The sequence below is a fragment of the Dactylosporangium sp. NPDC049742 genome (assembly GCF_040674675.1).
GTDB lineage: Bacteria > Actinomycetota > Actinomycetes > Mycobacteriales > Micromonosporaceae > Dactylosporangium > Dactylosporangium maewongense.
This window is the reverse complement of sequence record NZ_JBFANF010000027.1, coordinates 113454-156319: the sequence shown is the minus strand read 5'-3', so window position 1 is coordinate 156319 and position 42866 is coordinate 113454. Positions and strand designations below refer to the sequence as shown.

Below are 42866 nucleotides of genomic sequence, written 5' to 3'. Positions count from 1 at the left end.
GGCGCGGCGACGGCCGGTGCGGGGTTGGGCGGTGCGGGGTTGGGCGGCGCGGGGTTGGGCGGCGCGGGGTTGGGCGGCGCGGGGTTGGGCGGCGCGGGGTTGGGCGGCGCGGGGTTGGGCGGCGCGGGGTTGGGCGGTGCGGGCCGCATCGAGAAGCCGCAGTTGGCGCACCGGATCGCGGTGGCGTCGTTGCCCGGAAAGGCGCAGATCGGGCACGTCATGCCACCGAGCGTATTGACGGGCACACGGCCGGCGACACCTCCGACGGGGCCGAGTCGGCTGCCGACGGTCGGGCGCGGGTGGCCGTCAGGACGCACCCGATCGTGTCACGACTGCCCCTCCGCGCGGCGCGCGGCGGCCTCCTTCTGCCGGGCGCGAAGCTGCTTGTACTGCTCACGAGCCTCGGGGTGCCAGCCCTGGATGGCGCCCTCCACGGTCGCCGGGCCGAAGATCTTGAAGAAGAACTCGCCGAACCGATCTTTCGACGTGCGCTGCGACCGCTTGAACATGCCCGAGACCCAATCGCTTGGCGTGCAAATAGTTGGTGTACCAATCGTCAGTGTACACTCGATCTCGTGACCGACAACCTCGAGGATCCCCTCGCCCTGGAGCGCCAGGTGTGCTTCGCCCTGGCGGTGGCCTCGCGCAACGTCATCGCGCTCTACCGGCCGCTGCTGGAGCCGATGGGCCTGACCCACCCGCAGTATCTGGTGATGCTGGCGCTGTGGCAGCGGGCGCCGCTGTCGGTCAAGGAGCTCAGCGGCCTGCTCCAGCTCGACCCGGGCACGCTGTCGCCGCTGCTGAAGCGGCTCGAGTCGGCCGGGCTGATCAGCCGGCAGCGGGCGCGCGACGACGAGCGGCTCCTCGCGGTCACGCTGACCGCCGAGGGGCAGGAGCTGCGGCGGCAGGCGGAGCTGATCCCGCCGGCCGTGTTCGCCCGGCTCGGCATGCCCCTCGACGAGCTGCTCCAGCTGCACGCCGCGCTCACCAGGGTCATCGAGGTCACCCAGAAGGAAGGGCCGGACGCCTCCTGAGCGGAGCACGCCCGGCCCTCCGCCCGCCTAGCGGCCGCCCATACCCCCGCCGGCCGGGGCCTGACCGGCGGTGACCGTCACGGCCAGGGTGGCCGAGCCGAGCGTGCCGCCCTGGGCGAGGCCGCCGGTGGAGGTGCCGGTCGAGGTCCCGCCGGTGTAGATCTTGTACTGGCTACCGCTGGTGATCCCGGGTGCCGAGTAGACGAGGTTCTGGGTCGCCTTCGACGTGACGAACGTGGCGACCACCTTCCCCGAGCCGTCGACGACCTGGACGGCGGTGCCGGCGGCGACGGTGCCCGTGAAGGTCGCCGACAGCCAGCCCTGCGCGGAGTCGGTGCCGGGCGCGACCACCATGCCGGAGCTGCCGGCCGCGGCGAGGACGCCGCCGCTGATCGTGAAGCTGCCGTTGACGTCGAGGGCGCCGTTGCCGCGCTGGGTGGGGCCGTTGACGACGAGCGTGCCGCCGGTCATGGTCGCGGTGCCGTTGGAGTCGAACCCGTCGCCGCCGGCGTCGATGACCAGGGTGCCGCCGGTGATCGTGGCCGTGAAGTCGCCGACCTCCTCCCCACCGCCGCCGAACCCGCCACCGCTCTGCCGCCCGCCGGGCCCGCCCTGCGCACCCGCGCCACCACCCGTGTCGCTGCCCGCGCCGCCGCCGGACGAGCCGCCGGACGAGCCGCTGGAGGAGCCGGAGGCGTTGAGGCCGTCGTCGCTGGAGGTGACCGTCACGTCGCCGCCGTTGACGGTGATGTGCGCCGACTCGAGGCCCTCGTAGGACTTCGCGACCTTCACCGTGCCCTTGTCGATGACGAGGGCGGTCTCGCCGTGCACGCCGTCGTCGCCCGCGGACAGGGTGAGCGTGGCGCCGTTGAGGTGCACGGCGCCGTCGCTGTGCACCGCGTCGTCGGCGGCGTCGACGGTCGCGGTGCCGCCCTCCAGCACGCTGATCACGCCCGACTTCAGGCCCTTGACGGACGTGTCGCCGGCCTTCGCGGCGCTGCCGCCGCCCGCGGTGACCGTGATCGTGCCGCCGGTCTGGACCAGGTCGGTGGTGGCGTCGACGCCGTCGCCGCCGGCCGTGACCCGCAGCGTGCCGCCGCGCACGGCGACGTAGCCGGCGTCGGCCTTCTCGGCGTTGTCGGCCTTGAGCCCGTCCCCGCCGGCCCGCACGGTGATCGTGCCGCCGGTGACGACGAGGTAGTCCTTGCCGCGGATGCCGTCGTCCACGGCGTCGACGGTGACGGTGCCGCCGGCGACGACCAGCCCGTCCTTGCCGGTGATCGCGTCGTTGCCCTTGCCGTGCACGGTCAGCGCGCCGGACCCGGCGATCGTCAGGTCCGCGGCGCTGTACAGGGCGGCGTTGACGTCGGCGTCGTCCGCGTACGTGGTGGCGTCCGACAGCGTGTTGGTGCTGCCGTCGGCGAGGATGACGACGACCTGCCCGGCCGCCGTCGCCGCGATCGCCGCGCCGCCGGAGTTGCTGATCGTAGCGCCGTCGAGGACGAGCTTGACCGTGGCGTCGCCCGCGTCGACGACGACCTGCCCGTCGGTGAGGGTGCCGGTGATCCGGTACGTGCCGCCCGCGGTGATCGTCACCTTCCCGCCGTCGACGGTGACGCCCTTGTTCGCGGCCACGGTGGCCGAGGAGCCCGACAGCGTGACCGTGACCGCGTCGGACGCGCTCCAGGTCGTATCGGATTGATGGACGGCGGTGTTCGCGGCGAGGACCGCGGCCGCGCTCTGGGTGGCGTCGACGGTCGCGGCCGCGGCGGCCGTCGACTGGGTGGTGCCACCCGACCCGGCCGACGGGCCGGAGGAGCCGCAGCCGGCCAGTGCGGCGGTGGCGAGGACGGCGGACGTGACGGCGGCCAGGACACGGGAACGGATGCGCATCTTCAGAACTCCCAGGCGGAAGAGGCGGAAGGGAAGTGCCGGCGCAGCGTCTGCGTCCAGCGGTTCGCGGGCAGGTCCGGCCGCAGCGCGGCGAGGCCGGTGGCGTACTTGGACATCGGGCAGGGCCGGTGGCCGAGGGACCACAGCAGGCGGTCGGCCTCGCACGCGCCGCCGGCGGCCTTGGTCTCGACGACCACCCGGTCCGGCAGCCGGAGCGCGGCACCGTCGAGGAGCTCCCACGTCAGCGCGGCGTCGATGGTGACCCGGCCGTCCGAGGCGGGCAGGTAGAGCGTCGTGCGCTCGTACCGGGTGACCAGCACCGGCCGGAGCGACGCAGGATCGCACGGGATGTGGGCACCCTTCAGGACCCCGCCGGTGTACGGCGCCCGCTCCTTCACCGTGGTGCCGCGCGGCCCGCGGGTCTTCACCTCTACGAACCGCCCGCCGGTGTCCACGTAGGTGCGGACCCGCACCTTGAAGCGGCGGCGCCGGCGGTGCGCGGCGGCGAGGTAGCTGTCCAGGCCGGGCGTGTCGAAGTAGTCGGAGCGGTAGCCGAACCGGCGCCGGCCGTCGATGTCGAGGACCCTGGCGGTCCCGGCGAGGCGGCGCAGCACTCCGGGGAGCCGGTCGGCGGGCAGCAGGTACTTGCGGTCGACCCGGGTCTGCAGCGACGCCTGCCGCACGAGCTCGTCCAGGCCGATCGGGTCGAGGTGGTCGAGGTCGTCGGTGCCGAGCATCGTGGTCACACCGTCACCCGCTCGGCGGTCCGGACGGGTGACGTCGCGCCGACGACGTACCGGACCTCGACGAGCGTCGTGTCGTTGACCAGGTCGACGTGCCGGACGGTCAGGTTGACCACCCGGCCGCCGAGCCGGCCCTCCAGGTGCGCCCGCAGCGCGGTCTCGTCGGTGTGGGCGCGGTCCAGCTGCATGGTCTGCTGGCGGTACCGGCCGAACAGCCGCGGATGGTCGGCGACGAACAGCCCGCCGATGACGAGCGCCATCAGCCCGGCGGTGAGCCAGCCGACCGCGGGGCTGAGCCCGGCGAGCAGGCCGAGCGCGAGGGCGGCGAAGTAGTAGGCGATCTCGTGCTGGGCGATCTCGTTGGAGCGCAGCCGGATGATCGACAGGACCCCGAACAGGCCGAGGCGAGCCGCCACCTGAAGCGAGGACCGCCCGCCGCCGAAGACGAGGCGCCGGTTGACCGCGAAGTTGGTGGTGGAGCTGACCGCCCGGGCGGCGAGCACCGACGGCAGCAGCGCGCCGGTCGCCGCGTGCAGCGCGAACAGCACCGCCGCGTCCACCACCCCGGCCAGCATCGACGACGCGGCGAACCTGAGCAGCGGCGCGTACACGCGGGCCGAGTCGACGAGCGGGCGGAAGTGCGACGACGCGTTGCGCTCCAGGTAGACGGTCGCGATCGGCACCTGGTCGACCGGGTGGCCGCCGCGTCCGCCGTACGTGCGCCGCGACCCGCAGGACGTCCTCGACCCGATGCTGCCCGTCGGCGTCCGCGCAGACCACGTCGTCCCCGACGTGCGCGAACGCCGTCTTCAGCGCCGCCCCCTTGCCCCGGTTGACGGCGTGGGTGAGGACCATCGTCGACGAGCCGCCGCCGTCCAGGTTGTACGCGGTGTCCCGGAAGCCGTAGTAGTCGCCGTTGACCGCGGACACCGCGTCGTTGTCGGCCGCGATCCGCGACGTGTTCTCCACGATGTTCGTCCCGAACTGGTTCTGCGCGAACGCCGACCGCAGCCGCGTCGCGTCGGTCAGCACCACGTCGGCGACGTAGTACGTGACGGTCGCGCTGCCGCTGTGACCCCGCTGTGTCTGCCGTCTGCCCGCCGGAAACGCCCGCACCATCACGGAGCGGGGCGTGGAGAGCGCTCCCTCAAACCCACGGCGAGGGACGGTCGCGGCGCGTGGGCGGTCACACACGCGCACGGGCTGCGGGAAAGCGGATTCTTGGAGAGCGCTCTCCCATTTGCCGGAATCCATTGACACCGATCACATACGAGGTTCACTGTGAATCCACAGAGAGCGCTCTCTTGCAAGATCATTCGCTGGGTCCGCTGCCACGGACCCGGTGCCGGCCGGGCCCCGCCCCCGGCCGTTCCCGCAGAACCGGAGGACCCGTCATGTCCCGTAGTGCCCTCGCGGGCAGAACGCGGCTGCGCACCTTGGTGCTCGGTGCCGCGCTCACCGCGCTGGTCGGCACGTTCCTCACCGCCCAGGCCCTGCAGTCCGCCGACGCCGCCGAGACCCCGCTGTCGCAGGGCCGGCCGGCCACGGCGTCCTCGACCGAGAACGGGGGCACCCCCGCCTCCAACGCGGTCGACGGCAACACCGGCACCCGGTGGTCGAGCGCGTTCAGCGACCCGCAGTGGCTGCAGGTCGACCTGGGCGCGACCGCCACGATCACCAAGGTCGTGCTCAACTGGGAGGCCGCCTACGCGCGCGGCTTCACCATCCAGACGTCCGCGAACGGCACCTCGTGGACGACGATCAACACCACCACCAACGGCACGGGCGGCGTGCAGACGCTCGACGTGAGCGGATCCGGCCGGTACGTCCGGCTGAACACCACGGTCCGCGCCACGCAGTACGGGGTGTCGCTGTTCGAGTTCCAGGTGTTCGGCACCGGCGGCGTCCAACCCACGCCGACGGGCAGCGCGTCGTCCGGCGCCGGCTGGATCAAGATGGACCAGGCGAAGTGGGCCGCGCAGCTCGCGCAGTTCAACGCGCTGCCCATGCACCCGGCGCCGGCCAACGCCGTGCGGGTCTCGGAGTTCAACGCGGCGTGCACCTACAGCCACTCGTTCAAGGACGACCCGATCGTCTTCCCCGGCCTGCCGGGCGCGTCGCACATGCACAGCTTCCTGGGCAACCGCGGTACCAACGCCAACACCACCACCGAGTCGCTGCTGGCGAACACGTCGTCGAGCTGCGGCCCGGCGCTGGACCACTCCGCGTACTGGATCCCGACGCTCTACCAGAACGGCGTGGCGATCGAGCCCCGCGGCGTGACCGTGTACTACGGCTCGCGCCTGCAGGACCCGACCGCGACGGTGCCGTTCCCGCAGGGCTTCCGGATGATCGCCGGTGACGCCAAGCGGCAGGTGGCGACCCCGTCCGGCGCACCCGGCCAGTTCTGGTGCGCGGGCCCCGGCGGCGAGATCGGCCGCAGCTCCGACGGCAACTGGCCGGTCTGCGCACAGACCGCCAACCTGACGTACCAGCTCGTCTTCCAGGACTGCTGGGACGGGATCAACCTGGACAGCCCCGACCACAAGTCGCACGTGTCGACCAACCTGGTCAACGGCAAGTGCGGCGGGGCGTTCCCGGTCGCGATCCCGAACGTCTCGTTCGTCATCGACTACAACACGCACGGCAGCGCGGCGGGCTACACCCTCGCGTCGGGCATGGCGTCCTCGATGCACGGCGACAACTTCTTCGCCTGGGACAACGTGGCCCTCGGCCAGCGGGTGAAGGACTGCATCGTCCAGAAGGCCAAGTGCAACACCGCCGGCACGTTCTGACGACCGTCCGGCGACACTGACGTTCCACGGGTGAGAAACGTGGTCTCGGCTGGCGGGCCGGGACCACGTTCCCCCTGTCAGGTGCGCGCGGCTACGCGGAGGACCTAGCCCCGGCGCCACTTCTGGTTGGAGCTGCCGGTGCAGGTCCACTGGATGAGCTTCGCGCCGTCGGCGCTGTTGAAGGACTGGATGTCCAGGCACTTGCCGGACTGCAGGTTCACGATGTCGCCCGCGGCGTTGAGCGTGAAGCGCTGCGCGCCGGTGCCGTTGCAGGTCCAGATCTGGATCTTCGCGTCGTTGGCGAGGGAGCCGGCCGCGACGTCCATGCACTTGCCGCCGGCCTGGATGGTGTCGCCGACGAACGTCCAGTTCTGCGCGCCGGTGCCGTTGCAGTTCCACATCTGCAGCTGGTTGCCGTCGGTGAAGTTCGACGACGGCACGTCGACGCACTTGTTGTTCATGTTGCTGATGATGCGGTTGCCGGTCGGCTGCGGGTTGCCGCCACCGGTGAACGAGGTGAGCACGATGCCGGCCGCCCGCGGGTCGCCGTCGTGCACGAGGGACTCGAAGGCGCCCACGTCGTCGAAGGGGAAGGCGTACGCCTTGCCGTCGACCATGTTCGCGTGAATGATCTTGGCGTACTGGTTGGTCGGGTTGTTCTTGTAGAAGTCCGCCGCGTTGGTGCTGGGCTGGGTGTCGATGGTGCCGAGCGTGCCGCGGTTGAGCGCGGCGCACAGCGTGCGGGAGATCGGCCCGACGACGAGGTCGTTGGGCGCGGCGAGGCGGCCGGCGCAGCCCCACACGTCGGCACTGGCCGGCCGCTGGAACGACGCGACCTGCTGGCCGGCGGAGTTGGTGAAGTTCATCGTCGTGCCGGAGACCCGCCCGAAGTACTTCGTGTTCGGCTGGTCGCCGAAGGGCACGACGGTGAGGGTCTTCGACGCGTAGGCGCCCCACGCCGAGTTGATGTAGGAGTCGAGGTACGTGGAGCTGAGCCCGCCCGCCTCGGCCGCCTTGCCCGGGGCGAGGACGCGCAGCACGGTGCCGTCGCCGCGGGTGTAGATCGAGCCGCCCCAGCCGGCCTGGTTCCGGATGCCGTTGATGACGGCGTCGCGTCCGCCGGCGACGAGGTCACCGGTCCGCTTCGTCGCGCCCGTGGCGCCGGTGACGGTCACGGCGTGCGGCACCGCGAACATGTCGACCTGCGAGCTGTTGAGCCACAGGCCGGAGTCGTTGTAGGTGAACTCGCTCCAGTCGAAGAGGATGTCGCGGTTGGAGTCCCCGCCCGCCCACGGCGCGGGCTGCACGAGCCCGTCCGGGGTGAGGTAGAAGTTGATCCGCTGGCCGAGGGAGAAGTACACCCGGCCGGACAGCCCGCGCGGGATCTGGATGACCTTCGAGCCGCCGTTGCCGGGGCCCGCGATCGACACGTCGGGCGCCGGGGTCGGCGGGAGGCCGCCCGCCGGCCAGTTGTTGAACGTGCCGGCCGAGTTGACGTAGCCGAGCCGCCCGGTGCTCAGGTTGACGCCGAGCACGTAGAGGTAGACGGCGTCGCCGCGGCCGGTCGAGTTGGTGACGGTCATGGGCAGCAGGTTGGGCCCGATCGCCTGCGCGGCGGTGCCGGCCGTCAATACGGCCGGTGCCGCCAGCAGGAGGGTTGCGGCTGCGCGCAGCAGCCTTCTCATGGTGCGCAAGGTGGCTCCTCGGTTCCGCTGGACAGCCCCGGTCGCGCCCGGTGGCGGCCGGGCAGGGCCGTCGCGACGTTGGGTTCGCCATGCGCCCAGTACCGAATCTGTGAAGATTCTTAACTGAGAGCGCTCTCACAGCATCGGGTCGAGATCGGAACATGTCAATAGTCGCGGGACTGGCCGGGTGGCTACCTGTTCGGGACGTGCGACCGCCGGCGCGGGGTGGCCTCCACGGTCGAGACCCGGTCCCGGCCGCGGACCTTCGCGTCGTACAGTGCCCGGTCGGCGGCGGCGAGCAGCGCCTCCGCCTCCGTGGCGCCGGACCGGGTGGACGCGAGGCCGATGCTCAGCGTCGGCAGCCCGTCGGGCAGGTCGCCGATCCCGGCGACCGCGGCCCGCACCACCGCCGCGATGCGCCGCGCCACCGGCACGCCACCCTCGACGATCACGGCGAACTCGTCGCCGCCGAGCCGGGCCGCGACGGCACCGCCCGCGGCCGCGTCCCGCAGCGCCGCGGCGACCTGGACCAGGACGGCGTCGCCGGTCGCGTGCCCCCACGTGTCGTTGATGGTCTTGAAGTGGTCGACGTCGACGATGAGCAGGCAGTGCTCGGCGGCGGTCGTCCGGGCCGCGTCCAGCGCGGTGGCGAGGTCACGGTCGAACGCCCGCCGGTTGGGCAGGCCGGTCAGCGGGTCGGTGGTCGCCTGCCGCTCCAGCATCGTGACGAGCGCGTCCTCGCGGCTGCGCAGCTTCGTCACCACGACCGTCAGCACGCAGTACGCGGTGACGAGGGCGGCGACGTCGGTGAGCCCGACCCCCACCGGCTGCAACGTGAACGTCACCGCCGCGTCGGTCACGCTCGCCGCGGCGAGCAGCAGGTAGGCCACGTCCTTGCGCAGGAACGTCGCGGCGTAGATGAGCGGCCACAGATAGTACAGGTGTGCGCTGACGCTCACGTCCTCGGTGGCGAGATTCAGCCCACCGATGATCGCTACGCCGAGTATCGGCACAGCGACCCAGAACGGCTCCGGAACCCGCTGCGGAACCAGCCGGCAGCACGCCCCGGCGAAGATCATCGCGCCCGCTGTGACCACCGTCGCAACGACGCCCGCGGCGCTGCCGGCGAAGCCGGGGACCAGCAATGCGCAGGTCCCGACCACCGCGCCGCCGAGCATGAGGAAGTACGCGACGGCGCGCGTCGCGGCCGTCCTGTCCCGGGCGAGGATCATCGACCGGCGCGGTTCCCCCACCCCGGCAGATTCGGCATCCGGGCCCCGCATCTGAGCACAACGTGACGATCAGGGGGTGTGCCTACCCCCTGCGTCGGCTGCGGACCACCTACAATTCCCCAGCGGTTCGCTGATCGTTGGGTTGCGGACCGCAAGGGGCGATCGACGATCGGGGGCGCATTGCCTGCTCGGAGAAACGGGTCATCTGCTGTCCCGCAGACCGGCGAACACGTCGTCGATCAGGGGACGGCCGGGTGCCCGGCCGTGCTGGACGAACCACTCGCGCCCCATCAGCAACCGGAACAACGGCCGCGGCAGCTTCTGCAGGATCTCCAGCGTGCGCCGGCCGGTGTCGGCGCCGGCCTGACTGGCGTGCGCGGCCATCGCCGCGCGCTTGGCCGGGGCGTAGCGGCGCACGTCGACACGGTGCGTGATGCGCTCCGGGTCGGCGAAGGTGCCGGCGAAGCGCGCCGGGTGGAAGTCGGCCGGCACGCCCGGCAGCCAGTACACCGCGCGCAGCACCCGCTGGAGCAGCCGCCGGTCGACCGTCGCCTCCAGCACCACCGGCGTCCCGGCCAGCTGTGCCGCGAGGGTCCCGACCCGGTGCACCTGCACGTGGTCGGGGTGGCCGTAGCCACCGGCCGGGTCGTAGACGGTCAGCACGTCCGCGCGCTCCTCCGCCAGCAGCGCGGCCAGCCGCCCGGCGGCCTCCCTCGGGTCGGCGTCGGCGAACGCGCCGGCCGCCCCGGACGGCGCGTCGGCCATCCCGGAGTCCTCGTAGTCGAGGCACTCGACCCGGGCGCAGCCGAGCGCCTCCGCCGACGCGTGCAGCTCGGCCAGGCGGCGCCGCGCGAGGGGCCCCTCCGCGAGCACCGCCGAGGACGCCAGCCCGGCCCCTCCGGCGGTGGCGACGACGAGGACCACGCGGTGCCCCTCCGCGGCGGCCCGGGCCAGGGTCCCGGCGGTCAGCAGCGCCTCGTCGTCGGGATGCGCATGAAACGACACCATCGTGTACGGCACCGGCCAATGCTCCCATCTCTCCCGGGACGTCGGCCGTCACCACCTCGGAGCCGCAGTTCATGAGAATCGCGCACGTCACCGACTTCTACCTTCCCCGTCTCGGCGGCATCGAGATGCACGTGCACGACCTGGCCCTCCGTCAGCAGGCGGCCGGCCACGACGTCGAGATCATCACCACCACGCCCGGCACCAAGGCCGACGACGGTGAGTTACGCGTGCACCGGCTGTCGGAGCGGCTCTTCGTGCTGCCCGCCGAGGTGCGCCCCGGCGTGCTGCGGGCGGGCCGTTCGCTGCTGCTGTCCGGCCGGTACGACGTGCTGCACGTGCACGCCGGGCCGGCCTCGCCGCTCGCCTTCGCCACCGCCGCGCTCGCCGACCAGGTCCCGACGGTCGTGACGATCCACTCGCTGCTGTCCCACCTGGAGTACGCGTTCCGGGCCCTCGACGGCGCCGCCGGCTGGTCGCGCTGGCCGGCCGTGTGGACGGCGGTCAGCGACGTCGCCGCGGAGCCCCTGCGGCGCCTGGTGTGGCCCGCGCAGGTGCACGTGCTGCCCAACGGCATCGACGCCGACCGGTGGCGGATCCAGCCGCACCCCACCGACCCGCGGGGCGTGCTGGTCGTCGCCGTGATGCGGCTGGCCGCCCGCAAGCGCCCGCTGCAGCTGCTGCGGATGCTGCGCCGGGCCCGGCTGGCGCTGCCCGAGACGACCGGCCTGCGGGCGGTGATCGCCGGCGACGGCCCGCGCCGCCCGGCGATGGAGCGCTACCTGCGCCGCCACGGAATGGCCGGATGGGTGAGCCTGCCCGGTAGGCTGTCCCGGTCGCAGATCAGGTCGCTGTTCGCGCAGGCCGACCTGTTCGTCGCGCCGGCGATCCTGGAGTCCTTCGGGATCGCGGCGCTGGAGGCCCGGTGCGCCGGGCTTCCCGTGGTCGCGCGGGCCGAGGGCGGAATCGGCCATTTCATCACCGATGGCAGGGAGGGTGTCTTGGTCGACAGCGACGCCGCGATGGCCGACGCGATCGCCGCGCTCGCCACCGATCCGGAGCGGCGCGGCCGTATCGCCGCGCACAACCTGGCGACGTCGCCACCGGTCGCGTGGCCGGACGTCCTCGCCCGGACCACCAGCATGTACGACCTGGCCGCCGCGGCGCACCACGCTCCGATCGGCGCCCGCGCGTGACGCTGAATCCCGTCACTGAGCGCCCTGTCACCGCTCCGGCCACCCGGCGCCGCCGCCCCAACATCCTGGGCGAGCTGCTGATCGTGGTGCTGCTGGTCAAGGTGTACGACCTGATCCGCTCCCTGGCCGCGGTCCGGGAGGCACCCGCCCACCGGCACGGCGCCGAGGTGCTCTCGATCGAGCGGCTCCTGCACCTGGACTGGGAGCTGGCCGCCAACCGGTGGCTGACCGACCACCCGCCGCTCGCCCTGGCCGCGGTGTACTGGTACCAGTTCGCCCACATCGGCGTGGCGCTCGCGGCGCTCATCTGGTGCTACATCGCCGGGCCGGAGCTCTACCGGCCGATGCGCAACGCCCTGGTCATCACCAACGTGACCGGGATGACCGTCTTCTACCTGCTGCCGGTCATGCCGCCGCGGCTGATGCCCGGCGGCGGCTACGTCGACACGATCCGCGAGGCCGGCTTCAGCCTCGACCACGGCGGCCAGGTGCCCGCCGACCAGTACGCGGCGATGCCGTCGCTGCACCTGGCGTGGGCGGTCTGGACCGCGAGCGTCGCGGCGGCGCTGCTGGCGGCCCGCGGGCTGCACCGGTGGCGGGCGCTGTGCTTCCTGTACCCCACGACCACCGGCGTCGTCGTGGTCGTCACCGCCAACCACTGGGTCCTCGACGTCGTCGCCGGGGTCGCCGTCGGGCTGGCCGCGGTGGCACTCGCCCCGGCGCTGCCGCCGTTGCCGGCCCGGTTCACCACCTGGCCGTCGCGCGTCTGGCGGTCGTGGCGCGGCGGCTCGCCGTCCGGCACCCCGGACCCCACACCGTCCTTGCGCGGCGGGTCGCCGTCCGGCACGCCGGAACCCACGCCGTCCTTGCGCGGCGGGTCGCCGTCCGGCACGCCGGAACCCACGCCGTCCCTGCGCGGCGGGTCGCCGTCCGGCACGCCGATACCTGTGTCGTTGCGCGGCGGGTCGCCGTCCGGTGCGCCGGACCGGGCGCCGTCGTGGCGTGGGGCGTCGCCGGACTCCGCGGCGCCGGATCGGGCACCGTGGCGGCACGAGCCCTCGGACGCGGCGCATGACCGGACGACGCGGCACGCGGCGCCGGCCCGGACGCCGTCGTGGCGGGACGAGCCGTCGGACGCCGCGGCGCACAACCGGGCAGGAGCGCGGTCGGGCCAGGTGTCAGATGATGCGGCGGCGCAGCAGGACCGCCAGGACGAAGGCGCTGGGCAGCAGCGGCACCCACACCGTGATCAGGCGATACCCCACCACCGCACCGAGCGCGACCGCGGAGGAGACGCCGATCGCGGTCAGGCCGGCCAGCATGGCGACGTCGAGCGCGCCGATGCCGCCGGGTGACGGCACGAACGCCGACAGCGTCGACACCACCAGGTAGAGCACGACGGCCGTGCCGATCGTCACCGCCACTCCCAGGCTGCGCAGCACCGCGTACAGGATGATCGCGTGCAGCAGGGGCGTGGAGAACGAACCGAGCCAGAGGGCGGCGGCCCGGTAGGGGTCGCGCAGCACGCCCCAGAGGCGGCGCAGTTCCTCGCCGACCCTGCGCCCCGCCGCGACCGTCCGCTCCGCCATCCGGCGGCGCCACGCCGGGCGCACGGCGGCCGCGAGGCCCGCCGCGAGCGCCAGGCCGCAGATGGCGAGCAGGGTCCAACCGGCCGGCCCGGCGGCCCGTGCCACGGAGTCGCGCCACGACCCGGGCACGTGGATGCCGCGGGCGAGCGACGGGCTGATCGCGACGGCCACCACGAGCAGCAGCGTGTGCGTGACCGCGCCGACGAGCGTGTTGAGCCCGACGGATCCGACCGCGGCGCCCGGGCCGAGACCGTGCTTGCGCAGGAACCGGATGTTGATGCCCATCCCGCCCGAACCGGCCGGCAGCACGTGATTGGCGAACGATGCCGCCACCTGTACCGCCAGCAGCCGGCCGACCGGCGGCCGCAGCGACATGGAGCCGATCTGCGTCACCGTGCCGGCCACCCAGATCGACGCGGTGCCGAGGGCGGCGACGACCAGCCAGGCGCTGTTGGCCCGGGCGAGCCCGGCGACGCCCGCGCTGACGGTCGACCAGTGCGTGATGCCGAGCACCACCACGGTGACCGCGACGGCGATCGCGAGCAGCATCCGGGGCAGCGAGGAGCCCAGCACAGCGCTCTTGCCGGTCTCCTCGATCGCGTCGGCCGCCACGGCCGCCACGGTGTCCGGGGCGACGTCCTCGCAGGCTGCCTGGTTCACGCTCATTCCGCTCCTACCGCTCGTGCGACCGACGGAACATACCTGACGGGCCCCTGGGCGTGAATCGGCCCAATTCCTGCATTGCGCCTGATCCGGGCGCCAATTCTACAGATGGCCCGTTGCTTCCCACGGTCGCGAACCAACCCGCACCGGCCTGGTGAACGCATGGCAACTCCCCTGCTACCGGCCGAAGACGGCCGCGAAGGCCGCGCGGACCGGGGAGCCGCTGACCCGGTCGTACACGGCGAAGACCACCTCGTCGAACAGGTCGACCTCACCGAGCGCGGCGGCGAACGCCCCGGCCACGTCGGCCGGCTCGTTGCGGAACACCCCGCAGCCCCAGCCGCCGAGGATCAGCCTGCGGTGACCGTGCGCGGCGGCGACCGCGAGGACGCGGCGGGCCCGGCGGTGCAGGATCGTCGGGACGTCGCCGGCGTCGCCCGGCTGGTTGCGCAGGATCGCGCCCAGGTTCGGCGCCGCGGCGGTCAGGAACGCGGCGCGGTGCGGCACGTCGAGCAGCCGGCCCTTGTCGTCGCGGAACACCGGCACACCCGGCGAGTGGATGACCCGGTCGCTGTAGCGCAGGTCCCGCTGCTCGCGGTGGAACGCGTAGAACTCGGGCGCCGCCCGCAGGCACGGGTACAGCGCCGAGGCGCGGGCCAGGCTCTCCTCCTGCGCGACGGCACCGCCGAGGAACCCGCCGCCCGGGTTCTTCGCCGAGGCGAACACCAGGCACGCCACGTCGTCGCCCAGCCTTCTGGCCGCGGCCAGCGTCGACTCGCCGGTGACCGAGACGCTCGCCTTGGCGGGCCCGCCCTGCGGCGGCGGCAGGGTCTCGTCGGGCTGGTACAGCCTCGTCCCGGCGACGGCCGCCCGCACCGCCGGGCCGATGTCCACGACGCCGCCGGCCTCGGTGCGGTACTCCCCCGCCTCGGCGATCGCGACGGTCTGCCGGGCGATCTCCCGCAGCCGCCCGCTCATGCCGCGGGCCTCTGACCATGTGTTGGCACCTGGTCACGGTACCGGCCGGCTTCAACCGGTTGGGCCGCTCCGGGGACGGGTACGTGACCTGTATGCCTCTCGACGCGCAACCGCCGCGGCGCAGGGGGACCGTCGGGCACCCCTACAGCCCGCTGAACCTGCGCCTGGTGCTGGCCACCTTCGGCCTCGTCACCTCGATCGCCTTCGCGGTGCTGCTCTTCCGCGCCCACCTGCCGCTGCCCGCGTGGGCGTTCGTGGTCCTCGCCGCCGTCGCCGCCGTCGACCTCGTCGTCGTGCAGCGCCGCCGCCGGGCCCGCGGCGGCCACCACTCGCTCTTCGAATAGCCCCGGTTGACCCATCGACGCCGTGGGCATAGGTGAGCCATGCCATGGATCGTGTGGGTGCTGGTGGGTGCCGTGTCGCTGCGCGCCGGGATCGGGCTCCTGGTGCTGTGGGACCGCCGCGCCGCGGCCGCGCGCCGCTCCCCCACCGCCACCGGCTGACCTCGGGCGCGCCTCGCCCACCTTCGGGCGACAGGTGCTATCGACCGGCGGTTATGCCAGGCTGACGGTTGGGTACCACCCACCACACGCCCGGCGACGCCGCACGGAGGGATGGCTCGATGTCCACACCCGTGAGGCGAGCACACGCCCGGCGCCCCCTCGCCGAGCGCCGCATGGTGGCCGCGGTCCTCGCGGTCGCGCTGCTGGTCCTGTTGGTGCTGCTGCTGTCGTACTGCGTGGCGACCCGCACCAACCGCAACGGCGCCGCCCCGGGCACCACCCCGATCGCGTCCCGCACCGCCTCCCCGCCCGCCCCCACCCGAACCGGATCCCCGACAGGCACAAGCGGCGCAGCCAGCACCTCCACGACTGCGGGCGGCAGCTCCAAGTCCCCCGGCGGCGCAACCGGCAACGCAACGGGCGGCGCAACGGGCGGCGCAACGGGCGGCGCGACGGGCGGCGCGACCGGCAACGCAACGGGCGGCGCGACAGGCAGCTCGGCGGGCGGCGCGACAGGCAGCGCGACAGGCGGCGCAACGGGTGGCGCGACGGGCAGCTCGGCGGGTGGCGCGACAGGCGGCGCGGCCGGCAGCTCGGCGGGTGCGGCGAGCGGCAGTTCGGCGGGCGTGACAGGCAACTCGACGGCCACCCCCACCGGCGCCGGCTCGACAGGCGCCCCCGCAACCCCCAGCGGCGCCCCCGGCACGGGCGGCGGCGGAGGCCTCGGCATGCGCAACCCTCTTCTCGCCGGCACAGGCATAGCCCTGCTCCTCATCGCCGCGGCCCTGACCGTCTTCCGCCTCCGCCCGGCTACCGGCTGGCGCTGATGCACCCCGAACCACCCACCACCCCGACGGATACCACTGCCCCACCCCGGATAAGTCCGGACGCAAGCGCCGGACTTATCCGACATTTCGGATTTGTCCGGAGGAGGAAGGCGGAGAAGGATCCCGCCGCGCAGAACGGGAAGACGGAGAAGGAACCCGCAGCGCAGGTCGGGGAGACGGAGCAGGAGTCCGCCGCGCAGGACGAGAAGACGGAGCAGGAGTCCGCAGCGCAGGACGAGAAGACGGAGAAGGACCCCGCAGCGCCGAGCGGTAAGACGGAGCGGGGGGCCGCCGCGCAGAACGGGAAGGCGGAGAGCCCCGCCACGCAGGACGGTGTGGAGGACGGCATCGCCGCGGAGGACGGGGTGGCAGGGCGGGGCGGTAGTCGAGTTGGTCCGCAGGTGGAGTTGGGGGGCGGGCCTGGCTCGGGCGGCGAAGTGGGGCGGGTTTTCAGGCGGGGGCGGGAGCGGTGGGCGGCGATGGAGGACCGGCGGCGGAGGCGGGTTCTCGACGTCGTGACCGCTGTCTGTGCCGTGGCCGGGCTCGCGCTCGTGATCGTCGGGGCGGCGCCGGCGGAGGAGCCGCCGCGGCGCACCGAGCAGGCCGCCGCGGCAGCCGATCAGGCAGTGCTCGGGCCGCCCGGGCCCCGCGTGTCCGTCCGAGCGACGGCCGCAGCCTCCGACACCACGACCGGACCCACCACCGGCGCCGCGTCTGGCTCCTCGTCAGACCCCGGAACAGGGGCCGGCGAGGGCGGAGCGGCGGTGGGGATGGGGTTCTCGGTGCCCGTACAGCTCGAGATCCCGGCGATCGGGGTCAGTACGGCGCTCATGGGGCTCGGGCTCAACCCTGACGGGACGATCGAGGTGCCGCCGTTGCGGGCCAAGGCGCCGGCGGGGTGGTACCGGCAGCTCGCCGCGCCCGGGGAGGTCGGGCCGGCGGTGGTCCTCGGGCACGTCGACACGAGGAGCGACGGGCCGGCGGTGTTCTACCGGCTGCGGGACCTGCGGCCGGGCGACGAGGTCAGCGTGCGCAGGGCCGACGGGCGGACGGCGGTGTTCGGGGTGGACCGGGTCGAGGAGTACGCGAAGGCGCAGTTCCCGTCCGACGAGGTCTACGGCGCGGTCGACCGGCCGGTGCTGCGGCTGATCACGTGCGGTGGGACGTTCGATCGGCTGCGGCGGTCGTACCGCGGCAACGTCGTCGTCTTTGCGACGCTGCGCCGGGCGGGGTGAGGGCGTGACCGTAGGGTCTGCAGGATGTTCGCGACGATGTTCGTGGCCGCGCTCGTCGCGGTGGTCTACTGCGTCCTGATCGCCCGGCACCTGATGGTGGCCAGGGCGGAGCGCGGTGGGGAACAGCACGACGTGGAGGCCGCGGCGGCGCGGGGGCTGCTGGACGGCACGATGACCAGGGCCGCGTACCGCGCGACGATGGAGTCCGTCGCGCGGCAGGCGGGGCACCTGATCCGGGTGCCGGAGTGAGTCAGATCCGCTTCGGGGCGGGCGGCAGCTGCATCGGCGGGCGTTGCATCGGCAGCGCCGGCCGGCCGTAGAGCTCGATCGCCTTCTTCGCGAGGGCCTTCGTCGCGCCCGCGTTGGCGAAGCTGCCGAGGATGATGGCGGCGCCGGGGACGATCTTCGCGAAGATGCGCTTCGCGGCCTTGACGCCGGCCATCTGGGCGAGCTTGAGGCCGAGGGTCAGCAGCATCTGGTTGATCGGCCGGCGCTTGTCCGGCAGCAGCGCCCCGACGCCCTCCCGGCCGCGTGCGACCTGCAGCGCGGTGCGGGCCGTCTGCGTGTACTTGTGGACGCCCTGCAGGACGAGCAGCTCGGTGGCCCGCTCGGGGTCGGCCGGGTCGTGCCCGTACGCGACGGCGATGAGCAGCACCATCTTCGCCTGCGTCCAGGCGAGCACGCCGACGTCGAGCACCGCCCCGGCCAGCCCCACGGCGCCGGAGACCGCCCCGGAGAGCCGGGCGTGGTTGGTGTACCGGTATGCCACCATGCTCGCGATGGCCTCCGGCGGGGCGCCCGGGTTCTGGGCGCGCAGCTTCTGCAGTTCGAGGACCATCTTCGGCCCGATCCTGGTGACCGCCTCGAGCGCGAGGTGCTCCGGCGCGTACTCGGGGTCGGCCCGCATCTTCTGCCACAGCCCCGGCGGCGGCCCGTCGTCGACACCGTCGGGCGACGGCTGCGAGGGCTGCGGCCCGGGGCCCTCGTCGCCCGGCACCCCCGGCGGACCCGGGTCGACCATCGGCGCCCGCGGCGGCCCGCCGTCGTCATCGACCCCCGCGGCACCACCAGCGGAAGCCGGAGCACCGGCAGAAGCCGCGAAAGGCACAGAAGCCGCGGAAGCCGCGGAAGCCGCGGAAGGCGCGGCGGTGGACGCCCAGAGCGGGGCAGGGGGAACGGCTTGCGAGGCGCCGTCGGCGTGGTCGGGGATCTGCGGCGGCACGTCGGTCACACGAAGACTGTAGGAGATCCACGCAACCAGCGCGCGGACCGATATCCGACCGCACCCGCGCCGCTACCAGCGGCCACGCCCGCGCGGCTACCAGCGGCCGCGCCCGCGGGTCAGTCCGCGAGCCGGGCCGCGTGCCGGTGCTGCTGTTCGGTGGCGAACGACACGAACTCGACCATGTGCCGCAGCGTCGCGTCGTCGTACCGGGCGAGGTGCGCCTGCCCCTCGGCCACGATCGGGCCGTAGATCTCCGCGACGACCCGGTGCGCGTGCGGCGTCGGGTGGACCGTGACCCGGCGGCGGTCGGCGGAGTCGCGCTCGCGGGTCACGTACCCGGCGCGCTCGAGCCGGTCGATCGCCGTCGTCACGCCGCCCGTGGTGAGCCCGGCGGCGGCCGCGAGCTCCCCCGGGCTGAGCGGCGCCGGCGCGAACAGCAGCTCCAGGCAGCGCATGTCGGTCCGGTTCAGCCCGAGCCGGTCCGCGACGCGCTGGTCGAGCACGTCGATGGCGCGCTGGTACGCCTGCATGACCTCGCCCAGCTCGGCGAGCAGTTCAGCGCGTGCGGTCGTTCCCACTTGCCGATCGTACGGGACCCCTCGTACGCTAAGACACTAGATAATCTAGCTACTCGACAATCAAGGAGTATCGGGTGCGCGTGATCGTGATCGGTGGCGGTACCGGCGGCATGTGCCTCGCGCACGGCCTCCGGCGGGCAGGGGTGGACGTGCGCGTCTTCGAGCGCCACCGGACGCGGACCGACGGGCTGCACGGCTACCGGGTCGGCATCGACCCCGACGGCAGCCGGGCGCTGAAGGCGTGCCTGCCCCCCGACGTGTACGACCTGTTCGTCCGCACCTGCGCGCGACCGCCGGAGACGTTCGCCTTCCTGGACGAGCGGCTGCGCCGCACGCTCACCGTGCCGCTGCGGACACCCACCGACGACGTCAACGACGAGAAGTCCGTCAGCCGGATGACGCTGCGGCAGGTCCTGTACACGGGCATGACCGACGTCGTCCGCTTCGGCAGCGACTTCACCCACTACGAACAGACCGAAACCGGAATAACGGCATACTTCGCCGACGGCAGCGCGGTCACCGGCGACCTGCTCGTCGGCGCCGACGGGACCAACTCCCGGGTGCGCGCCCAGAAGCTGCCGCACGCCCGCGTCGAGGACTCCGGCATCGTGGCGATCGGCGGGAAGGTGCCGCTCACCGACGAGACCCGGGCGCTGCTGCCCGAGGGCGTGTTCCCCGGCATCGGCCTGGTCCTCGCCCCGCGGGGGATGGCCTGCATCCTGCACGTCATGGAGTTCCCGTGGGGTCCCGAGGGCGGCTCGCCCCTGCCCGGCGACCCGACGGCCGACCACGTCAACTGGGGCGTCTCCGCGCACCGCGACCGCTTCCCCGCGGACGTCACCGGCTTCGACGGCCCGCGGCTGGTCGCGCAGACCCTCGCCATGACCCCGCGGTGGAGCCCGGCGCTGCGGCGGCTCTTCACGCTCACCGACCCCGCCACCTGCTTCCCGATCACCGTCCGCACGTCGGTGCCGGTGCCGGCGTGGCCGACCGACCGCGTCACGCTGCTCGGCGACGCCATCCACACCATGACCCCCGGCCAGGGCGTCGGCGCCAACACCGCGCTGCGCGACGCCCACAACCTCGTGCGGGCACTGACCTCCGGGAGTCGTTCGCCGCTGGTGTACGAGCGGCAGATGCTCGACTACGGCTTCGCCGCCGTGGCCGCCTCGAAGGCCCGCACCGGCGGCGACCAGCTGGTCCACCGGCCGGTGCTCGGGCGGCTGGCCCTGGCCGGCCAGCGGGCGTTCCTGCGGACCACCGACCGGGTCCCGGCGCTGAAGCGGAGGTTCGAGGCTTCGCTGTACACCACCCGCGGCGGCGACAGGGAGTAATTCCCGGCGCGTGCCGTCGGGGCGCCGGTAGGGTGCGGCGCGTGACAGACATCGTGCGGGGCACCGTCGCCCCCGGGTTCGAGCCGGTCCGGTCGGCGTTCGAAGACCTGTTCAGCTCGGGCGCGGAGACCGGCGCGTCGGTCGCGGCCCACGTGGACGGTGCCCTCGTCGTCGACCTGTGGGGCGGCTGGGCCGACGCGGCGAGGACCCGCCCGTGGGAGCCCGGCACGCTGTCGACGGTGTTCTCCGCCGGCAAGCCGGTCGCCGCGATGGCCGTGCTGCGCAGGGTCGCCGACGGCCGGATCGACCTGGACGCGCCGGTCGCGACGTACTGGAAGGCGTTCCCCCACCCGTCCGCCACCGTCCGCCACGCCCTGTCCCACCAGGCGGGTCTGCCCGCGGCGGTCGTCGCCGGCACCGCCGAGATCCTGGACAGCGCCCGGTTCGCGGCGGCGATCGCGGCCACGCCGCTGGAGTGGGAGCCGGGGACGGCGTTCGGGGAGCACGCCCTCACCTACGGCACCATCCTCGGCGAGATCCTCCTCGGCGCCACCGGCGAGACGGTCGGCGAGGTCGTGCGCACGTTCGGCCTCGACGTCCACTTCGGACTGTCGGCCGCGGACGCCGCCCGCTGCGCCGAGGTCGAGCACGCCACCCCCGACTGGCCCGAGCGCCAGCTGTCCGGCCACGGCGAGCTCTGGTCCCGCGCGCTCGGCCCGGTCGAGCTGCTCGCCACCGGCGTCGTCAACGGCGAGCGCTGGCGCACCGGCGAGCTGCCCGCCGTCAACTGCCACGCGACCGCCCGCGGCCTCGCCGCCTTCTACGAGGCCCTGCCCCGCCTGCTGCCCGCCCCGCTGCTCGCCGAGGCGCTCGGCCCCCAGGCGGTCGGCGTCGACCGGCTCCTGGAGGAGGACGCGACCTGGACCCTCGGCTGGCGCCGCGACGGCTCATGGTTCGGCATGGGCGGCATCGGCGGTTCGTCCGCCGGTCACGACGAGTCGCTGGGCTACAGCCTCGCGTACGTCACCCGCCGCCTCGGCGACCACGGCCGCGGCGACACCATGTACGACACCCTCGAGGCCATCCTCCGCGGTTAGGCTCCCGCGCCGGGGCTCAGCGGCCGCCGGCGACGCGGATCGTGGTGCCGGTGGCGTACGACGCGGCGTCGCTGAGCAGCCAGGCGATCGCCTCGGCGATCTCGGCGGGCTCGCCGGGGCGGCCGAGCGGGAGGTTCGGGCCGGCCTTCTCGGCGCGGTCCGGGTCGCCCGCGACGGCGTGCATCTCGGTGCGGATGATGCCGGGGGCGACGCCGTTGACGCGGATGCCGGCGGGGGCGAGCTCCTTCGACAGGCCGACGGTCAGCGTGTCGAGGGCGGCCTTGGTGGCGGCGTAGTGGATGTACTCGCCGGGGCTGCCCAGCGTGGCGGCACCCGAGGAGACGTTGACGATCGCGCCGCCGCGGGGCAGGACGCGGGCGGCCTCGCGGGCGCACAGGAAGGCGCCGACGAAGTTGACGTCGACGACGCGGCGCAGGTCGGCGGTGCGCAGGTCGGCGAACGGGCCGACCGGGGACGTGACGCCGGCGTTGTTCACCAGGCCGGTGACCGGGCCGAGCTCGGCGGCGGCGGTCGCGAAGAGCCGGGCCACGTCCTCCTCCACCGACGTGTCGACCTGCACGGCGACCGCGTGGCCGCCGGCGGCCGCCACGGCGGAGACGACCTCGTCGGCCGAGGAGGCGGACCGCTGGTACCCGACGGCGACCCGGTGCCCGTCGGCGGCGAGCCGGACGGCGGTGGCGGCGCCGATGCCCCGGCTGCCGCCCGTGATGATGGTGATCTTCTCCATGAGCGGAGCCTAGGCGAGCGAGGCCCGGGTGTGGGGCAGCCGCCAGCCGGACAGGTCGGGGCCGAGGGGCACGACGCCCGACGGGTTGATGTCGCGGTGGACCTCGTAGTAGTGGCGCTTGATGTGCTCGAAGTCCACCGTGTCGCCGAAGCCCGGGGTCTGGAACAGGTCGCGCGCGTAGTCCCACAGCACCGGCAGCTCGGTGAGCTTCTGCCGGTTGCACTTGAAGTGGCCGTGGTAGACCGCGTCGAACCTCACCAGCGTGGTGAACAGGCGGATGTCGGCCTCGGTGATCTGGCCGCCGACGAGGTACCGCCGGGTCGACAGCCGCTCCGACAGCCAGTCCAGCCGGGCGAACAGCCGCTCGTAGGCGGCCTCGTACGCCTCCTGCGTGCCGGCGAACCCGGCCCGGTACACGCCGTTGTTGACGTCCTTGAAGACCAGCGCGTTGACCTCGTCGATCTCGTCGCGCAGGGCCGGCGGGTACAGCTGCGGCGAACCGGGCCGGTGGAACTCCGCCCACTCCGTGGAGAGGTCCAGGGTGATCTGCGCGTAGTCGTTGGTGACGACCTGGCCGGTGGTGACGTCGACGACGCACGGCACGGTGATGCCGCGCTCGTAGCCGGGGAAGCGGGCGAAGTACGCGTCCTGGATGCGCTCGATGCCGAGCACCGGGTCGCGCCCGCCCGGGTCGAGGTCGAAGGTCCAGCTGCGCGGATCGTGCGTCGGGCCGCAGACGCCCATCGAGAGGACGTCCTGCAGCCCGAGCAGCTCCCGCACGATGATCGCCCGGCTCGCCCACGGGCAGGCCCGGCTCACCACCAGCCGGTAGCGGCCGGGCTCGACCGGGTAGCCGTCCCGTCCGTCGGCGGTGATGCGGGTGGTGATGTAGTTCTGGTCCCGCTTGAACTCGCCCGTCGACCGGTATGCACCCATGCGTCCTATGCTGCCACCCGCGCGTACCGCTCGCCCGGCTCCGCGGTCAGCGACCGCTTCGCGCCGCGGGACGTGTCGTCGGCGAGGACCTCGTCGCGGTCCTGCTCGATCGCGTCGAAGACCTGGACGGCCACCGCGTCCGGGCTGATCTTCGGCGCGTCGACCGAGGCTGCCATGTCGGTGTCGACGTAGCCGACGTGCAGGCCCGTGACGCCGATGCCCTGCGGCGCGAGCTCCAGGCGCAGCGCGTCGCTGGCGGACCACAGGGCGGCCTTGGTCGCGCTGTACGACCCGCCGAGCGCCACCCACGACAGCGCCGAGTGCACGTTGACGATCCGGCCGCCGCCGTTGGCGAGCAGCTGCGGCACGAACGCGCGGGTGACGTTGAGCGGGCCGTAGAAGTTCGTCTCGAACTCGCGCCGGATGTCCGCCAGGTCGCCGGTGACGTAGCTGGCCCCGACGTAGATGCCGGCGTTGTTGACCAGGACGGTGACGTCGCCGGTGCGCTCGGCCGCCCGCCGCACCGACTCGGGGTCGGTCACGTCGAGCGCCACCGCCTCGACCCCCGGCGCGGTCACCGTGCGCGGGTCGCGGGCCGCGGCGTACACCTTCCGGACGCCCCGCGCCTGCGCCTGCGCCACGAGGGCCTTGCCGATGCCCCGGTTACCGCCCGTCACCAGCACCACTGCCTGCTTGAGATCCATGTCCGCGCTCCCTCCGACCGGGCGGAAACCGATCGGTTTCCGCTCTCGGTGGCAACCATAAACCGATCGGTTTACGATTGGGGTGTGACCTCTCCGACACGGGACCGCCTCTTGCGTGCCGCCGCCGACCTGTTCTACGCGGAGGGTGTCGGCGCGGTCGGCGTCGAGCGCCTGTGCCAGACCGCGGGCGTGTCGAAGCGGTCGATGTACCAGCTGTTCGCCACCAAGGACGACCTGGTCGCCGAGGCCCTGCGGGTGCACGGCCCGGCCACCGTCGCGCGCTACTTCACCCCCGAGGACGCGGCCCGGTCGCCGCGCGAACGGATCCTGCACGTGTTCACGACGCTGGAGGAGCAGGCGGGCTCCCCCGGCTTCCACGGGTGCCCGTTCGCCAACACGACGATCGAGCTGCACGACGCGTCGCACCAGGCCAGCCGCGTCGCGCTGGAGTTCAAGGAGCAGCTGGAGGGGTACTTCCGGCGCCAGGCCACCCGGCTCGGCGCCGCCGACCCGGAGCAGCTCGGCACGCAGCTGCTGATGCTCTTCGACGGCGCCTCCGTCCGCGCCGTCATGCGCGGCGCGGCGATCGGTGACGTCGCCAGCCGCACCGCGGCGATGCTGCTGGACATGACCTCCGGGGTAATCGACCCGGCTACCTCCGGCGGGCGAGGATCGGGGGCATGACGGCATACGCGCTCGCCCACCTGCACACCCCGACGATCAACGAGGACGTCCTGGTCTACCTGGAGCGCATCCAGGCGACCCTGGACCCGTTCGGCGGCACGTTCATCGCCCACGGCCCCGACGTGGAGGTCCGCGAGGGCGACTGGCCCGGCACGGTCGTGGTCATCGCCTTCCCAACGCTTTCCGCCGCCCGCTCCTGGTACGACTCCCCCGCCTACCAGGAGATCCTGCCGCTGCGCACGGACCACATCGCCGGCTCCGCGATCCTGTTCGACGGGGTCCGCCCGGGTCACGACCCAGCGAAGATGGCCGCCGCGATCCGGGCCTCCTGACAAAGGGCGTATACAGTTTGGCGCGTGTCCATGGACCGGATCGACACCAGCGTCGCCCACCCCGCGCGGCGGTACAACTACTGGCTCGGCGGCAAGGACAACTTCGCCGCCGACCGGGCCTCCGCCGACGCGATCGCCGCGGCCTGGCCGAGCGCGCCGATCGCGGCCCGGGAGAACCGGCACTTCCTCGGCCGCGCGGTGCGGTTCCTGGCCGGCGAGGCGGGCATCCGGCAGTTCCTGGACATCGGCACCGGCCTGCCGACCGCCGGCAACACGCACGAGGTCGCCCAGGCGATCGACCCGTCGGCCCGGGTCGTCTACGTCGACAACGACCCGATGGTCATGGTCCACGCCAGGGCGCTGCTGACCAGCGCCCCCGAGGGCAGGACCGCCTACCTGGAGGCGGACCTGCGCGACCCGGGCCGCATCCTCGCCCACCCCGACCTGCGGGCGACGCTGGACTTCACGCAGCCGATCGGCCTGATGCTCGTCGCGGTCCTGCACTTCATCCACGGCGAGGGCGCCGGCGCGCCGATCGTGCGGGAGCTGCTCGCCGCCCTGCCCGAGGGCAGCTACCTCGTCGCCAGCAACGCGACGAAGGACTTCCTCCCGCCGCAGATCGCGCAGGTGTACGACCGGATGCTCGCCGCCGGGCAGACCGACATCTGGCCCCGGACCGAGGCCGAGTTCGGCGCGCTGTTCGACGGGCTGACGCTGGTCGACCCGGGCGTCGTCGCGGTGCACGAGTGGCGCCCCGACACCGCGCCGGACCCGGCGCTGACGCCCGCGGACGTGTCCGTCTACGGGGCCGTCGGCAGGCTGTAGCCCTTCTTCTTCAGACCGTCGAGGAGGCGGTCGAGCCCCCAGACGAACTGGCCGGTGGTGATGTACTCCGACATCGTCCCGGCCGCGGCGGCGGTCCTGGGGTACGCGCCGGCGGGCACCCGGTCGAACGCGGCCCTGCGGGCCTCGACCCGGTCCCGCTCCGGTGGGGCGGGGCGCGTCGGGTCCAGCTCGGCGGCCTCCAGGGCGACGGAGCCCAGCAGGTACACGATGATCAGGTAGCACGCGCGGGCGGCGTCGTCGGGCTCCATGCCCGCCTCGGCGAGGACCTCGAGGATCCGCTCGCCGAACAGCAGGGCCTGCGGGCCGTCCATCGGCGCCCCGAGGATCAGCCCCGCGGCGCCCGGGTGGCGCAGGAGCCCTTCCCTGAGCCGTAGCGCGACCGTCTGGAACCTGACGCGCCACGGCACCGCGGTGTCGAACCCGTCCCCCGGCGTGCTCGCCGATCAGCCGGTCGACGACCGCCCGTAGCAGCGCCGCGGTGTTCGGCTACCCGGACGTCCTGCAGGACCCGCCGGCGGAGGTCCTCGCCCGCTTCCACGCGGACGCGGTGGTCATCGGGTCGCTGTTCCTGCTGCTCGCGGCGGGCGCCGGCCTGCTCGCCCCGGTCGCGCTGGGTCTGCGCCACCTGCCGGTCCCGGGGCGTTTGCCAGGTGCGGGGCGTTTGCCAGGTGCGGGGCGTTTGCCGGGTGCGGGGCGTTTGCCGGGTGCGGCGGCCGCGGTCGGGGTGGCGGCGGCGGTGGTGCAGGTGGTGGGGCTGCTGCGGTGGCCGCTGGTGGTGCCGTTCGTGACGGACGCCGCGACGTTCCGCACGCTGAACGTCGTCCTCGGCCAGGCCGTCGGCGAGACCGCCGGCTACGCGCTCACCGCCACCTGGACCGTCCTCGCCGTCACCGCGCTGCGCCGGGCAGGTGTGATCGCCCGCGCGTTCGCCGCACTGGGCACCGTGTCCGCCGCGATGATCCTGGCCGGGGTGCTCGTGCCGCTGGACGTGCCCGGCGCCGACCTGACCAACTTCCTGGGCTACGTGCTGTGGAGCCTCTGGCTGGTCGCCCTGGGCGTCCACCTCGTCCGCCGCCGCCGTGAGGCACCGGCCCTCGCCACGGCGTGAGCACGCTCAGCGCTGGTTCTGGAGGGCGCCGCACTCAGCGCTCGCTCGCGGAGGGCGCCGCGCTCAGCGCTCGCTCGTGGAGGCGCCGCACTCAGCGTTCGCTCGCGGAGGGCGCCCACGCCGGCACCGGGCTCAGCGTTCGTGCAGGGTGTCCACGTCGGCGCCGTGGTCGAGCAGGAACCGCACGGCCCGGTCGAGGTCGGCCTGCCGGAGCACCAGCGCCCCGACCCGTGTCTTGCGGGCCGACTGCGCCCCGCGGTCGTACACGTCGACGCCGCGCGCCCGCACCTCCAGCCGCCACCGCCCGTCGTCGGTGACCAGCACCCGCATCCCCCGCACCGCATGATTCTGGTGCCGCAGTGCCCAGACTTACCGCCTAAATCGCAAAAATCGGATTTGTCCGGGGAGGGGCGGACGAGGTAGGTGGAGGTGGCTCAGACGAGCCGCATTTGGCGGAAGTAGCTCAGTCGAGCCGCATTGGGTGGAAGTGGCTCAGACGAGCGGACGAGATGGGTGGAGGCAACTCAGACGAGCCGCCGGGATGCGTGGAAGTGGCTCAAGACGAGCCGCCGGGCCGGCGGAGGCGGGGCCCCAGTGAGGGTGGCCAGGCGGGATCGGGTGAGGCAGGTGAGGGCGCCCCGCAGAGACAACGCCGTGATCCGGAAGAGGCAGGTGAGGGCATCCCGCGGAGACAACGCCGTGATCCGGAAGAGGCAGGTGAGGGCACCCCGCGGAGACAACGTCCGTGATCCGGAAGAGCAGGTGAGGGCACCCCGTGCAGACAACGTCCGTGATCCGGAAGAGTTTGTGCACCTCGGCGGGCGCGAGGTGCACAGGGTCAGGGCGTCGGGGCGGGGCGGGTCACCACTGGGCGTAGGGGACGTTCCAGTCGCCGAGGCCGTCGGTGAGCTGCAGGTTCTTGGGGGTGTTGCGGACCTCGACGACGTCGCCGACGTCGAAGGTGTCGTAGAACCACTTGGCGTGGTCGGGGGCCACGTTGATGCAGCCGTGGGAGGTGTTCTCCTTGCCGTGCTTGGGGATGTTCCAGTCGGCGAGGTGGACGTACTCCCCGGAGAGCGAGATGCGGCACGCCAGCCGGATCTTCTCCTCGTAGTAGTTCGGGTCGCTCTTGTTGGTGACGCCGTAGCTGGCGGAGCTCATGGTGACCAGGGGTTCCTTGGTCATGAGGACGTGGACGCCGCTGGCGGTCAGGTAGTCGATCTTCTCGCCCTTGGAGCCGATGGTGCCCTTGCCGCCCTTGCCCATGCTGCAGGGGATCCGGCGGACCATCTGGCCGTCGATGTAGCACTCCATCTGCTTGGTGTTGGAGTCGGCGATGGCGATGCGCGACTTGCCGATGGAGAAGTTGGCGGAGGCGTTGGTGCCGCCGTAGACGCCGTTGCCGATGTCGACGCCGAGGAGGTTGGCGTTGACCTTCACGGTGGTGCCGGGGGTCCAGTACTTCTCGGGGCGCCAGTGGGCGCTCTGCGCGCTCACCCAGTGCCACTTGCCCTCGACCTCGGGCGAGGTGGTCACCTTCATGGCCTGCTCGACGGCGTCCTTGTTGGTGACGGCCTTGTTGAAGAAGACGATGACGGGCTGGCCGACGCCGTACGTGTTGCCGTTCTTCAGCGCGAGCATCGGGTTGGCCTGGAACGTGATGGACACCGTGCTCGCGGGCTTCAGCGTGGTGAAGGTCGCGGTCTGGTTGACGGCGGCGCCGGCAGCGTCGACACCGGTGACCGTGACGGTGTAGGTCTGCCCGTACGCGAGGGCGCCCGTCGACTGCCAGCCGTGCTTGTCCTCGGCGAGCGTGCCGGCCAGGTTCTTACCACCCGCGGCGACCGTGACGGTGTCGAGCGTGCCGTTCTCGATCGCGACGGTGACCGGGCTCGACGGCGCGACGTCCTTGCTGTCGGCGGCGGGCGTGATGGTGACCTTGGCCGGCTGGGCGCCGCCTCCGCCCCCGCCACCCGCGCCGCCGGTCGAGCCGGCGCCCGCGCCGGTCTTCTTCGGCGTGTCGGAGCACCCCGCCAGCACCGCGGCGGTCGCAACTCCCGCACCCGTGACCAGCACCTTGCGACGACTCAGCATGTCTCGTCCCTCCCCGCCCGCGAACGCTACCCACACGAAGACGTCCCGCAAAACCCTTCGCGTTGCACCCGGCAGTGAAGAAGAGAACTACTCCACGGTCAGTTCGACCTGATTCGTGTAGAAAGCGACCCGCTTCGCGATCGGCTCGACGGCCGGATAGGGCGTCTCGTAGGTCCAGATGACGTTGGTCAGCTCACGGTCGGGGGTGACGACGCTGTAGTACGACGCGTCGCCCTTGAACGGGCAGTGGGTCTGATGCTCGGTGCGCCGCAGCAGCGACTGGTCCACGTCGCCCAGCGGCAGGTAGTACACCGGCGGATAGGTCGACTCCTGCAGGGTGAGCGCGTCGGTGGTGTCGGCGACGGTGACGCCGTCGACGCGGACCGTCACGCGACGGCCGGTCGGCGTGACGGTGATCGGGTGGCTCGCATCGGGGATCTTCATGGTCCCGACCCTAGCTCGCGGTCAGGCGGCGCGGCCCGTCGCGAGCAGCCGGTCGACGCACCGCTCGGCGAGGCCCGGGTCGGCGAGCGTCCAGGGCAGGAAGATCACGCGGTAGATGATCGGGGCGACGACCAGGTCGACGATGTCGTCGGCGGCGAACGGCGCGCCGGACCGCGAGGCGAGGACGACGGCCTCGGCCCGGCGGTTGCGCAGGCAGTCGGACTCCGTCTCGCCGGCGGACGCGGCCCCGCCGCGCAGCAGGGCTGCGTTGACGGGCTTGGCGTAGTGCTCGACGATCTCGCCGGCCCAGGCGACGAGGTCGGCCCGCAGCTCGCCGGTGTCGGGCAGCGGGCGGGTGGGGTCGAGCCGGTAGGTGGCGATGTCGTTGAGCATCGTCGGCAGGTCGCCCCACCGCCGGTAGATCGAGGTCGGGTTGACGCCGGCCCGCTCGGCGACCATCGGGATGGTGACCCGCTCGGCGCCGCGCTCCCGGACGAGGTCCTCGACCGCGGTCCTGATCTGTGCGAGCACCGCGGCGCTGCGGCCGCCGGTGCGCTTCTCGGGCATGTGACGCTCCTAACGCAACGATAATTGCTTTAAGCGGCGCCGGTGCGCGTAGCTTCAGCCTAACGCAGAGATTTTGCTTTAGGGGGTACGCCATGACCACCACCGCTCTGGCCAGACCGTTCACGCTGCCCGCCGGGGTCGCGTTCGCCGGCACGGGTCTCGCGTTCGCGTCGCTCTACCTGGCGGCCGGCGCGCCGACGCCGCTGCTCGTGCTGTTCGAGCGGGAGTGGGGCTTCGCGCCGTGGGTGCTCACCGTCGCGTTCGCCGCCTACGCGCTGGGGCTGCTCGCGGCGCTGCTCGTCGCCGGCTCGCTGTCCGACCACGTCGGCCGCCGCCCAGTGCTGGTCGGCGCGCTCAGCGTCGAGGTCGTCGCGATGCTCATGTTCGTGTTCGCGCCGGGCATCGGCTGGGTGATCGCCGCCCGCGTCGTGCAGGGCGTCGCGACCGGCGCGGCCAGCAGCGCGTTCACCGCCGCGCTCGTCGAGCTGGCGCCGCCGCACCGCAAGCGCCTCGGCACGGTCGTCGCCGGCGCGGCACCCGCCGGCGGGCTCGGCCTCGGGGCGCTGCTGACCGGCACCGCCGTGCAGTTCACCGGCTCGGCGAACCTCATCGTCTTCGGCACGCTCGCCGTCATCATGGTGCTCGGCACGCTCACCGCCGCGCTGTCCGGCGAGACCGTGACCCGCCGCGCCGGCGCGCTCGGCTCGCTCAGGCCGCGGGTGACGGTGCCCCGGGCCGCCCGCCGCGAGTTCGCCGCCGCGATCCCTGTGCACCTGGCCAGCTGGATGTTCGCCGGGCTGTTCATGGGCCTCGCCCCGACGATCGTCCGCGACATCTTCCACCTCGACAGCGGCCTGCTCAACGGCGCGACCGCGTTCCTGCCGCCCGCGGCCGCCGCCGTCGCCGGCTACGCCCTCGGCCGGCAGCACCCGCGCCGCACGATCCTGTTCGGCGGCACCGCCGTCCTGCTCGGCGCCGCGGTCGTGCTCACCGGCATCGTCGCCGTCGTGCTGCCGCTCGTCTGGATCGGCGGGATCGTCGGGGGTGCGGGGTTCGGCGCCACGTTCTCCGGGGCGCTGCGGGCCGTCGGACCGCTCGCCGAGACGCACCAGCGGGCCGGCCTGTTCGCGGCCGTGTTCATCGTCGCCTACCTGTCCTTCGGCGTGCCGGCGATCGTCGCCGGGCAGCTCGTCGCCCCGCTCGGACTGCTCACCACGGTCCTGCTGTACGGCGCCGCGATCCTCGCCGCCGCGGCGGCCGGCCTGTTCGCCCAGTGGCGGCTCACCCGCTCCGCATGACCCTGCGGGTGGCCGGTCCCGCCGAGGGCCGGCGCGGAACGTCTTCAGTGCGGGGCGGCGGTGCCGATGTGGACACGACCAGCTCGGCGAGCAGAGGAGACACGGCATGGACGTCGGTTCGATCGCATCGTCCATCACCTGGAGCGTCCCGGCCGCAGGGCGCGGGGTCGACCCCGCCACCGCCCAGGCACAGGTCAACGCGCAGGCCGACACGCTCAGCGCGCTCATGGGCACCAAGCACAACACCGCGGTCGCGGCCGGCCTCTCCGACGGCAAGGGCGTCGACATCTACCTGTAGCGACTAGATTCGGTCGGATGAACCGGCAGGAGATCAGTGACGCCGTCGTCGACGTCGGATGGCGGTACGTCCTCGGCACGATCATGACCATGGTGCCCGTCGGATCGGTCGGGCAGGCCGCCGAGGTCGCGGCCAGGTGCACCGCCGCGGCCGGCGACGACGCCGACCGGCACCTGTGGCTCGACCTGCGGGCCGACCACGTCCTGCTCACCCTCCAGAGCCTCGGCGAGGCCGCCGTGACGCCCCGTGACGTCGAGCTGGCGCGGGCGCTCACCGGGTCGCTGCGGGAGATCGGCCTGGGCACCGTGCCCGCGACCGGCCGGGCCGCGCAGCTGATCGAGGTCGCCGTCGACGCGATGGACATCCCGGCGGTCCGCCCGTTCTGGAAGGCCGTGCTCGGCTACGAGGACGAGGAAGGCGGCGAGGGCGACACCGGCGCGCCCGTCGTCGACCCGCACCGCCTCGGGCCCGCCGTCTGGTTCCAGCAGATGGACAAGCCGCGCGTCGAGCGCAACCGGATCCACCTCGACATCAGCGTCCCGCACGACGCGGCGGCGGACCGCATCGCCGCCGCCCTCGCCGCCGGCGGCGTCCTCGTGTCCGAGGCGGCGGCCCCCGCGTACTGGATCCTCGCCGACGTCGAGGGCAACGAGGTCTGCATCACCACCTGGCAGGGCCGCGACTGATGCGCGAGGACCGCGAGGACGCCATCGCCGAGCTGCGCCGGGGCGGCCGCGAACGGGCCGCCCTGCGCCCGCCCGGGCCGCCGATGCCCGTGGCGGACGGCACCGTCGACGGGGTCGGGATCCGCCGGTACGAGCAGCGCGGCCCCGACACGGTCGTCTTCGCCCACGGCGGTGGCTTCGTCCTCGGCGACCTCGAGACCCACGACGCCTTCGCGCGGCGGATCGCCGCGTCCACCGGACGGACGGTCGTCGCCGTGGACTACCGGCGGGCGCCGGAGCACCCGTTCCCGGCCGCCTTCGACGACGTGCTCACGGTCCTGGACGCCGTGCTCAAGACCCGGCCGGACGGCAGGGTGGCGCTCGCCGGGGACTCCGCCGGCGGGTTCCTCGCGATCCTGGCGGCCCTGGCCAGGCGGGGGCGGGTCGACGGGCAGCTGCTCGTGAGTCCCGTCGCGGAGGTCGCGCTCCCCGCCACCAGCCGCAGCGTGGCCGAGAAGGGCGCCGGCTTCGGGCTCGACGTCGCGCAGCTGCGGGAGTGGATCGGCTGGTGGGCGCCCGGGGCGGCGCCGGACCCCCTCTCCGAGGACCTCACCGGCATGCCCCCGGCGCTCGTCGTCACCTGCGAGCACGACCCGCTCCGCGACGGCGGCGACCAGTACGCGCAGCGCCTCCGGCAGGCCGGGGTGCCGGTCGTACACCGGACGGAGCCCGGACTCGAGCACAACTTCGCCCAGTCGGTGCACCAGTCCCCCGCCTGCGCCGAGGCCGACGCCCGCTGGCTGCGCGACGCGGCCGGGATCCTGCGATGAGCCGGGCCGAGCGGCACGAGCGGGTGTCCTCGCGGCTGGCGCTGCTCAGCGACGCCGCGGTCGCGGCGATGCTGGACGACGCGCGGCCGGACGCGGTCGGCATCGGCGGGCGGACGGCGACGCTCGACGTCGGCGGGGTGCCGGTGTTCGTCAAGCAGGTGCCGGTCACCGAGCTGGACCTGGCGCACCCGCACTCCACCGCGAACCTGTTCGGGCTGCCGATGTACTGCCAGTACGGGGTCGGCTCGACCGGCTTCGGCGTGTGGCGGGAGCTCGCCGCGCACCGCGTCACGACCGGGTGGGTGCTCGCCGGGCGGCACCCGGCGTTCCCGCTGCTGCACCACTGGCGGGTCCTGCCGGCGGGCTTCGCGTGGGAGCGCGTCGACATCGAGGAGCGGGTCGCCTACTGGGGTGACGCGCCGTCCGTACGACTCCGGCTGACGCAGCTCCAGGACGCCCCGGCGCGGCTGGTGCTCTTCCTCGAGCGCCTCCCCCGGACCGTGCACGAGCACCTCAAGGAGCGGCCGGAGACGGCGCCCGACGTCGACGCCCAGCTGCGGGACGCGATCGCGTTCATGAACGGCGCCGGGCTGTGGCACTTCGACGGGCACTTCGACAACATCCTGACCGACGGCCGGCAGGTGTACCTCGCGGACTACGGCCTGGCCCTGCACGAGGGCTTCGACCTGACCGGCCCGGAGCGCGCCTGGCTGCGCGAGCACGCCGACTACGACCTGCGGTACACCACCGGGCACCTGGCCACCTGGCTGGCGGAGGAGTTCCGCGGCGACGCGGACCGCGCCGCCGTGCTCCGCGGCGAGGCACCGTTCCTGGGCCCGCCCGCCGCCGCCGCGGTGATGCGCCGGTACGCGGACCGGGCCCTCGTCACGACCGCATTCTTCCAGGAACTGGTCACCGGGGCGAAGACGACGCCGTACCCCGTGATGGCGTGAACCCGAGCAGCCGCGACGCGGCGCCGGTGTCGATCGGGACCCGCCGGCCCGGGATCGGCGACCGGACCGGCACGCCCGGGTGGTAGGTGGCGATCAGCTCCTCGGTCGGCGTGTCGCAGAACGTCTCCGGCGCGGCGACGAAGCACCGGTGGAACCCGGTCAGCGGCACGGTCGCGGCCAGCCACGCGGCCTCGGCGGCGTCGTCGACGTGCAGGTACGCCCACGAGTTCCGGGCGCCCTTCGCCGGGTCGGCGCGCAGGTCGGCGGCCGCCTTCGCGAGCCGGTCCGTGTCGCCGGTGAACGGGAACCGCAGCGCGACGACGTCCATGCCGTCACGGCGGTGGAACATCTCGCCGGTCAGCTCGTCGACGAGCTTCGACAGCGCGTACGGGTCCTCGATCTGCGGCGGGGCGGCCTCGTCGAGCGGGTAGTACGGCGGGTGCAGGTCGTGCGGCGAGAACGGCATCCCGAGCAGCGCGTAGCTGCTGGCCAGGACGGCCCGGCGGACCCCGCGGCGGGCGGCCTCGTCGAGCACCACGAACGTGGCCCGGGTGTTGCCGCCGAACACCTCCAGGCCGGTGCCGAGGGTCGGCGCGGGGATCGCGGCCAGGTGGATGACGGCGTCGACCGGCGCGTCGAAGGCCGCCGCGACGACGTCCGGGTCCCCGGCCGATCCGATGACCACGTCGACGCGGCCACCGGCCCCGTCGCGCGCCTCTGGGTCGCCGGCCGTCCCGGCGGCCTTCGACGGGCCGCCGCCGTCGACCCCGGTACGTGCGTCCGGGGCATTGGCGGTACCGACGCCGGAAACGACATCAGGGAAGGTGACGGGCTCCAGGGACAGGGCGACGACGTCGGCACCGGCGGCGCGCAGGCGGGCGACCGTGGCCCGGCCGATGTTGCCCCCGGCGCCCGTGACGACGATCCTCACGGCGCCTCCAGCGAGCCGTCCGGGCGGCGGACGACGGCGGCCCACCGGTCGAAGAGGAACTTCGTCGGCGGGTACTTCGCCGCCTCGGCCTCGTCGACGTCCACGCCCCAGCCGGGCCGGTCCGACGGGTACATGTAGCCCTTGGTCACGTCGGGGCAGCCGGGGAACACGTCGTGGGTGGCCTCGTTGTACTCGTGCGACTCCTGGAACCCGAACGCGTGGCTGGAGATGTCGACCGCGAGGTTCGCCGCGACGCCGACCGGCGACACGTCCGCCGGGGAGTGGAACGCGGTCCGCACCCCGCACAGCTCGGCGAGCGCCGCCAGCTTCCGCGTCGGGGTGAGCCCGCCGACCGCGGACGTGTGCAGGCGGATGAGGTCGACGCCGCCGTCGCGGATCAGCCGGGCCGCGTCGGCGACCGAGCTCACCTGCTCCCCGACGGCCAGCGGCACCGGCGACGCGGCGCGGATCTCCGGCAGCCGGTCGTAGAGCTCCGACGGGATCGGGTCCTCCAGGAACGACAGCCCGTACGGCTCCAGGGCCCGCGCTAGGACGACCGCCTGCTTCGGGGAGAGGCGGCTGTGGACGTCGTGCATGAGGTTGACGCCCGTGCCGAGCCGCTCGCGGGCCGCCTCGAACAGCGACGGGGTGCCCCGCAGGTAGCGCTCCGGGTCCCAGCCGTCCGGGTTCGGCGAGTCCGGGTAGTGCCCGCCCGTCCCCGCGTGGCCGTAGCTGCCGAGGCCGGGCTCCGCCCGCTGGATGCGGATGCAGCGGTACCCGAGGGCGATGAGCCGCTCCGCCTCGTCGAGCACCTCGCCGGTGTCGGCGCCGGACGCGTGCGTGTAGACCTCGACGCCGCCGCGGACCCGCCCGCCGAGCAGCTCGTGCACCGGCAGCCCGGCCCGCTTCCCGGCGATGTCCCACAGCGCCTGGTCCAGGCCCGACAGGGCGTTGTTGAGGACCGGCCCGTTGCGCCAGTACGACGAGAAGTGCACCGTGCGGGTGATGTCCTCGATGTCGGCCGGGTGCCGCCCCACGGCGAGGGGGCCGACGTGCTCGCTGACCGCCGCCGCCACCGCCGCGTACCGCTGGGTGAACGTCGCGCAGCCCAGCCCGTACAGCCCCGGCTCCGTCGTCTCGACCTTGACGACGACCAGCGGCAGGCCCTCCGGCGCCGTGACGATCGGCCGGACCCTGGTGATCCGCAGGGCGTCGCGGGCCGGCCACGGCGGCACGGACTCGGGCAGGCCACCGTCCGGACCGAGCAACCGGTTCGGGTCGTGTTCCACGGCTTCCCCCTTCGGCGGTGGTAGCTCATGATCCGTCGATCATGGGTGCGCTAACGTTACGCCGTGCACTTGCCCTCTTCCGACGCCGACACCCGGCCGATCTGGGTCCTCGAGGTCGGGGGCAGCCACGTCACCGCCGCCGGCGTGCTGCTGGACGACCGGCAGGTGATCCAGCGGCAGCGCCACCCGCTCGACCCGGCCCTGTCCGCCGACGGCATCGTCGACGCCCTCGCCGGCGCCGCGAAGCTCCTCGACCCGCAGGCCGGCGACCGCTGGGCGATCGCGATGCCGGGCCCGTTCGACTACCGCACCGGCGTGTCCCTGCACGAGGGCGTCGGCAAGTTCGACAGCCTGCACGGCCTGGACCTGCGCGCCGCGCTCGCGCACGCCATCCCGGCCACACCCGGCGCCTTCACGTTCGTCAACGACGCCGACGCCTTCCTGCTCGGCGAGTGGGTCGACGGCGCCGCCAAGGGCGCGTCCCGCTGCGTCGCCATCACCCTCGGCACCGGGATCGGCTCCGCATGGCTCGCCGACGGCAGCGTCGTCACCACCGGCCCGACCGTCCCGCCCGACGGCGAGGTGCACTTCTGCACCATCGACGGGGTCGAGCTGGAGGACGTCGTCTCCGACCGTGCGCTCATCCGCGCGTACCGCGAAGCCACCGGCGTGGACGTGGACGGCATGCGGGGCCTGGCCGTCCGCGCCCGCGAGCTGGACGCCGCCGCCCAGACCGTGATCGACACCGCGTTCGGCGCCCTCGGCCTGCTGCTGACGGAGTGGCTCACCCGCTTCGACGCCGAGGTGGTCGTCTTCGGCGGCTCGATGACCGGCGCCTGGGACCTGATCGAGCCGGCGCTCGCCCTCAGCCTCCCGGCCCGCCCGGTCTCGGACACGGAGCACGCCGCCCTGATCGGTGCCGCCTGGGCCGCCGCCCACCCGGACGCCGCCGCCTACTGATAGGGCCGCTCGGGCGGCAGCAGGGCCGCGGCCTCCTCCAGCGCGCGGTCCTTGACCAGGGCGTGGATCTCGTGCGCCAGCGGCGTGACGTCGCGGATCTCGACGGTCCACTCGTCCACGTACCGGTGGACGGCGGGCCCGCTCAGGCCGAGCTGCAGCGAACGGTGCTCCAGGGGACGCAGGTGCAGGTCGCGCTCCGGGTCCCACTGGACCCGGACGGGGCTCGTGCGCAGGGCCCGCGACCAGGCCTGGCGGCTCTCGTGGAGGTCCGGCACGTAGTGGCTCAAGCAGGCCTCCGCCACGGCCGCGTCGAACCCTGTGCGGCGCAGCCGGACCGCCAGCACGCGCTCCTGGCCTTCCTTGGTGGCCCAGCCGCTGCGGTACATCATCCACAGGAACGACGGCTTGACCCAGGTCATCCTGTCACGCTTGAACGGCGGCACGAACCGCTGCGCGTCCACGGCAGGCAGCGCGATGGCCGGGCTGTAGGCCTGGTAGACGGTGATCGTGTCGGCATCGAAGAGGGCGCGGACGGCATGACGGTCGGGCACCTGGAGACCGTAGAAGGTTAGGGTGCGGTGTGTCATTCGCATTGAACGACCTGCCCTCGACCGCCGCCGACGTCGCCGCCCACCTGGACGCGGCCGGCTTCACGGAGTCGCCGCAGCTGCGGCAGACCCTGGCCCTCGCCGAGGAGGTCGGCGAGTTCGTCGGCGCGGTCCGCCGGCACGCGGGAATGGCCCGCCGCTCAGGCCCTTTCAGCGACGTCGAGGAGGAGCTCGCCGACGTCGTGCTGACCGCCTTCGTCACCGCCCACACCATGGGCATCGACCTCCGCCAGGCCCTCGAGAAGAAGCTCGCCGTCATCTACTCCCGAGGCTGGAAAGACCCCACCCTCGCCTAGCCCCGCCCGCGACAGACACGCGCCGATCCGGGATCACGGAAAGCCCCTACGCCAGCCCACACGGCGGGCACCCTGACCTCTTTCCATGATCCGGAAGAGTTGTTGTTGCCCTGGCGACAATTTCTCTTCCGGATCACGAGAAACAGGCCACCGCGGAACGATCCCGAACGGCTTCAGCGGCCCTGACAACCAGAACGATTCAGGATCACGGACAGGCCCGAAGCCAGCCCACACGGCGGACCACCCCCGACCTCCGTTTTCCGTGATCCGGAAGACTTTGTGCTGTTATAGCGACACAAACTCTTCCGGATCATGAGAACCAGGCCCGCAACATGATCCCGAACGGTTTCAGCGGCCCTGGCAACCAGAACGATTCGGGATCACCCGAAGGGCCGAAGCCAGCCCACACGGCGGGCCACCCCGACCTCCGTTTCCGTGATCCGGAAGAGTTGTGGTTGCCCTGGCGACAATTTCCCTTCCGGATCACGAGAAACAGGCCACCGCGGAATGATCCCGAACGGTTTCAGTGGCCCTGGCAACCAGAACGATTCGAGATCACCCGAAGGCCCGACGCCAGCCCGCACGGCGGGCCACCCCCGACCTCTTTCCGTGATCCGGAAGACTTTGTGCTGTTATAGCGACACAAAGTCTTCCGGATCATGAGAAGCCACCGCCCGGCCGCCGCGGAGGGTGGGCACGGGATGGGCGCGGATGCGCGATCCGGCCGCGCGGAGCGCTGGCTGTGCGAGCGCAGCGAGCATTGGGGGTCCGGGGTGAGAATCCCCCGGCGGGCCCCGCCGCGGCAGCGGTGGGGAGGCGAGCTATAGCCGAAGGCTACTGGCGGGAATCAGCGGGAGACAGCTCCGGTCGAGCCGCGGACGGTGAGGTGGACGGGGAGCATCACCGACTGGCGCATTGCTGGGGCGGACGGGTCGAGGCGGGACAGCAGCATCGACACCGCGACCCGGCCCGCCTGCTCGATCGGTGCGGTGAGGGTGGTCAGCGGCGGGTGGCAGAAGTCGGCGCCGAAGATGTCGTCGCAGCCGACCACGCTCAGGTCCTCCGGCACCCTGACCTCCCGCTCCCGCAGCCGTTGCAGGATGCCGATGGCGAGCAGGTCGTTGAAGACGATGCAGGCGGTCGCGCCGGTGTTGAGGACCGCGTCGGCGGCGGCGGAGCCGGAGCGGCGGCCGGAGGGGAAGGGGCCGACGCGGGTGAAGGTCAGCCGGTGCCGGGCCGCGACCGCCCGGACGGCGTGCCAGCGGGCCTCGTTGGGCCAGGAGCGTTCGGGGCCCGAGACGTAGGCGATGTCGCGGTGGCCGAGGGAGATGAGGTGCTCGGCCGCCTGGCCCATCCCGGCGGGGGTGTCGATGATCGCGCTCGGCACGCCGCGGACGTTGCGGTTGATGGTGACCAGGGGGATGTCCTGGGCGAGCGCCGCCAGCGCCCGGTCCGGCAGCCGGGACGCGGCCAGGATCGCCCCGTCCAGGGAGCGGCGCATCTTGTGCAGCAGCTCCACCTCCAGGTCGCCGGAGTCCTCGGTGTCGATCAGCAGCTGCGCGTAGCCGGCGGCCTTGAGCTGCATCTGGGTGCCGCGCAGCACGCCGAAGTAGAACGGGTTCGTCACGTCGGAGACGAGGACGGCGATCGCTCCGGTACGGCCCGAGCTCAGCGCCCGCGCCTGCGAGTTCGGCACGTAGCGCAGCTCGCGGGCCGCGGCCTCGATCCGCTCCCGGGTCGCCGGGTTGACCCGGCCGGGGTTGTTCAGGGCGCGCGACACCGTCGACGCGGCGACCCCCGTGGCCGCGGCGATGTCGTTGATGGTGACGGGCCGGTCACCGGATCCGAACTGATGCGCACGGGGCATGGGGATGAGAAAAGCAGATGATGGCAAACGATGGCAAGCGGTTGCCACCACAAAGACGGCGCTGATAGCGTCCGGCCCCAAGCAGCACTGAAAGATGCCCGCCAGCAGCAACGATGCGCTCCGTCACACCCCCAGTGAACGAGGAGTGGACACCCCCATGAAACGCGTTTCCATCATCGCCGCGAGCCTTCTGTTCTTAGCCGCCTGCGGCGGCGGCAGCGACGACAAACCGGGCGAGACGGGCCTCAACGGCGCCGGCAAGACGCTCAACGTGCTCGTCCAGGCCAACACGATCTACCCCGACCAGCAGCGCGCCTGGTTCACGGAGATCAACGACAAGTTCAAGGCGCAGACCGGCGCCGAGGTGAAGTTCGAGACGTTCGCCTCGCCCAACGACGAGCTGACGAAGATCCAGACGTCGGTGCTGTCCGGTCAGGGCCCCGACATCTACTCCCTCGGCACCACGTTCACCCCGACGGCCTTCGCGACCGGGGCGTTCCTGGAGCTCAAGGACGACGACTGGAAGAAGCTCGGCGGCAAGGAAGCGTTCCTGCCCTCGACCCTCGGCATCTCCGGGCCCGACGCCGAGCACCAGGTCGGCATCCCGTTCACCAGCCGGCCGTTCGTCATGGCCTACAACACGGAGCTGCTCAAGGCCGCCGGCCTCGACAAGCCGGCGACGAGCTGGGACGAGCTGCTCGTACAGGCGAAACAGCTGACCAAGGGCGACACCTACGGGCTCGCGGTCGCCTACGCCGACGGCTTCGACCCGTGGAAGTTCATCTGGGCGATGAGCGTCCAGGCGGGCAACCCCCTCGTCAAGGACAAGAAGGCGTCGCTGAACGACCCGGTGACCCTGAAGGCCTACCAGACCTACCTCGGCTGGCTCGCCACCGACAAGGTCGTCAACCCGGCCGCCGTCGGGTGGAAGAACGCCCAGGCGATCGCCGACTTCGGCGCCGGCAAGGCCGCGTTCCTGCCGATGGTGTCCGCCACGTCGAAGGTCACGCTCGACAAGTCGTCGGTCGCCGGCAAGTACGCCTACGCGATCATGCCGACCGTCCCGCCGGGGCAGACCAGTACACCAGGCGTCGGCGCGACCAGCATCCTGTCGGGTGACAACCTCGTCGTGGCGAAGTACACGAAGAACAAGGACCTCGCCCTCGCGCTGGTGAAGCTGCTGACCAGCCCGGAGCAGCAGGAGTCGTACTACAAGACGTTCGGCGAGCTGCCCACGAACGCGACCGCGGCGAAGAAGCTGCAGGCCGACCCGGCCCTCGCGCCGATCATCGACTCGGCGTCGAAGGCCAGCGGCACCCCGTTCAACGGCGCGTGGAGCCAGGTGCAGCTGGCCCTCGTCAACGTCGTCGTGCAGTCGATCCCGGCGCTGAAGGACGGCAAGCTGGACGAGGCGAAGCTCAAGCAACTGATCGCCGACGGCCAGAAGGCCGCGCAGGACGCGCTGGACAAGAGTAAATAGATTCATGGCGATCGAAACTGCCGCACCGCCGGCGGCCCGGGGCACCACGCCCGGGCCGCCGGCCCGCCGCCGCCCCCGGCACCGTCCACTGTGGATGCTGACCCCGGGCGGGGTCCTGCTCGTCCTGGTGATCCTGGTGCCGCTCGGCGTCGCCCTGACCGTGTCCCTGCTCGACCTCGACCAGTACACGCTGCGCGAGTGGACCGGCGCGCCGTTCATCGCCCTCGACAACTACGTCGAGGCGGTCACCGACACGCCCCTGCCGCACGCCATCTGGGTCTCCGTCGGCTACTCGGCGCTGGTGACCGTCGCGACCCTGCCGATCGGGCTCGCCGCGGCCCTCGCCACCCAGCAGCGGTTCAAGGGCCGCGCCCTCGTCCGGTCGGCGTTCCTCATCCCGTACGTGCTGCCCGCGTTCGTCGTCGGCACGGTGTGGCGCACGATCCTCATGCCGTCCGGCCCGGCGAACTCGCTGCTCGGCGACGAGCGCCTGTGGCTCAACGGCCCCGACAGCTACTGGACGCTCGTCGTCGTGCAGCTCTGGACGTCGTGGCCGCTGCTGTACCTCCTCGCGGCGTCGGGCCTGCAGAGCATCGCCGAGGAGGTGCACGAGGCGGCCGCGCTGGACGGCGCCGGCTGGTGGGCGAAGCTGCGCCACGTGGTCTTCCCGCACCTGCGCGGCGTCCTCGCCCTGGCGCTCATCATCGCGTTCCTGCACAACCTCAACAGCTTCACGCTGCCGTACGTGCTGTTCGGGGTGCCCGCCCCGCACGACGTCGAGGTGCTGCCCGTGCTGACCTACGTCGAGAGCTTCCAGAACTTCCGGTTCGGGCTCAGCGCCGCCATGGCCGTGCTGTCGCTGGTCCTGGTGGCGATCCCTCTGTCGGTGTACCTGCGCGCGGTGAGGCTGAACCAGCATGAGGACTGACGTACAGCGGCTCCTGCCGAGAAGCGTGCAGGCGGTGGTCATCGCGGTCCTGCTGGTGTTCGTGCTGACGCCGGTGCTGTACATGCTGTTCGCGTCCGTCAACGACGATCTCGCCGTCGCCCGCGGCGCGTTCTGGCCGAAGAGCCTGCACCTGGACAACTACAGCAAGATCTGGTCGACCGTCGACCTCGGCGCCGGCCTCGGCAACAGCGTGATCGTCGCCGGCAGCGTCGCCGTGGTGTCCGCTCTCGTCGCCGTCGCCACCGCGTACGTCCTCGTGCGGTTCCAGTTCCTCGGCCGCGGCCTGATCCTGCGCGGGCTCCTGGCACTGCAGTCGATCCCCGGCACGCTGATGCTGCTGCCGGTGTTCGTGCTGTTCGCGAACCTG

The 42866-nt window shown here is 72.9% G+C and carries 48 protein-coding genes and 1 pseudogene (1 of these 49 only partly in view); 25 read left to right on the top strand and 24 right to left on the bottom strand.

Going from position 1 to position 42866, the window contains the following annotated elements; all coding sequences use genetic code 11:
• Both AB0J72_RS30100 and AB0J72_RS30095 read right to left on the bottom strand, forming a co-directional pair.
• A partial coding sequence (locus tag AB0J72_RS30100) for a hypothetical protein (RefSeq protein ID WP_363404370.1) occupies positions 1 to 221 on the bottom strand: 221 nt, incomplete at its 3' end.
• Between the two features lie 105 nt (positions 222 to 326).
• Positions 327 to 509 carry a hypothetical protein gene (locus AB0J72_RS30095; RefSeq protein ID WP_363404368.1) on the bottom strand — a complete coding sequence of 61 codons (183 nt, stop codon included), beginning with the start codon at positions 507 to 509 and terminating at the stop codon, positions 327 to 329.
• A gap of 66 nt (positions 510 to 575) precedes the next feature.
• Between AB0J72_RS30095 and AB0J72_RS30090 the strand changes: the two genes are divergently transcribed.
• Positions 576 to 1034: a MarR family transcriptional regulator gene (locus AB0J72_RS30090; protein WP_363404366.1), complete on the top strand. Its 459-nt coding sequence runs from the start codon at positions 576 to 578 to the stop codon at positions 1032 to 1034.
• 27 nt (positions 1035 to 1061) lie between these two features.
• Here AB0J72_RS30090 and AB0J72_RS30085 read toward each other — a convergent pair whose 3' ends face one another.
• From AB0J72_RS30085 to AB0J72_RS30075, 3 genes are read right to left on the bottom strand one after another with little or no spacing between them, the layout of a single operon-like run.
• A complete protein-coding gene (locus AB0J72_RS30085; protein ID WP_363404364.1) occupies positions 1062 to 2927 on the bottom strand; it encodes a carbohydrate-binding domain-containing protein in 1866 nt (621 codons plus the stop codon).
• Between the two features lie 2 nt (positions 2928 to 2929).
• Entirely contained in the window at positions 2930 to 3664 is a 735-nt protein-coding gene (locus AB0J72_RS30080; protein ID WP_363404378.1) for a polyphosphate polymerase domain-containing protein, read from the bottom strand.
• A gap of 5 nt (positions 3665 to 3669) precedes the next feature.
• Positions 3670 to 4353: a DUF4956 domain-containing protein gene (locus tag AB0J72_RS30075; protein ID WP_363404362.1), complete on the bottom strand. Its 684-nt coding sequence runs from the start codon at positions 4351 to 4353 to the stop codon at positions 3670 to 3672.
• Positions 4354 to 4586: 233 nt separating this feature from the next.
• On the opposite strand from AB0J72_RS30075, the gene AB0J72_RS30070 reads away from it, so the two are divergent.
• Positions 4587 to 4718 (top strand): hypothetical protein, encoded by a 132-nt coding sequence (locus tag AB0J72_RS30070; protein WP_363404360.1) that lies wholly within the window; start codon positions 4587 to 4589, stop codon positions 4716 to 4718.
• Positions 4719 to 5064: 346 nt separating this feature from the next.
• Positions 5065 to 6465 carry a DUF1996 domain-containing protein gene (locus AB0J72_RS30065; RefSeq protein ID WP_363404358.1) on the top strand — a complete coding sequence of 467 codons (1401 nt, stop codon included), beginning with the start codon at positions 5065 to 5067 and terminating at the stop codon, positions 6463 to 6465.
• A 104-nt stretch (positions 6466 to 6569) separates the two neighbouring features.
• Here the strand turns inward: AB0J72_RS30065 and AB0J72_RS30060 are convergent, their stop codons facing one another.
• The 3 genes from AB0J72_RS30060 to AB0J72_RS30050 form a co-directional block, all read right to left on the bottom strand.
• Complete coding sequence (locus tag AB0J72_RS30060; protein WP_363404356.1) at positions 6570 to 8150, bottom strand: beta-1,3-glucanase family protein; 1581 nt, start codon at positions 8148 to 8150, stop codon at positions 6570 to 6572.
• Between the two features lie 191 nt (positions 8151 to 8341).
• Positions 8342 to 9403: a GGDEF domain-containing protein gene (locus AB0J72_RS30055; protein ID WP_363404354.1), complete on the bottom strand. Its 1062-nt coding sequence runs from the start codon at positions 9401 to 9403 to the stop codon at positions 8342 to 8344.
• Between the two features lie 180 nt (positions 9404 to 9583).
• Positions 9584 to 10402 carry a PIG-L family deacetylase gene (locus AB0J72_RS30050; RefSeq protein WP_363404352.1) on the bottom strand — a complete coding sequence of 273 codons (819 nt, stop codon included), beginning with the start codon at positions 10400 to 10402 and terminating at the stop codon, positions 9584 to 9586.
• A 59-nt stretch (positions 10403 to 10461) separates the two neighbouring features.
• On the opposite strand from AB0J72_RS30050, the gene AB0J72_RS30045 reads away from it, so the two are divergent.
• Both AB0J72_RS30045 and AB0J72_RS30040 read left to right on the top strand, forming a co-directional pair.
• Positions 10462 to 11583, top strand: coding sequence for a glycosyltransferase family 4 protein (locus tag AB0J72_RS30045; RefSeq protein ID WP_363404350.1), 1122 nt, complete (start codon positions 10462 to 10464; stop codon positions 11581 to 11583).
• Positions 11499 to 12284: pseudogene (locus AB0J72_RS30040) on the top strand (phosphatase PAP2 family protein); the annotation flags it as partial. The gene AB0J72_RS30045 and the pseudogene AB0J72_RS30040, both read left to right, overlap by 85 nt.
• A 477-nt stretch (positions 12285 to 12761) precedes the next feature.
• On the opposite strand, the gene AB0J72_RS30035 reads toward AB0J72_RS30040, so the two are convergent.
• Both AB0J72_RS30035 and AB0J72_RS30030 read right to left on the bottom strand, forming a co-directional pair.
• Positions 12762 to 13832 carry a lysylphosphatidylglycerol synthase transmembrane domain-containing protein gene (locus tag AB0J72_RS30035; protein ID WP_363404348.1) on the bottom strand — a complete coding sequence of 357 codons (1071 nt, stop codon included), beginning with the start codon at positions 13830 to 13832 and terminating at the stop codon, positions 12762 to 12764.
• Between the two features lie 180 nt (positions 13833 to 14012).
• On the bottom strand, positions 14013 to 14813 hold the full coding sequence (locus AB0J72_RS30030; RefSeq protein WP_363404346.1) for a TIGR02452 family protein: 801 nt from the start codon (positions 14811 to 14813) through the stop codon (positions 14013 to 14015).
• Between the two features lie 92 nt (positions 14814 to 14905).
• Between AB0J72_RS30030 and AB0J72_RS30025 the strand changes: the two genes are divergently transcribed.
• The 4 genes from AB0J72_RS30025 to AB0J72_RS30010 all read left to right on the top strand — a co-directional run bounded on the left by AB0J72_RS30025 (position 14906) and on the right by AB0J72_RS30010 (position 17627).
• On the top strand, positions 14906 to 15157 hold the full coding sequence (locus tag AB0J72_RS30025) for a DUF6343 family protein (RefSeq protein WP_360559109.1): 252 nt from the start codon (positions 14906 to 14908) through the stop codon (positions 15155 to 15157).
• 332 nt (positions 15158 to 15489) lie between these two features.
• A complete protein-coding gene (locus AB0J72_RS30020) occupies positions 15490 to 16143 on the top strand; it encodes a hypothetical protein (RefSeq protein WP_363404344.1) in 654 nt (217 codons plus the stop codon).
• A 515-nt stretch (positions 16144 to 16658) separates the two neighbouring features.
• Entirely contained in the window at positions 16659 to 17378 is a 720-nt protein-coding gene (locus AB0J72_RS30015; protein ID WP_363404342.1) for a class F sortase, read from the top strand.
• 24 nt (positions 17379 to 17402) lie between these two features.
• Entirely contained in the window at positions 17403 to 17627 is a 225-nt protein-coding gene (locus AB0J72_RS30010) for a hypothetical protein (RefSeq protein WP_363404340.1), read from the top strand.
• Position 17628: 1 nt separating this feature from the next.
• Here the strand turns inward: AB0J72_RS30010 and AB0J72_RS30005 are convergent, their stop codons facing one another.
• The gene (locus AB0J72_RS30005) at positions 17629 to 18399 is read right to left on the bottom strand and encodes an EcsC family protein (protein WP_363404338.1); all 771 of its coding nucleotides are present in this window, start codon (positions 18397 to 18399) and stop codon (positions 17629 to 17631) included.
• A gap of 320 nt (positions 18400 to 18719) precedes the next feature.
• The gene (locus AB0J72_RS30000) at positions 18720 to 19181 is read right to left on the bottom strand and encodes a MarR family transcriptional regulator (RefSeq protein WP_363404336.1); all 462 of its coding nucleotides are present in this window, start codon (positions 19179 to 19181) and stop codon (positions 18720 to 18722) included.
• Between the two features lie 74 nt (positions 19182 to 19255).
• On the opposite strand from AB0J72_RS30000, the gene AB0J72_RS29995 reads away from it, so the two are divergent.
• Positions 19256 to 20515, top strand: coding sequence for an NAD(P)/FAD-dependent oxidoreductase (locus AB0J72_RS29995; protein ID WP_363404334.1), 1260 nt, complete (start codon positions 19256 to 19258; stop codon positions 20513 to 20515).
• A 41-nt stretch (positions 20516 to 20556) separates the two neighbouring features.
• The gene (locus tag AB0J72_RS29990) at positions 20557 to 21612 is read left to right on the top strand and encodes a serine hydrolase domain-containing protein (protein WP_363404332.1); all 1056 of its coding nucleotides are present in this window, start codon (positions 20557 to 20559) and stop codon (positions 21610 to 21612) included.
• Positions 21613 to 21628: 16 nt separating this feature from the next.
• Here the strand turns inward: AB0J72_RS29990 and AB0J72_RS29985 are convergent, their stop codons facing one another.
• Genes AB0J72_RS29985 through AB0J72_RS29975 form a run of 3 tightly spaced genes read right to left on the bottom strand, consistent with a single transcriptional unit; the run spans position 21629 to position 24000 of the window.
• Entirely contained in the window at positions 21629 to 22360 is a 732-nt protein-coding gene (locus tag AB0J72_RS29985; RefSeq protein WP_363404330.1) for an SDR family oxidoreductase, read from the bottom strand.
• A 9-nt stretch (positions 22361 to 22369) separates the two neighbouring features.
• The gene (locus AB0J72_RS29980; protein ID WP_363404328.1) at positions 22370 to 23296 is read right to left on the bottom strand and encodes a glutathione S-transferase C-terminal domain-containing protein; all 927 of its coding nucleotides are present in this window, start codon (positions 23294 to 23296) and stop codon (positions 22370 to 22372) included.
• 5 nt (positions 23297 to 23301) lie between these two features.
• Positions 23302 to 24000 carry an SDR family oxidoreductase gene (locus AB0J72_RS29975; RefSeq protein ID WP_363404326.1) on the bottom strand — a complete coding sequence of 233 codons (699 nt, stop codon included), beginning with the start codon at positions 23998 to 24000 and terminating at the stop codon, positions 23302 to 23304.
• Between the two features lie 84 nt (positions 24001 to 24084).
• On the opposite strand from AB0J72_RS29975, the gene AB0J72_RS29970 reads away from it, so the two are divergent.
• The 3 genes from AB0J72_RS29970 to AB0J72_RS29960 are packed head-to-tail and all read left to right on the top strand — an operon-like array spanning position 24085 to position 25841.
• Positions 24085 to 24684: a TetR/AcrR family transcriptional regulator gene (locus AB0J72_RS29970; protein WP_363404324.1), complete on the top strand. Its 600-nt coding sequence runs from the start codon at positions 24085 to 24087 to the stop codon at positions 24682 to 24684.
• Positions 24681 to 25016: a DUF1330 domain-containing protein gene (locus tag AB0J72_RS29965; RefSeq protein ID WP_344504780.1), complete on the top strand. Its 336-nt coding sequence runs from the start codon at positions 24681 to 24683 to the stop codon at positions 25014 to 25016. The genes AB0J72_RS29970 and AB0J72_RS29965 overlap by 4 nt, the downstream gene beginning before the upstream one ends.
• Before the next feature lie 30 nt (positions 25017 to 25046).
• Positions 25047 to 25841: an SAM-dependent methyltransferase gene (locus tag AB0J72_RS29960; RefSeq protein WP_363404376.1), complete on the top strand. Its 795-nt coding sequence runs from the start codon at positions 25047 to 25049 to the stop codon at positions 25839 to 25841.
• Here AB0J72_RS29960 and AB0J72_RS29955 read toward each other — a convergent pair.
• Positions 25817 to 26269, bottom strand: a complete 453-nt coding sequence (locus AB0J72_RS29955; protein ID WP_363404321.1) for a TetR/AcrR family transcriptional regulator C-terminal domain-containing protein — start codon at positions 26267 to 26269, stop codon at positions 25817 to 25819. The genes AB0J72_RS29960 and AB0J72_RS29955 overlap by 25 nt on opposite strands.
• Positions 26270 to 26340: 71 nt before the next feature.
• Between AB0J72_RS29955 and AB0J72_RS29950 the strand changes: the two genes are divergently transcribed.
• On the top strand, positions 26341 to 26970 hold the full coding sequence (locus AB0J72_RS29950; protein WP_363404319.1) for a DUF4386 family protein: 630 nt from the start codon (positions 26341 to 26343) through the stop codon (positions 26968 to 26970).
• Positions 26971 to 27102: 132 nt separating this feature from the next.
• Here AB0J72_RS29950 and AB0J72_RS29945 read toward each other — a convergent pair whose 3' ends face one another.
• The 4 genes from AB0J72_RS29945 to AB0J72_RS29930 form a co-directional block, all read right to left on the bottom strand.
• The gene (locus AB0J72_RS29945) at positions 27103 to 27309 is read right to left on the bottom strand and encodes a hypothetical protein (RefSeq protein ID WP_344504779.1); all 207 of its coding nucleotides are present in this window, start codon (positions 27307 to 27309) and stop codon (positions 27103 to 27105) included.
• 522 nt (positions 27310 to 27831) lie between these two features.
• Positions 27832 to 29064, bottom strand: coding sequence for an Ig-like domain-containing protein (locus tag AB0J72_RS29940; RefSeq protein WP_363404317.1), 1233 nt, complete (start codon positions 29062 to 29064; stop codon positions 27832 to 27834).
• Positions 29065 to 29151: 87 nt separating this feature from the next.
• Positions 29152 to 29508, bottom strand: a complete 357-nt coding sequence (locus tag AB0J72_RS29935; RefSeq protein WP_363404315.1) for a DUF427 domain-containing protein — start codon at positions 29506 to 29508, stop codon at positions 29152 to 29154.
• Positions 29509 to 29529: 21 nt separating this feature from the next.
• Entirely contained in the window at positions 29530 to 30075 is a 546-nt protein-coding gene (locus AB0J72_RS29930; protein ID WP_363404313.1) for a TetR/AcrR family transcriptional regulator, read from the bottom strand.
• 92 nt (positions 30076 to 30167) lie between these two features.
• Between AB0J72_RS29930 and AB0J72_RS29925 the strand changes: the two genes are divergently transcribed.
• The 5 genes from AB0J72_RS29925 to AB0J72_RS29905 all read left to right on the top strand — a co-directional run bounded on the left by AB0J72_RS29925 (position 30168) and on the right by AB0J72_RS29905 (position 34119).
• On the top strand, positions 30168 to 31373 hold the full coding sequence (locus tag AB0J72_RS29925) for an MFS transporter (protein WP_363404312.1): 1206 nt from the start codon (positions 30168 to 30170) through the stop codon (positions 31371 to 31373).
• 106 nt (positions 31374 to 31479) lie between these two features.
• Positions 31480 to 31671, top strand: coding sequence for a hypothetical protein (locus AB0J72_RS29920; RefSeq protein ID WP_363404310.1), 192 nt, complete (start codon positions 31480 to 31482; stop codon positions 31669 to 31671).
• A 17-nt stretch (positions 31672 to 31688) separates the two neighbouring features.
• Positions 31689 to 32357 carry a VOC family protein gene (locus AB0J72_RS29915; RefSeq protein ID WP_363404308.1) on the top strand — a complete coding sequence of 223 codons (669 nt, stop codon included), beginning with the start codon at positions 31689 to 31691 and terminating at the stop codon, positions 32355 to 32357.
• The gene (locus AB0J72_RS29910) at positions 32357 to 33166 is read left to right on the top strand and encodes an alpha/beta hydrolase (protein ID WP_363404306.1); all 810 of its coding nucleotides are present in this window, start codon (positions 32357 to 32359) and stop codon (positions 33164 to 33166) included. Before AB0J72_RS29915 ends, AB0J72_RS29910 begins: the two co-directional genes overlap by 1 nt.
• Complete coding sequence (locus AB0J72_RS29905; protein ID WP_363404304.1) at positions 33163 to 34119, top strand: hypothetical protein; 957 nt, start codon at positions 33163 to 33165, stop codon at positions 34117 to 34119. Before AB0J72_RS29910 ends, AB0J72_RS29905 begins: the two co-directional genes overlap by 4 nt.
• Here AB0J72_RS29905 and AB0J72_RS29900 read toward each other — a convergent pair.
• Positions 34079 to 35050, bottom strand: a complete 972-nt coding sequence (locus AB0J72_RS29900; RefSeq protein WP_363404302.1) for an NAD(P)-dependent oxidoreductase — start codon at positions 35048 to 35050, stop codon at positions 34079 to 34081. The genes AB0J72_RS29905 and AB0J72_RS29900 overlap by 41 nt on opposite strands.
• Positions 35047 to 36339, bottom strand: coding sequence for an enolase C-terminal domain-like protein (locus AB0J72_RS29895; RefSeq protein ID WP_363404300.1), 1293 nt, complete (start codon positions 36337 to 36339; stop codon positions 35047 to 35049). Before AB0J72_RS29895 ends, AB0J72_RS29900 begins: the two co-directional genes overlap by 4 nt.
• A 63-nt stretch (positions 36340 to 36402) precedes the next feature.
• On the opposite strand from AB0J72_RS29895, the gene AB0J72_RS29890 reads away from it, so the two are divergent.
• A complete protein-coding gene (locus AB0J72_RS29890) occupies positions 36403 to 37299 on the top strand; it encodes an ROK family protein (RefSeq protein ID WP_363404298.1) in 897 nt (298 codons plus the stop codon).
• Here the strand turns inward: AB0J72_RS29890 and AB0J72_RS29885 are convergent.
• On the bottom strand, positions 37293 to 37886 hold the full coding sequence (locus AB0J72_RS29885; RefSeq protein WP_363404296.1) for a DUF4291 domain-containing protein: 594 nt from the start codon (positions 37884 to 37886) through the stop codon (positions 37293 to 37295). The two genes, AB0J72_RS29890 and AB0J72_RS29885, sit on opposite strands and share 7 nt — an antisense overlap.
• Between AB0J72_RS29885 and AB0J72_RS29880 the strand changes: the two genes are divergently transcribed.
• Positions 37880 to 38203 carry a MazG nucleotide pyrophosphohydrolase domain-containing protein gene (locus tag AB0J72_RS29880; RefSeq protein WP_363404294.1) on the top strand — a complete coding sequence of 108 codons (324 nt, stop codon included), beginning with the start codon at positions 37880 to 37882 and terminating at the stop codon, positions 38201 to 38203. The two genes, AB0J72_RS29885 and AB0J72_RS29880, sit on opposite strands and share 7 nt — an antisense overlap.
• 847 nt (positions 38204 to 39050) lie before the next feature.
• On the opposite strand, the gene AB0J72_RS29875 is transcribed toward AB0J72_RS29880, so the two are convergent.
• Complete coding sequence (locus AB0J72_RS29875; RefSeq protein ID WP_363404292.1) at positions 39051 to 40070, bottom strand: LacI family DNA-binding transcriptional regulator; 1020 nt, start codon at positions 40068 to 40070, stop codon at positions 39051 to 39053.
• A 157-nt stretch (positions 40071 to 40227) separates the two neighbouring features.
• On the opposite strand from AB0J72_RS29875, the gene AB0J72_RS29870 reads away from it, so the two are divergent.
• The 3 genes in view from AB0J72_RS29870 to AB0J72_RS29860 are tightly spaced (at most 4 nt apart) and all read left to right on the top strand, a layout consistent with a single transcriptional unit that may run on beyond the window.
• Complete coding sequence (locus AB0J72_RS29870; RefSeq protein ID WP_363404290.1) at positions 40228 to 41550, top strand: extracellular solute-binding protein; 1323 nt, start codon at positions 40228 to 40230, stop codon at positions 41548 to 41550.
• Between the two features lie 4 nt (positions 41551 to 41554).
• The gene (locus AB0J72_RS29865; RefSeq protein ID WP_363404288.1) at positions 41555 to 42478 is read left to right on the top strand and encodes a sugar ABC transporter permease; all 924 of its coding nucleotides are present in this window, start codon (positions 41555 to 41557) and stop codon (positions 42476 to 42478) included.
• On the top strand, positions 42468 to 42866 hold the beginning of the coding sequence (locus AB0J72_RS29860; RefSeq protein ID WP_363404286.1) for a carbohydrate ABC transporter permease. Its footprint extends 459 nt past the window's final position; the window shows 399 of its 858 coding nt (coding positions 1-399); its start codon is at positions 42468 to 42470; its stop codon lies off the right edge, out of view. The genes AB0J72_RS29865 and AB0J72_RS29860 overlap by 11 nt, the downstream gene beginning before the upstream one ends.

What these genes read in the sequence shown, in the direction of transcription:
- AB0J72_RS30095 (WP_363404368.1), bottom strand. Translation starts at nt 509, where the DNA reads ATGTTCAAGCGGTCGCAGCGCACGTCGAAAGATCGGTTCGGCGAGTTC.
- AB0J72_RS30085 (WP_363404364.1), bottom strand. Translation starts at nt 2,927, where the DNA reads ATGCGCATCCGTTCCCGTGTCCTGGCCGCCGTCACGTCCGCCGTCCTC.
- AB0J72_RS30080 (WP_363404378.1), bottom strand. Translation starts at nt 3,664, where the DNA reads ATGCTCGGCACCGACGACCTCGACCACCTCGACCCGATCGGCCTGGAC.
- AB0J72_RS30065 (WP_363404358.1), top strand. Translation starts at nt 5,065, where the DNA reads ATGTCCCGTAGTGCCCTCGCGGGCAGAACGCGGCTGCGCACCTTGGTG.
- AB0J72_RS30060 (WP_363404356.1), bottom strand. Translation starts at nt 8,150, where the DNA reads ATGAGAAGGCTGCTGCGCGCAGCCGCAACCCTCCTGCTGGCGGCACCG.
- AB0J72_RS30045 (WP_363404350.1), top strand. Translation starts at nt 10,462, where the DNA reads ATGAGAATCGCGCACGTCACCGACTTCTACCTTCCCCGTCTCGGCGGC.
- AB0J72_RS30030 (WP_363404346.1), bottom strand. Translation starts at nt 14,813, where the DNA reads ATGAGCGGGCGGCTGCGGGAGATCGCCCGGCAGACCGTCGCGATCGCC.
- AB0J72_RS30025 (WP_360559109.1), top strand. Translation starts at nt 14,906, where the DNA reads ATGCCTCTCGACGCGCAACCGCCGCGGCGCAGGGGGACCGTCGGGCAC.
- AB0J72_RS30020 (WP_363404344.1), top strand. Translation starts at nt 15,490, where the DNA reads ATGGTGGCCGCGGTCCTCGCGGTCGCGCTGCTGGTCCTGTTGGTGCTG.
- AB0J72_RS30010 (WP_363404340.1), top strand. Translation starts at nt 17,403, where the DNA reads ATGTTCGCGACGATGTTCGTGGCCGCGCTCGTCGCGGTGGTCTACTGC.
- AB0J72_RS30005 (WP_363404338.1), bottom strand. Translation starts at nt 18,399, where the DNA reads ATGGTCGACCCGGGTCCGCCGGGGGTGCCGGGCGACGAGGGCCCCGGG.
- AB0J72_RS29985 (WP_363404330.1), bottom strand. Translation starts at nt 22,360, where the DNA reads ATGGAGAAGATCACCATCATCACGGGCGGCAGCCGGGGCATCGGCGCC.
- AB0J72_RS29980 (WP_363404328.1), bottom strand. Translation starts at nt 23,296, where the DNA reads ATGGGTGCATACCGGTCGACGGGCGAGTTCAAGCGGGACCAGAACTAC.
- AB0J72_RS29975 (WP_363404326.1), bottom strand. Translation starts at nt 24,000, where the DNA reads ATGGATCTCAAGCAGGCAGTGGTGCTGGTGACGGGCGGTAACCGGGGC.
- AB0J72_RS29965 (WP_344504780.1), top strand. Translation starts at nt 24,681, where the DNA reads ATGACGGCATACGCGCTCGCCCACCTGCACACCCCGACGATCAACGAG.
- AB0J72_RS29960 (WP_363404376.1), top strand. Translation starts at nt 25,047, where the DNA reads ATGGACCGGATCGACACCAGCGTCGCCCACCCCGCGCGGCGGTACAAC.
- AB0J72_RS29940 (WP_363404317.1), bottom strand. Translation starts at nt 29,064, where the DNA reads ATGCTGAGTCGTCGCAAGGTGCTGGTCACGGGTGCGGGAGTTGCGACC.
- AB0J72_RS29935 (WP_363404315.1), bottom strand. Translation starts at nt 29,508, where the DNA reads ATGAAGATCCCCGATGCGAGCCACCCGATCACCGTCACGCCGACCGGC.
- AB0J72_RS29930 (WP_363404313.1), bottom strand. Translation starts at nt 30,075, where the DNA reads ATGCCCGAGAAGCGCACCGGCGGCCGCAGCGCCGCGGTGCTCGCACAG.
- AB0J72_RS29925 (WP_363404312.1), top strand. Translation starts at nt 30,168, where the DNA reads ATGACCACCACCGCTCTGGCCAGACCGTTCACGCTGCCCGCCGGGGTC.
- AB0J72_RS29920 (WP_363404310.1), top strand. Translation starts at nt 31,480, where the DNA reads ATGGACGTCGGTTCGATCGCATCGTCCATCACCTGGAGCGTCCCGGCC.
- AB0J72_RS29915 (WP_363404308.1), top strand. Translation starts at nt 31,689, where the DNA reads ATGAACCGGCAGGAGATCAGTGACGCCGTCGTCGACGTCGGATGGCGG.
- AB0J72_RS29910 (WP_363404306.1), top strand. Translation starts at nt 32,357, where the DNA reads ATGCGCGAGGACCGCGAGGACGCCATCGCCGAGCTGCGCCGGGGCGGC.
- AB0J72_RS29905 (WP_363404304.1), top strand. Translation starts at nt 33,163, where the DNA reads ATGAGCCGGGCCGAGCGGCACGAGCGGGTGTCCTCGCGGCTGGCGCTG.
- AB0J72_RS29885 (WP_363404296.1), bottom strand. Translation starts at nt 37,886, where the DNA reads ATGACACACCGCACCCTAACCTTCTACGGTCTCCAGGTGCCCGACCGT.
- AB0J72_RS29875 (WP_363404292.1), bottom strand. Translation starts at nt 40,070, where the DNA reads ATGCCCCGTGCGCATCAGTTCGGATCCGGTGACCGGCCCGTCACCATC.
- AB0J72_RS29870 (WP_363404290.1), top strand. Translation starts at nt 40,228, where the DNA reads ATGAAACGCGTTTCCATCATCGCCGCGAGCCTTCTGTTCTTAGCCGCC.
- AB0J72_RS29865 (WP_363404288.1), top strand. Translation starts at nt 41,555, where the DNA reads ATGGCGATCGAAACTGCCGCACCGCCGGCGGCCCGGGGCACCACGCCC.